The sequence below is a fragment of the Sphingomonas mangrovi genome, from assembly GCF_047975845.1.
Lineage (GTDB): Bacteria > Pseudomonadota > Alphaproteobacteria > Sphingomonadales > Sphingomonadaceae > Sphingomonas.
In genome coordinates, this window is record NZ_JBIUCZ010000017.1 from 1 (window position 1) to 57,042 (window position 57,042).

At 70.4% G+C, this 57,042-nt stretch carries 49 protein-coding genes and 1 tRNA gene (1 of these 50 only partly in view); 20 read left to right on the forward strand and 30 right to left on the reverse strand.

Annotated elements, in window-relative coordinates; all coding sequences use genetic code 11:
* The first annotated feature begins 89 nt into the window (after window positions 1-89).
* The 4 genes from ACBY01_RS09870 to ACBY01_RS09885 all read left to right on the forward strand — a co-directional run bounded on the left by ACBY01_RS09870 (window position 90) and on the right by ACBY01_RS09885 (window position 4,213).
* On the forward strand, window positions 90-1,319 hold the full coding sequence (locus ACBY01_RS09870; RefSeq protein ID WP_416460643.1) for a YbhB/YbcL family Raf kinase inhibitor-like protein: 1,230 nt from the start codon (window positions 90-92) through the stop codon (window positions 1,317-1,319).
* 128 nt (window positions 1,320-1,447) lie between these two features.
* Entirely contained in the window at window positions 1,448-2,467 is a 1,020-nt protein-coding gene (locus tag ACBY01_RS09875) for an SDR family oxidoreductase (RefSeq protein WP_416460644.1), read from the forward strand.
* A gap of 13 nt (window positions 2,468-2,480) precedes the next feature.
* Window positions 2,481-3,395, forward strand: coding sequence for a diacylglycerol/lipid kinase family protein (locus ACBY01_RS09880; protein WP_416460645.1), 915 nt, complete (start codon window positions 2,481-2,483; stop codon window positions 3,393-3,395).
* A complete protein-coding gene (locus tag ACBY01_RS09885) occupies window positions 3,392-4,213 on the forward strand; it encodes an inositol monophosphatase family protein (protein WP_416460646.1) in 822 nt (273 codons plus the stop codon). Before ACBY01_RS09880 ends, ACBY01_RS09885 begins: the two co-directional genes overlap by 4 nt.
* 39 nt (window positions 4,214-4,252) lie before the next feature.
* Here the strand turns inward: ACBY01_RS09885 and ACBY01_RS09890 are convergent, their stop codons facing one another.
* The 6 genes from ACBY01_RS09890 to ACBY01_RS09915 all read right to left on the reverse strand — a co-directional run bounded on the left by ACBY01_RS09890 (window position 4,253) and on the right by ACBY01_RS09915 (window position 13,288).
* On the reverse strand, window positions 4,253-6,715 hold the full coding sequence (locus ACBY01_RS09890; protein ID WP_416460647.1) for an NAD-dependent epimerase/dehydratase family protein: 2,463 nt from the start codon (window positions 6,713-6,715) through the stop codon (window positions 4,253-4,255).
* Between the two features lie 187 nt (window positions 6,716-6,902).
* The gene (locus tag ACBY01_RS09895; RefSeq protein WP_416460648.1) at window positions 6,903-8,153 is read right to left on the reverse strand and encodes a TolC family outer membrane protein; all 1,251 of its coding nucleotides are present in this window, start codon (window positions 8,151-8,153) and stop codon (window positions 6,903-6,905) included.
* Entirely contained in the window at window positions 8,146-10,572 is a 2,427-nt protein-coding gene (locus ACBY01_RS09900; protein ID WP_416460649.1) for an FtsX-like permease family protein, read from the reverse strand. Before ACBY01_RS09900 ends, ACBY01_RS09895 begins: the two co-directional genes overlap by 8 nt.
* Window positions 10,573-10,605: 33 nt before the next feature.
* Window positions 10,606-11,361: a GIN domain-containing protein gene (locus ACBY01_RS09905; RefSeq protein WP_416460650.1), complete on the reverse strand. Its 756-nt coding sequence runs from the start codon at window positions 11,359-11,361 to the stop codon at window positions 10,606-10,608.
* 16 nt (window positions 11,362-11,377) lie between these two features.
* Window positions 11,378-12,055, reverse strand: coding sequence for an ABC transporter ATP-binding protein (locus ACBY01_RS09910; RefSeq protein WP_416460651.1), 678 nt, complete (start codon window positions 12,053-12,055; stop codon window positions 11,378-11,380).
* Window positions 12,056-12,064: 9 nt separating this feature from the next.
* The gene (locus tag ACBY01_RS09915) at window positions 12,065-13,288 is read right to left on the reverse strand and encodes an efflux RND transporter periplasmic adaptor subunit (RefSeq protein ID WP_416460652.1); all 1,224 of its coding nucleotides are present in this window, start codon (window positions 13,286-13,288) and stop codon (window positions 12,065-12,067) included.
* A 110-nt stretch (window positions 13,289-13,398) separates the two neighbouring features.
* Here ACBY01_RS09915 and ACBY01_RS09920 point away from each other — a divergent pair, with 110 nt between their 5' ends.
* On the forward strand, window positions 13,399-14,712 hold the full coding sequence (locus ACBY01_RS09920; RefSeq protein WP_416460653.1) for a sigma-54-dependent transcriptional regulator: 1,314 nt from the start codon (window positions 13,399-13,401) through the stop codon (window positions 14,710-14,712).
* Complete coding sequence (locus tag ACBY01_RS09925; protein ID WP_416460654.1) at window positions 14,702-15,868, forward strand: sensor histidine kinase; 1,167 nt, start codon at window positions 14,702-14,704, stop codon at window positions 15,866-15,868. Before ACBY01_RS09920 ends, ACBY01_RS09925 begins: the two co-directional genes overlap by 11 nt.
* Window positions 15,869-15,877: 9 nt before the next feature.
* Here ACBY01_RS09925 and ACBY01_RS09930 read toward each other — a convergent pair whose 3' ends face one another.
* Complete coding sequence (locus ACBY01_RS09930; RefSeq protein WP_416460655.1) at window positions 15,878-17,473, reverse strand: ArnT family glycosyltransferase; 1,596 nt, start codon at window positions 17,471-17,473, stop codon at window positions 15,878-15,880.
* A gap of 47 nt (window positions 17,474-17,520) precedes the next feature.
* On the opposite strand from ACBY01_RS09930, the gene rfbF reads away from it, so the two are divergent.
* Both rfbF and rfbG read left to right on the forward strand, forming a co-directional pair.
* Window positions 17,521-18,297 (forward strand): glucose-1-phosphate cytidylyltransferase, encoded by a 777-nt coding sequence (gene rfbF / locus ACBY01_RS09935; protein ID WP_416460656.1) that lies wholly within the window; start codon window positions 17,521-17,523, stop codon window positions 18,295-18,297.
* The gene (gene rfbG, locus ACBY01_RS09940) at window positions 18,282-19,379 is read left to right on the forward strand and encodes a CDP-glucose 4,6-dehydratase (RefSeq protein ID WP_416460657.1); all 1,098 of its coding nucleotides are present in this window, start codon (window positions 18,282-18,284) and stop codon (window positions 19,377-19,379) included. Before rfbF ends, rfbG begins: the two co-directional genes overlap by 16 nt.
* Window positions 19,380-19,414: 35 nt before the next feature.
* Here rfbG and ACBY01_RS09945 read toward each other — a convergent pair whose 3' ends face one another.
* From ACBY01_RS09945 to ACBY01_RS09985, 9 genes are read right to left on the reverse strand one after another with little or no spacing between them, the layout of a single operon-like run.
* Window positions 19,415-19,828 (reverse strand): GtrA family protein, encoded by a 414-nt coding sequence (locus ACBY01_RS09945; protein ID WP_416460658.1) that lies wholly within the window; start codon window positions 19,826-19,828, stop codon window positions 19,415-19,417.
* Complete coding sequence (locus tag ACBY01_RS09950; RefSeq protein WP_416460659.1) at window positions 19,825-21,636, reverse strand: thiamine pyrophosphate-binding protein; 1,812 nt, start codon at window positions 21,634-21,636, stop codon at window positions 19,825-19,827. Before ACBY01_RS09950 ends, ACBY01_RS09945 begins: the two co-directional genes overlap by 4 nt.
* Window positions 21,633-22,646, reverse strand: coding sequence for an NAD-dependent epimerase/dehydratase family protein (locus ACBY01_RS09955; protein WP_416460661.1), 1,014 nt, complete (start codon window positions 22,644-22,646; stop codon window positions 21,633-21,635). The genes ACBY01_RS09950 and ACBY01_RS09955 overlap by 4 nt, the downstream gene beginning before the upstream one ends.
* Window positions 22,643-23,932 carry a hypothetical protein gene (locus ACBY01_RS09960; RefSeq protein ID WP_416460662.1) on the reverse strand — a complete coding sequence of 430 codons (1,290 nt, stop codon included), beginning with the start codon at window positions 23,930-23,932 and terminating at the stop codon, window positions 22,643-22,645. Before ACBY01_RS09960 ends, ACBY01_RS09955 begins: the two co-directional genes overlap by 4 nt.
* Entirely contained in the window at window positions 23,929-24,870 is a 942-nt protein-coding gene (locus ACBY01_RS09965) for a glycosyltransferase family 2 protein (protein ID WP_416460663.1), read from the reverse strand. The genes ACBY01_RS09960 and ACBY01_RS09965 overlap by 4 nt, the downstream gene beginning before the upstream one ends.
* Complete coding sequence (locus ACBY01_RS09970) at window positions 24,867-25,949, reverse strand: capsule biosynthesis protein (RefSeq protein ID WP_416460664.1); 1,083 nt, start codon at window positions 25,947-25,949, stop codon at window positions 24,867-24,869. Before ACBY01_RS09970 ends, ACBY01_RS09965 begins: the two co-directional genes overlap by 4 nt.
* Window positions 25,950-25,957: 8 nt before the next feature.
* Window positions 25,958-27,817 carry an SLBB domain-containing protein gene (locus ACBY01_RS09975; RefSeq protein ID WP_416460665.1) on the reverse strand — a complete coding sequence of 620 codons (1,860 nt, stop codon included), beginning with the start codon at window positions 27,815-27,817 and terminating at the stop codon, window positions 25,958-25,960.
* Window positions 27,814-28,674, reverse strand: a complete 861-nt coding sequence (locus tag ACBY01_RS09980; RefSeq protein WP_416460666.1) for an inositol monophosphatase family protein — start codon at window positions 28,672-28,674, stop codon at window positions 27,814-27,816. The genes ACBY01_RS09975 and ACBY01_RS09980 overlap by 4 nt, the downstream gene beginning before the upstream one ends.
* Window positions 28,649-29,455, reverse strand: coding sequence for an aldolase/citrate lyase family protein (locus ACBY01_RS09985; protein WP_416460667.1), 807 nt, complete (start codon window positions 29,453-29,455; stop codon window positions 28,649-28,651). The genes ACBY01_RS09980 and ACBY01_RS09985 overlap by 26 nt, the downstream gene beginning before the upstream one ends.
* Window positions 29,456-29,562: 107 nt before the next feature.
* On the opposite strand from ACBY01_RS09985, the gene ACBY01_RS09990 reads away from it, so the two are divergent.
* From ACBY01_RS09990 to ACBY01_RS10020, 7 genes are all read left to right on the forward strand, one after another.
* The gene (locus ACBY01_RS09990) at window positions 29,563-30,153 is read left to right on the forward strand and encodes a M23 family metallopeptidase (protein ID WP_416460668.1); all 591 of its coding nucleotides are present in this window, start codon (window positions 29,563-29,565) and stop codon (window positions 30,151-30,153) included.
* 72 nt (window positions 30,154-30,225) lie between these two features.
* Window positions 30,226-30,741, forward strand: a complete 516-nt coding sequence (locus ACBY01_RS09995; RefSeq protein ID WP_416460669.1) for a sigma-70 family RNA polymerase sigma factor — start codon at window positions 30,226-30,228, stop codon at window positions 30,739-30,741.
* Window positions 30,742-30,774: 33 nt separating this feature from the next.
* Entirely contained in the window at window positions 30,775-31,737 is a 963-nt protein-coding gene (locus ACBY01_RS10000; protein WP_416460671.1) for a FecR family protein, read from the forward strand.
* A 64-nt stretch (window positions 31,738-31,801) separates the two neighbouring features.
* Entirely contained in the window at window positions 31,802-34,120 is a 2,319-nt protein-coding gene (locus ACBY01_RS10005) for a TonB-dependent receptor (RefSeq protein WP_416460672.1), read from the forward strand.
* A 162-nt stretch (window positions 34,121-34,282) separates the two neighbouring features.
* A complete protein-coding gene (gene kdgD / locus ACBY01_RS10010) occupies window positions 34,283-35,215 on the forward strand; it encodes a 5-dehydro-4-deoxyglucarate dehydratase (protein WP_416460673.1) in 933 nt (310 codons plus the stop codon).
* A gap of 18 nt (window positions 35,216-35,233) precedes the next feature.
* Window positions 35,234-36,121, forward strand: coding sequence for a LysR family transcriptional regulator (locus ACBY01_RS10015; RefSeq protein WP_416460675.1), 888 nt, complete (start codon window positions 35,234-35,236; stop codon window positions 36,119-36,121).
* Entirely contained in the window at window positions 36,118-37,683 is a 1,566-nt protein-coding gene (locus ACBY01_RS10020; protein WP_416460676.1) for a carboxylesterase/lipase family protein, read from the forward strand. The genes ACBY01_RS10015 and ACBY01_RS10020 overlap by 4 nt, the downstream gene beginning before the upstream one ends.
* A 9-nt stretch (window positions 37,684-37,692) precedes the next feature.
* Here the strand turns inward: ACBY01_RS10020 and ACBY01_RS10025 are convergent, their stop codons facing one another.
* Together ACBY01_RS10025 and ACBY01_RS10030 are read right to left on the reverse strand one after the other, a co-directional pair.
* Window positions 37,693-39,516: a DUF8034 domain-containing protein gene (locus ACBY01_RS10025; RefSeq protein WP_416460678.1), complete on the reverse strand. Its 1,824-nt coding sequence runs from the start codon at window positions 39,514-39,516 to the stop codon at window positions 37,693-37,695.
* Window positions 39,513-40,826, reverse strand: a complete 1,314-nt coding sequence (locus tag ACBY01_RS10030; protein WP_416460679.1) for an MFS transporter — start codon at window positions 40,824-40,826, stop codon at window positions 39,513-39,515. The genes ACBY01_RS10025 and ACBY01_RS10030 overlap by 4 nt, the downstream gene beginning before the upstream one ends.
* Window positions 40,827-41,139: 313 nt before the next feature.
* On the opposite strand from ACBY01_RS10030, the gene ACBY01_RS10035 reads away from it, so the two are divergent.
* Both ACBY01_RS10035 and ACBY01_RS10040 read left to right on the forward strand, forming a co-directional pair.
* A complete protein-coding gene (locus tag ACBY01_RS10035) occupies window positions 41,140-44,019 on the forward strand; it encodes a TonB-dependent receptor (RefSeq protein ID WP_416460680.1) in 2,880 nt (959 codons plus the stop codon).
* Window positions 44,020-44,156: 137 nt separating this feature from the next.
* Window positions 44,157-45,569, forward strand: coding sequence for a glycoside hydrolase family 28 protein (locus tag ACBY01_RS10040; protein WP_416460681.1), 1,413 nt, complete (start codon window positions 44,157-44,159; stop codon window positions 45,567-45,569).
* A gap of 44 nt (window positions 45,570-45,613) precedes the next feature.
* On the opposite strand, the gene ACBY01_RS10045 is transcribed toward ACBY01_RS10040, so the two are convergent.
* Complete coding sequence (locus ACBY01_RS10045; protein WP_416460683.1) at window positions 45,614-45,979, reverse strand: reverse transcriptase-like protein; 366 nt, start codon at window positions 45,977-45,979, stop codon at window positions 45,614-45,616.
* Window positions 45,976-46,515, reverse strand: coding sequence for a pseudouridine synthase (locus ACBY01_RS10050; RefSeq protein ID WP_416460684.1), 540 nt, complete (start codon window positions 46,513-46,515; stop codon window positions 45,976-45,978). The genes ACBY01_RS10045 and ACBY01_RS10050 overlap by 4 nt, the downstream gene beginning before the upstream one ends.
* Window positions 46,516-46,691: 176 nt before the next feature.
* On the opposite strand from ACBY01_RS10050, the gene ACBY01_RS10055 reads away from it, so the two are divergent.
* The 3 genes from ACBY01_RS10055 (at window position 46,692) to ACBY01_RS10065 (ending at window position 49,345) form a co-directional block, all read left to right on the forward strand.
* Window positions 46,692-46,768 (forward strand) — tRNA-Arg (locus ACBY01_RS10055).
* Between the two features lie 97 nt (window positions 46,769-46,865).
* Window positions 46,866-48,689, forward strand: coding sequence for a cation:proton antiporter (locus tag ACBY01_RS10060; protein ID WP_416460686.1), 1,824 nt, complete (start codon window positions 46,866-46,868; stop codon window positions 48,687-48,689).
* The gene (locus tag ACBY01_RS10065) at window positions 48,686-49,345 is read left to right on the forward strand and encodes an OmpA family protein (RefSeq protein WP_416460687.1); all 660 of its coding nucleotides are present in this window, start codon (window positions 48,686-48,688) and stop codon (window positions 49,343-49,345) included. Before ACBY01_RS10060 ends, ACBY01_RS10065 begins: the two co-directional genes overlap by 4 nt.
* 19 nt (window positions 49,346-49,364) lie before the next feature.
* Here ACBY01_RS10065 and ACBY01_RS10070 read toward each other — a convergent pair whose 3' ends face one another.
* The 10 genes in view from ACBY01_RS10070 to nrfD are tightly spaced (each overlapping or abutting the next) and all read right to left on the reverse strand, a layout consistent with a single transcriptional unit that may run on beyond the window.
* Window positions 49,365-49,646, reverse strand: coding sequence for a cytochrome C oxidase subunit IV family protein (locus ACBY01_RS10070; RefSeq protein WP_416460689.1), 282 nt, complete (start codon window positions 49,644-49,646; stop codon window positions 49,365-49,367).
* On the reverse strand, window positions 49,643-50,263 hold the full coding sequence (locus tag ACBY01_RS10075; RefSeq protein ID WP_416460691.1) for a cytochrome c oxidase subunit 3: 621 nt from the start codon (window positions 50,261-50,263) through the stop codon (window positions 49,643-49,645). The genes ACBY01_RS10070 and ACBY01_RS10075 overlap by 4 nt, the downstream gene beginning before the upstream one ends.
* Window positions 50,256-51,896 (reverse strand): cytochrome c oxidase subunit I, encoded by a 1,641-nt coding sequence (locus ACBY01_RS10080; RefSeq protein WP_416460692.1) that lies wholly within the window; start codon window positions 51,894-51,896, stop codon window positions 50,256-50,258. The genes ACBY01_RS10075 and ACBY01_RS10080 overlap by 8 nt, the downstream gene beginning before the upstream one ends.
* Window positions 51,886-52,830, reverse strand: a complete 945-nt coding sequence (gene coxB, locus ACBY01_RS10085; RefSeq protein ID WP_416460693.1) for a cytochrome c oxidase subunit II — start codon at window positions 52,828-52,830, stop codon at window positions 51,886-51,888. Before coxB ends, ACBY01_RS10080 begins: the two co-directional genes overlap by 11 nt.
* On the reverse strand, window positions 52,827-53,582 hold the full coding sequence (locus ACBY01_RS10090; protein WP_416460694.1) for an SCO family protein: 756 nt from the start codon (window positions 53,580-53,582) through the stop codon (window positions 52,827-52,829). The genes coxB and ACBY01_RS10090 overlap by 4 nt, the downstream gene beginning before the upstream one ends.
* Window positions 53,579-53,962, reverse strand: coding sequence for a hypothetical protein (locus ACBY01_RS10095; RefSeq protein ID WP_416460695.1), 384 nt, complete (start codon window positions 53,960-53,962; stop codon window positions 53,579-53,581). Before ACBY01_RS10095 ends, ACBY01_RS10090 begins: the two co-directional genes overlap by 4 nt.
* Window positions 53,959-54,984: a hypothetical protein gene (locus tag ACBY01_RS10100; RefSeq protein ID WP_416460696.1), complete on the reverse strand. Its 1,026-nt coding sequence runs from the start codon at window positions 54,982-54,984 to the stop codon at window positions 53,959-53,961. Before ACBY01_RS10100 ends, ACBY01_RS10095 begins: the two co-directional genes overlap by 4 nt.
* Window positions 54,974-55,453 (reverse strand): c-type cytochrome, encoded by a 480-nt coding sequence (locus tag ACBY01_RS10105; protein WP_416460697.1) that lies wholly within the window; start codon window positions 55,451-55,453, stop codon window positions 54,974-54,976. Before ACBY01_RS10105 ends, ACBY01_RS10100 begins: the two co-directional genes overlap by 11 nt.
* The gene (locus ACBY01_RS10110; protein WP_416460698.1) at window positions 55,450-55,989 is read right to left on the reverse strand and encodes a DUF3341 domain-containing protein; all 540 of its coding nucleotides are present in this window, start codon (window positions 55,987-55,989) and stop codon (window positions 55,450-55,452) included. The genes ACBY01_RS10105 and ACBY01_RS10110 overlap by 4 nt, the downstream gene beginning before the upstream one ends.
* On the reverse strand, window positions 55,982-57,042 hold the 3' portion of the coding sequence (gene nrfD, locus ACBY01_RS10115; RefSeq protein WP_416460699.1) for an NrfD/PsrC family molybdoenzyme membrane anchor subunit. Its footprint extends 259 nt past the window's final position; the window shows 1,061 of its 1,320 coding nt (coding positions 260-1,320); its start codon lies beyond the right edge, outside the window; it ends in the stop codon at window positions 55,982-55,984. The genes ACBY01_RS10110 and nrfD overlap by 8 nt, the downstream gene beginning before the upstream one ends.

Genomic DNA, 57,042 nt, shown 5'->3' on the forward strand with positions numbered 1-57,042 from the left:
GGACGGCGTGCGTGGTCGTGGCGCTCCCGTGACGTAGCTGTCCCATACGGCTTCCTTCCATTCCAACGAAAGGATCGCACCATCAAACCGTGGGATCAAACACGGAAAATGCGACGCTGATCCGCGCCAGCCTGGACGGCAAGAAGCGCCAGGTCTGGGCATCGGGGCTGCGCAACACGATCGGCTTCGGCTGGCATCCGCGCACCGGTGAGCTGTGGGGCTGGGACCAGGGCATCGACTGGCTGGGCAACGATCTCCAGCGCGAGGAGGTGAACCGCATCGAACGCGGCAAGCGCTATGGCTGGCCCTATGTGTTCGAGGACGGGAAGCGCAATCCGCAGGACGAGCCGCCCGGCGGCATCACCGCCGCGCAATGGGCGGCGGCCTCCACCACGCCGACGCTGATGCACGTCGCGCATTCGGCGGGCATGCAATGGGCGTTCCATCCCGGCGGCGGCTTCGGCCCCGATGTCGCGGGCGATGCCTTCGTCGCGCTGCACGGCAGCTGGAACCGCAAGCCCGCGTCCGGCTACGAACTGGCCCGCATTCGCTTCGATGCGAAAGGGCAGCCGACGCGCATCGAGCCGTTCGTCAGCGGCTTCATGAGCGCGGACGGCACCAGCCACTATGGGCGGCCGTGCGGCGTGGCGGTGCTGCGCGACGGGTCCATCCTGCTGGCGGACGACGCGAACGGCGTCCTCTATCGCATCGCCTATGACGGCGCGACCGGCCAGGCGGCGCCGCTCGCGCCGCCGGCAAAGGCGATGCTCGACCAGGCCGCGCGCGGCTCGGACGTGCCGCTCGCGCTGCAGCGGCCGGAAACGCGCGGCCGCGGCCAGCTTTCCGTCGCCGCCGGCTTCGCTGCCAACGGCGCGATCCCGCGCGAACACAGCGAGTACGGCCTCGGTATCTCGCCCGAGCTGCGCTGGTCTGCGGTGCCGGGCGCCAAGAGCTATGCGATCGTGGTGGAGGATCCGGACGCCGGCGATCCGAAGCCGGTGATCCACTGGGTCGCCTGGAACATCCCCGCCGGCACGACGCGCCTGGCCGCCGGACTGCAGGAGCGCGACCGCCTTACCGGACAGGGGCTGGAGGGAATGATGCAGGGTGCGACCAGCCGCGGCACGGTCGGCTGGTACGGGCCGCGCCCGCCCAAGGGCGAGCCGCCGCACCACTACCACTTCCAGCTGCTGGCGCTTGACCGGACGCTGGACCTGCCGCTCGGCGCCACGCGCGACCAGCTCCTCGCCGCCGTGGCGGGCCATGTGCTGGCCCGCGGCGAACTGGTCGGCACCTATGCGGAGCCGGAAGGGCGCTGACAGCAGGGGGCGGCGCGGGAACATCGGCAGGTCCCCAAAAAAAGGGGCAGGGATCGCTATGCGGACCGGACCCTTCGCGCTCGCGCCTCGTTGGCCTTGTATTCCCTCACATTTTTTGGAGGTATGCCATGCCCCTCAAGCTCAAGCCGCTCTCCGAACAGACCATCGTCGTCACCGGCGCAACCTCCGGCCACGGTCTCTGCACCGCGCAGACGGCAGCCGCCGCGGGTGCGCGGGTCATGCTGGCGTCGCGGGACGAGGATGCCCTGCGCCAGGTACGCGACGACATCCGCGCCGCGGGCGGCACCGCCGAGTATGTCGTGACCGACGTCGGCAGCGAAGCCGACATGCAGAAGCTGGCCGACGAGACGATCGCCCGCTTCGGCGGCTTCGACACCTGGGTGAACAACGCCGGGATCGGCGTCTATGCCGAGGTGCTGGACCTGGCGCTGGAGGACCATCGCAAAGTCTTCGAAACCAACTATTGGGGCGTCGTCCACGGCTCGGTCGCCGCGGTCCGCCACCTCAAGGACAGGGCCGATGGCGGCGCGCTGATCAACGTCGGCTCGATCAACAGCGACATGGGCGGCCCGCTGCTCGCGCCGTACAACGCGTCCAAACATGCGGTGAAGGGCTTCACCGACTCGCTGCGTATCGAAATGCTGATGAACAAGTTCCCGGTGTCGGTGACCCTCATCAAGCCGAGCGCGATCGGAACGCCGTTCCCCGAACACGCCCGCAACAGGACCGGCCACCAGGCCCAGTTGCCGAGCCCGCTCTATGCGCCGGAGCTCGTCGCCAACGCGATCCTGGATGCGGCCCAGAACCGCCGCCGGGCGATCACCGTCGGCGGCGGCGGCAAGTTCCAGGTGCTGGGCGCGGTGCTGCTCCCCTCGCTGTTCGACAGGATCGCGGTGACGATGGCCGGAGCGCTGGTCGACCGCGACAAGCCGGCGAAGAACGTCGAAGGCAACCTCTACGAGCCGCAGGGCAACGACGGCCGCACCGAGGGTCGCCAGAAGGGGCGCCACTTCAGCACCTTCACGACTGCGCGCCGGCACGGTTGGGCGACCGCCGGCGTGCTTGCCGCGGTCGGCGCGGCCGGTGCCGGTGCCTGGGCGATGACCCGAAAAAGTGCCCACGCCTGAGCCGGGCGAACGCATGCGCGCGGTGCTGGTCCACCATGCCGACGCGGGCGATGGCGAACATAGCCAGCAAAAACTCCTGGCCGTGCTTGCCGCGGCGCAGATCGCTGCGACGCCGCTTGAGGTCGATCCGCCGGCGATCCGCGCGATGCTGCGGGACTCGGACTCCGATCTGGTCGTCGTAGCCGGCGGCGACGGCACGACGGCGCTGGTGATCGCCACCGCGGCCGAACTGCTGGCTGCGGGCGAGCGGGTGCCCGAAATCGCCCTGCTGCCGATCGGCGGGCTCAACAACATCGCCTGCGCCTTCGGCATTGCCGGCCCGGTGGAGGTGATCGCGGGCGGCTGGCGAGAGGGCCGCACGGCACCGATCGACGTCGGTGTGGCGCACGGGCAATGGGGCCGACGCTGCTTCGTCGAGGCGGTCGGCTTCGGGGCTCTGAGCGACGGCTTTGCGACCATCACCGTCTCTCCCGAAGGCGCCGCGGAAAAGAAGGCGGTAGGCCGAGCCGCGTTCCGCGATGCCCTCACGGTCGCGCAAGCGGTCGACGTTGAACTGCGCCTGGACGGCGAGCGCCTCGCGCGGCCGCTGCTGATGCTGGAGGTGCTGAACCTGCCGCGCATCGGACCCCGCCTGCACCTCGCGCCCGATGCCGATCCGGCGGACGGCCGGCTCGACGTGCTGATGATCGGCCCGGAGGACCGCGCCGTGATGCTGGACTGGCTGGACGGCGATTGCGCCGCATGTTGCCCGATCCCGACCCGAAGCGCGGCGGAAATACGCGTCGACGCCGGCTTCGGCGAGTGCCGTCTGGACGATCCGAAACGTGCGCGCCCGACCGGAACCACCGCCGTGACGCTTTCCACCATGCCCCACCCCGTCACACTGCGGCTGCCCCGGCTGCAGCCCAACACCGGACGTTGCGAATGACCGATGCTCCCGATCCCGGCCTGCTCGCCGACATCGAGCAGGTGGCGCTGGAACTCGCCACGCTGGGCGGCGCCGAATGCCGCGCGACGCTGGGCGGCATGTTGACGCTGTCCTACAAGGGCGGCGATCCGCAGGTGCTGACCGATCCGGTTTCCGAGGTCGACCAGCGGGTCGAGGCGATGATCCGCGCCCGGCTGGACGAACGATTTCCCGATCACGACATCATCGGTGAGGAAGTCGCCGAGCATACCGGCCGCGACAGCGACTGGATCTGGGCGGTCGATCCGGTCGACGGCACCACCAACTTCGTCAACGGATTTCCCCTGTTCGCCTCGTCGGTCGGCGTGCTCTATCGCGGCCGCCCGGTGGCGGGGGCGGTGTGGTGCAGTACCGGCCATCGTCTTGTGCCGGGCGTGTATCATGCGCGTCAGGGCGGCGGCCTGAGCTTCGACGGCGAACCGGTCACCGCAGCGCCCAATCCGGCTGTGCGGCGCCGGCTGGCCGGGGTTCCCGAAACCGGGCCCAAGGGGTCCCTGCCATGGGAAAGCCGAAAGACGGGATCGGCCGCGATCGAGTGCGCCTTCACCGCGATCGGCCTCCTGCAAGTCGCGCGGTTCGGATCGCCGAACCTGTGGGATGTCGCCGGCGGCATGGCGCTGGTGGAGGCGTCCGGCCGGTGTGCCTACGAGCGGCGCGACGACGGCTGGCATCGCTTCGACGGGTTCGCCACCGACAGCGGCGATCTGCGCGACTGGCGGCGCCGGATTATCCTGGGCGAACCGCAAGCCGCCGCGGCGATGGTGGAAGGCGCGATCTGACCGGCGGCCGCCCTCCCGGCGGCCACGCCTGCGCGTCGATCACACGATCAGCCGGTTCCAGTTGCCATAGCGCTCCCCGATTGCACCTCGACGCAAGCTGAGCGCGATCAGCGCCGCGCCGGCCACCAGGCTGCCGACGAGGTGCGCGCCCTGAGCGTCGAACAGGAACGGCGTTCCCCACAACGCCACGCCCAGCGGGATCAGCAGATACCGCACCGCACGCGTCACTTCCGCAGCCGCCAGCGAAATGACGGTGAGCGCGAGGAAGCCGATGATGTGATCGGCATCGGCCATGCCGCCGTCCGCGCCGAAGGTCAGGCGAGTGAACAGCAGCGACGCGCCGACGACGCCCGCCAAGGTGAGGTTCCACGGCAGGGTCACGCCGCCGGCCCACATGTCCTTCAGCACCGCGCCCGGCTTGCGGTCAAACTCGTCGTTGCGCGGATCGCGCGGCCCCTCGTCGGTGTCGCCGAACAGGAAGACGCGCAGCCAGGGCTTGCCCGCCTTCGCCCGACGACGGACGAACTGGACGGTCGCGAGCAGTTCGTCGACCGAATAGGGGATCTGGATCAGCATCGCCGCCGCGCCGACCAGCGTCAGCGTCGCCCAGGTACCGATCACGACCGGCTGGATGATGACGAACAGGATCGACACGACGCCCAGCGGCGCGATCATCAGGCCGAACAGGAACACCAGCCACGGCATCGTTCGCCACCGCGCGCGCGACCCGATGATGCCGGTGACGATCTCCAGCGCATAGGTGTAGCCGCCTAGCGCCGCGTCGGGGATCGGAAAGGCTTCGGACACAAACGAGGTGACGACCGCCTCGGTCCCGTTCTTGGCGGGTTCGCCGGGCAGGCCGGGGAAGAACGGATCCCACACGCCGCTTACCTGGTCGAGCTGGTAGGCGGTGAGATAGCGGGATACCAGCAGCCCGATCAGCGCGAGGAAGATGATCGGCACGCGCTGCGTCCAGGTGGACGGGTTGTACGACCAGCCGGGTGGCACGTCCGGGCCGGTCATGCTGGCGACCGCCGACGGCCCCGGCTCCGGCCGGGTTCCTACCGCCAGTCCGAAGGCGAAGGCGCCGACGAGCGTGTCGGAGAGAAACGCCGCGGGATTGCCGGTCCAGAACAGGAAAGGCACCGCCATGATCGCGGCGGCGACCGCCGCGCAGGCCCAGCGCGCCCAGGTCATCCGCCACGACAGCGCCAGGGTGGCGAACACGACCAGCGCCGCTCCCAGCCCGATCTCCGACCAGAACAGCAGCGGCTCGGTGACATCGACGATCACCGGCTGGACCAGGATCCAGCAGCCGAGCGCGATGTTGAGGAAATGCGCCCAGCGATGGCCGGCATGCTGCTCCCGGCGCCAGCGTTCATAGTCGCTGCGCAACGCCTCCGGGTCCTTGCCCACGTCCTGCGCGCCCTCGACGAAGTCGGGGGCGGGGATCTTGTTCGCCTCGTACCAGCCCGCCGGATCGTCCTTCAGCGCCGCCACGATCGCCGGCAGTTGGTCCGCCAGCCGGTGCTTGGGCTGCCAATCCAACAGCGTGCGTGCGCGGGTGATGTCGGGCGCATAATGATCGCTCGCCATCCGCGTCATGAACGGGCGGATGAACGGCCGTTCGCCCTGATCGAGCGCGTCGGGGACGATCGGTTCGGCCTTGTCCTGCGCCCAGGCGCCGGCACCGGCAAGGGCGGCCGGCACGCGTAACGTCGGCCATTCCTCCTCGCCGTGAAGAAGCTCTCCCAGCCGGTCCTGCAGGTCGGCATAGCCGATCGCTTCCTCTTCGCCGACGAGGATCACCGTTTCGCCGGTGAACCGCTCGCGCCGGTCGACGGTCCGCACGAAGGCGTCGATCATGTCGTCGCGGTGGAGCATCGCCTGTCCGGCATCGGTGTCGCCGGAATAGAGGTGGCTCTGGAAGTCGCGTTCGTAGATGCGGGCGATCTGGTTGGCGAAGGTCGGCACCGACGTCTCGCGATCGTACACGCCGGCCAGGTGCAGGAAGACCACCGGCATGTCGCCGCGCTCCTCGCGGATCGCCGCTTCGGCCTCGGCCTTAGACTTTGGGTACGCCCAGCCGGGTTCGATCGGCGTCTCTTCGGTGATCCGCTCCCCCGCGCGGCCGGGGGTGTGGACCAGCATGGTGCCCGAGTAGACGAACTGTTCGACCTCGAAGTCGCGTAGCGCGCGGACGAGGTTGCGGCTGCCTTCGACGTTCACCGCCTGGTACTGCGGCTTATCCTCGCCGCTGAAGTCGAAGAACGCCGCCAGGTGCAGCACGCTGGCGACCTGCGCGCCATGCTCCTCGCGAACCCGGCCGAGCGCCGCACGGACGTTGTCCGGGTCGGTCAGATCGACTTCGAAGACCGGATAGTCCTCGTCGCCCGCCTGTACGTCGAGACCGACGATGTCGTATCGGTCGATCAGCGCGCCGGCGAGCGTCCGCCCGAGATTCCCCGCCGCGCCGGTGATCAGGATAACGGGTTTCCCCACGCGCATTTCTCCCCGGCTGCCTGATGCGGTATCTGAACCCTACCAGCCGCGGCAGCATCGGTTCCGTCGCCACGCCATCTTTCTCGCTTCGGCCGCGGCGCCGGCTCGAAGAAGCTTCGGGTGTACCGACCAGAATGGCGGAAGCGGACAGCTGGTCGAAGCGCAGGGTGCGATCCGCACCGGAAGGTCAGGCCGCGTACGTCCCCTCGGTCATCCGCCCCGTCGCGCGGAGCAGTGCCGCTTCGGCGATCAGCACGTCGCTGCGGCTGCGCGCTACGGCCAGCTGGGCGGCGCGGAAGCTCTGGTCGGCGACCAGGATGTCGAGCGTCGTGCGCAGGCCGAAGCCGTATTCCGCGCGCACCCCCTGCAGCGCCAGGTCGGCGGCGGCCAGCCCCTCGCGGTCGGCGGCGAGCCGGCGCCGCGCTGCCGCGAGCGTGCCCCAGGCGGCGTCGACGCCGCGCTCCGTTTCGCGCAGCGCCGCTTCGGTGGCGAAGCGCTCGGCGCGGTGGGTCGCCTCGGCCTGCCGGACGCGCGAGGCGACGAGCCCGCCGGTCCACAGCGGAATGCGCAGCGTGAGCCCGCCGCTCGCCGCCGCCTCGTAGCCGTCGGGGTTGCCGTGCGCGAGGCGGGCGCCATAGCCGTAGCCGCCGGCGAGCCCGAGCACCGGTGCACGCTCCGCCCGCTCGCGATCGATCTGCGCCGCGGCGGCCTCGGCGATGCGGCGCTGGCGCAGCAGCAGCGGGTTGTCGGTGTCCGCGGCGCTGCGGGCGCGGTCGAGCGTGGCGGGCAGGGCGGGCGGTGGCGGCGTGTCCGCCGACAGCGCCCCCTGCGGCGCGTGGCCGACGATCGCGCGATAGCCGGCGGTCACCGTCGCCAGCGCCCCCTCCGCATCCGCGAGGTTGGCGATCACCGAGGCGCGCTGCGCCTCCAGCTGGGCGACGTCGGTGCGGGTCGCTTGACCCAGATCGTAGCGCGAGCGCGCCTCGGCGAGTTGGCCGTCGAGCCGCTCGATGCCGACCCGCGCCACCTCGACCGCCTGCTGCTGGAAGAGCAGGTCGGCATAGGCGGCGACGACCCGCTCGAGGATCGCCGCCTCGGCATCGCGCACGCCCTCGGCGCCGGCGGCGACGTCGCGGTCTGCGGTGCGGATCGCTGCGGCGACCCGCCCGCCGGTCCAGATCGGCAGCGTCGCGCCGACCGTGCCCACCGCCGCCGATCCGCCGCCGAACCGGTCGTAGCCCGCGTTCCCGCCGGTGTCCGCCGTGAGACGGCCGGCGGCGCGTGCCTGTTCGGGAGCCTCGGCGAGCGCCTCCTGCCGGGCTCGCGTGGCGGCGAGCTCGGGATTGGTGGCGTAGGCGGTCGCGATCGCCTCGCGCAGCGTCTCCGCGTGCGCCGGTGCCGCGACGGCCAGCAGCGCGGCGGCCAGCGCCCTATTCATGGCGCAGTGCCCAGGCGGGGGCGGCGCGGCTGGCGCGCAGCGACTGGCCGAGCACGGTCAGCACTGCGATCCCCGTCGCGAGAAGGCTTGCCGCGAGGAAGAACAGCGGCGACAGCGCGACGCGATCGTCGAAGCCGGCGAGCCAGGTGCGCATCGCGACGAACGCCAGCGGCCAGCCGATCAGGTTGGCGAGCAGCACCGGGCGCAGGAACTGCCCGACCAGCAGCTTGACGATGTCGGCCGAGGAGGCGCCCAGCGTCTTGCGGATGCCGATCTCCTTCACCCGCCGCGCGGTGTTGAACGAGGCGAGCCCCCACAGCCCGACGCAGCCGATCAGCACCGCCAGCCCGGCACCGATCGCGAACAGCCGCGTCGCCCGGTCGTCGGCTTCGTAGAAGTCGGTCAGCTTCCTGTCGGCCGTGTCGCCGTTGAACGGTACCTGCGGCACCATCCGCTGCCACAGTGCGCGAACCGAGGCGAGCATCGCCCGCGGATCGCCGCGGAAGCGGACCGACGCGACCGCGGTGCGGATCTTCTCCGCATCGCGGGCATAGACGTAGTAGGTCGCGCTGTTGGGTACCCGCGGCGAGAAGAAGCGCATGTCGTCGACGACGCCGATGATCGTGCGGGGCCGGTCGCCGCCGACCGTCTTGCCGACAGCTTCCTGTGCTGATCGGAAGCCGAGCGTGGCGATCGCGCGCCGGTTGATGACGATGTTGGTTGCGGCGCCCTCTGAACGGGGTCCGTCCGAATTGTCGGCTCCGTGCGCCTCGTCGAACAGGCGGCCCGCGATCAGCGTGGCGCCGTAGGTTCGGAAGAACTGCGGGCCCGTCACGATCCACCTCAGCGAGGGTCCCGGGCCGGATACGCCGGCAAGCGGCACGTTGTCGGCGTTGTTCTCGCCGCTGCCGCCCGCGGCGCTGTTGCCGATCGTGACCGACTCGACGCCGGGAAGCGCCCGCAGCGCCGCGACGACGGCCCTTCGCTGCGGCGCTTCGATCAGGCTGTCGCCGAGCGACTGGACGACCATCAGACCGTCTCGCTGGAAGCCAAGGTCGGTCTGGCGGACATGGCGGGTCTGCGCGACCAGCACGAGCGTGCCGACGACGAAGGCGATCGCGAGCGCGAACTGGAACACCACCAGCGCCTCGCGGATGCGGGTGCCGGCGCGCCCGCCGCCGGGCGCCCGCGACGAGGCGAGCACCGCTGCGGCCGGGAAGCGCGAGAGCATCACGGCGGGATAGAGCCCGGCAAGCACCCCGACGACCAGCGCGAGCACCGTCAGCGCCGGCACCACGACCGCATAGGGCATCGTCAGCGACAGACCGCCGGCGGCATTCACCAGCGGCAGCCCGAGCTCGGCGAGCATCAGCCCTAGGAGCGCCGCGACCGCTACGGTCAGCACGGCCTCGCCGAGGAACTGCCGCACCAGCGCGCGTCGGTCGGCGCCCAGCACCTTGCGCATCGCGACTTCCCTCGCGCGCAACCCGGCACGCGCGGTGGCGAGGTTTACGTAGTTGACGACCGCCACCAACAGCGTGAGCAGCCCGACCAGGCCCAGCGTAACGACGGTGATCTTGCGGCTGGCGCTTTCCTGACCCTGCGGCTCGAGATGGAGGCGAGCGATCGGCAGCAGCGTCAGTTGCTGGCTCTTCGACGCCTTGGGGCCAAGATCGGTAAGGCCGCGACGATCGACGAACGCCGGCAGCTTCTGCTCGAATGCGCGCGCCGCAGCCGGCGTATCGAAGCGCAGCAGCGTCTGCAGCGACGTGCTGCCCCAGTGGAACCAGTTGTCGGAGATCGGCGTGCGCGGCAGCGGGATGAGAATGTCGAGCTTCATCTCGCTGTTGGCCGGCAGATCCCGGAACACACCGGTGATGCGGTAGTTCACCGGCGCCTGCGTGGCGACCGTGATGGTCTGCCCGATCGGATCGCTCTCCCCGAAATACTTGCGCGCGGCGGTTTCGCTCAGCACCGCGCTGGTGGCATCGCCCAGCGCCGTGCGTCCGTTCCCGCGCACCATCGGCAGGCCGACTACGTCGAAGAAGGTCGGATCGACCTGTGCCACGTTCTCGCGGATCGCGACGCCGCCGCGCTGCACCGAGCCGCCGCCCTCTCCGCCGTTGATGCGCGTTCCGCGAAGACCGGGGAAGTCCTCCCGCATCTGATCGAGCAATCCGCCCATCGTATAGGGGAAAGCCCCGTTGAACGGGCTCTCGGGCAGGTTCCACACCGTTTCGACGACATAGACCTTGTCGTGATCCGGCAGCCACTTCTCGTAGCTCGTCTCGAAGCGGACGTAGAGGCCGAGCACCAGGAACACGGCGATGCCGACGGCGAGGCCGCCGATGTTGAGCGCGGCGTAGAGCTTGTGCCGGGTGAGCGAGCGGTAGAGCGACAGAAGGGCGAAGCGGTTCATCGCGAGGTTCCTGGGTGAGAGGGCGGCGGGCGATCAGCCGCAGGTGACGCGGGCGGGGCCGCTGCGCCGGACGGTGCAACGAGCCCCGCCGGTCACCGCGATGCGGCCGAGGCCGCTCGCCGCGATCCGTGCCGTGTCGCTGGCGCGCGCGCGGACGTTGCCGGTACCGCTCGCGTCGATCGTGAGCGTTCGCGCCGCCAGCGCCTGCGCGTCGATGCTGCCGGTGCCGCCGGCGACGAGCGCCACGGTGGCCGCGCGCCCCTCGGCGCCGATGTTTCCCGTACCGCCGAGGTCCAGCGACAGCCGCTCCGCCTCGACTCCGCGCACGGTGACCGCGCCGGTGCCCGACAGGTCGATGCGGCCGTCGGCCGTGCGCAGCGTGGCGAGCGTGAGGTTGCCGGTTCCGGACAAGGATGCTGCGAACTGGTCGGGCGCGACCGCGGCGACCCGCATGCTGCCGGTGCCCGGCATCGCGACGCCGTGCAGCCGCGGCAGCGTCACCGAGATTTCTGCCGCAGGTGCGCCGGCGCGGCGTTCGCAGCTGTGGGGCGTACGCGCCAGTCGGAGCGTCCCACTGTCGACCTTTACGCGGATCGCCGCAAGCGAGGCCGGCGTGCCGCGCGCGACGACGGCGAAGCGTGCGCCGGGCGTCACGACGACATGGTCGCATCCGCCCAACTCGACACGGTCGAAGCCTTCGGCGGCGAAGCTGCGGCTGTTGGGCTCGGCAGCAGGCGTGGCGACGGGCAGCAGCGCGGCAGCGAGCAGCAGGAGCGGTGCGAGGTTCATCGGCGGTTCTCCAGAGTCAGAGGGCGCGGGCGACGGAGGCGACGATGCGGCCGTCGAGCATGTCGATGCGGCGCCGCGCCATGTCGGCGTGGCTGGGCGAATGGGTGACCATCACGATCGTCGCCCCTTCGGCGTTCAGGCCGGTGAGGATGTTCATCACCTGCTCGCCATTGGCGGTGTCGAGGTTCCCGGTCGGCTCGTCCGCCAGGATCAGCTTGGGATCGCCGACGATCGCGCGGGCGATGGCGGCGCGCTGCTGCTGGCCGCCCGACAGCTGGTGCGGATAGTGGCGCGCGCGGTGGGCGATGCCTACCTTGTCCATCGCCGCCGCGATCCGCGCCCGGCGGTCGCCGGCGTCCTTGCGATAGGCGAGGCCCAGCGCGACATTCTCTTCGATCGTCAGTTCGTCGATCAGGTTGAAGCTCTGGAAGACGAAGCCCAACGTCTCGCCGCGGAAGCGCGCCAGCGCGTGTTCGTCGAGCGTCGCCAGGTCGCGGTCGCCGAACAGATAGCGGCCGGCGGTCGGGCGATCGACGGTGCCGAGGGTGTTGAGCAGGGTCGACTTGCCGCAGCCCGACGGGCCCATGATCGCGACGAACTCGCCCGCTGCGACGTGGAGGTCGACGTCGTGGAGCGCGGTGGTCTCGACCTCGTCGGAGACGTAGCGGCGCTGGATGTTCTCAAGACGGATCATGCTCGGGTCCTAACGGAGGTTGAGGATGTCGCCCTTCACGGACGAAAGGTTGGTGATGACGATGCGCTCGCCGGGACGCAGGCCGGAGAGGATCTCGACCTGCTCGGGATTGCGGCGCCCGGTCTGTACCGTGCGGCGGCGCGCGTGGCGGCCATCGGCGTCGAGCACGAAGGCGGAGGTGCCGCCGCCCGCCTCCAGCCAGCCGCCGACCGGCACCGTCAACGCGGGGGCTGTGCTGCCGAGCGTGATGCGGGTGTCGAGCGTCTGGCCACGGTTGAGCCCCGCTGGCGAGGTTCCGCCGAACAGCAGCTCGACGCGGAAGCGCCCTTCCTTGACCGCCGGCAGCACCTTGCTGACTGCCAGCCGCTGCTCGTTGGCGGTCGCGCGCTGGCCGACGCGGACGCGCCCCAGGTAGAATTCGTCGACGTCGGCCTCCAGCTTCCACGATCCCTCGCTGTCGACCTGGCCGGCGGGATCTCCGGGCTTGAGCGCCTGGCCGGGCTGGATGGTGAAGTTGGTCAGCCGCCCGCCGGCCGGGGCGCGCACCACCAGCGCGTCGAGCCCGGCGCGTACCGCGGCGAGGTTGCCCTGCAGCCGCTCGCGCGTATCGGCGAGCCGCGCCGCCTGGGTGGCGGTGATCCGCGCCTCCGCGGCACCGCCCGACCGGAGCTGGGCGAGACGCTTCTCCTGATACGCCGCTTCCTCGGCGAAGCTGCGCAGGCCGGCGTCGGCGACGAAGCCGCGATCGTGGAGCTGCTGGCGGATGCCCAGTTCGCGCTGCGCCTTGATGAGGTCGTAGTTCGCCTGGGCGATCTGCGCGGCGCGGTCGAGGCGGTTGCGCTCGATCCCCAGGTCTTCGCCTGCGACCTGGCCCAGCTGGCTCGCGATCTGCGCCTCGCGGGTGAGCACGTCGAGCTTCAGCTCCGGGTTGGCGAGCGTCGCGAGCGGCTGGCCGGCAGCGACCATCGCGCCGTCCTGCACCAGCAGCGTCTCGACCTGACCGCCGGAAAGCACGCCAACCAGCGTCGTCACCCGCGGGGCGACCGTCGCGCGGACCGGCAGATAGTCGGCGAACGGCGCGCGCACCGCCTCGCCGATTTCCACGTCGGCGGCGGCGACGTCCGTCGATCCGGCGGCGGGGAGCAGCCGCCAGATCGCGAGCGCGGCAAGCACGGCCACCGCCGCCGCGATCGTCGCCGGGCGCCGCCACCACGGTCGCGGCGGTCTTGCCACCCGGCGGTCCATCGCCGCGCCGGGAGAGGCAGTTGCGTGTACGGGTTGTTCGGTCATCATGCGGACAGTGTCCCGCAGACTCGCGAAAATCGGAAAAGCCCGTCAAAACAATGGCTAGCAATGAATCTGTTCCGCCGCCGCCGTCCGCCCTCGGACAGAGTGTCCGCGAACGGACAGCGTCGGCGTCGTCAAGCGGCGGCACGATCCTGCTGATCGACGACAATCCGGAGGTCGCGCGCGCCCTCGCGCTCGCCTTCGATTGCGCGGGCTACACCCTCGACGCCGCCGCCGCGCCCGAGGAGGCGTTCTCGATGCTCGCCCGGCGTCGCTACGATGCGATCCTGCTCGATCTCAACTTCACCCGCGGCGAGACCAGCGGCAAGGAGGGGTTCGCGGTGCTCGCGCGGATCGTCGCCGACGATCCCGCCGCCGCGGTGGTCGTCATCACCGCGCACAGCGGGATCCGCATTGCGGTGGCGGCGATGCAGGCGGGCGCGCTCGACTTCGTGATGAAGCCGTGGCGCAACGCCGAACTCATCGAACGCGTCGAGGCTGCGATCGCGAAGCGCCGCCGCCCGGCCGTGCCGATTGCGGCGGCTCCCGCGGCGGACCGGGGAACGGGCTTGCATCGTCTTCTCGGCGAGCATCCGTCGATGGCGGAACTGCGCGAGCGGATCCGCCGCGTCGCGCCGACCACGGCGGGCGTGCTGGTGTCCGGACCGTCCGGCGCCGGTCGCAGCCTGGTCGCGGCGCTGCTCCACGAGGGCTCGCCCCATGCCGATACGCCGGCGGTGGTGATCGACGCCCGCACCGCCGATGCCGGCGATCGGGTCGCGCACGCGGCGGGCACGGTAGTGCTGCGCCATCCCGACCGGATCGACGACATCGCGCAGGAACGGCTCGCCGACCGATTCCCTGCGGCAGTGCGTCCGATCGGCATCGTCGATGATGCGAACGGGGTGGCGCCGCGGCTGCGGGCGCGGCTCGGCACGATCGAACTGGCGGTGCCGCCGCTCGACCGGCGCGGCGGCGACGCGCTGCTGCTCGCGCGCCACTTCGCCCGCGAGGCCGCGGCACGCCACCGCCGGCCAGTGCCGCCCTTCACCGCCTCGGCCGAAGCGCGGATCCTCGCCACCCGCTGGCCCGACGAGGTGCGCGGGCTGCAGCAGGCGGTCGAGCGCGCGGTGCTGCTCGACGACGACGGGGTCCTCGACGCGGCGGCGCTCGCGCCCCGGCTGGTGCAGGCGGTCGCCGAGGTCGCCCCGAGCGCCGCCGCGCCGCTCGACGTGTCGCTGGAGGAATCGGAGCGCGTGATGATCGAGGCGGCGCTGCGCCACCACCGCCACAACGTCTCGCATGCCGCGACCGCGCTGGGGCTCAGCCGGCAGGCGCTGTACCGGCGGATGGAACGCTATGGGCTCTAGCCGGACGCGTCATCGCGAAGGCGCGGCCGCGGTTCTCGCTGCGGCCGGGATGGTCGCGTCGGGCGGGGCGGGGGTTTGGGCGGCCGGCCGCGGCTTCTGGGGCACGCTGACCGTCGCGACGTTCGTGACGCTGTGGCTGGTGGTGCTGCTGTGGTGGGCGGTCGCGCGACCGCGCATCCTTCCGGCGGCCGCCCCGGCGAGCGACGATCCCGAGGGCGAGCGGATCCTGCTGCGTGTGCTGATCGACCAGGCGCCCGGCGCCCTGCTGGCGGTGGAGGAGGGGGCGCGGGTGCGCGCGCTCAACCGCGCCGCGCGGCGGCTGTTCGACACCGACGACCGCGTGCTCCCCGCGCCGCCGGCGCTGCTTGCCGACGACGCGCAGCGGCTCCGCCACGGCGGCCGGAGCTGGCGGATCGACAGGGTCGCGGTACGCGACGCCTACGGCGCGCGCACGCTGGTCGCGCTGGTCGACGTCGAGCCGGAGGAGCACGCCGCCGAGGCGCGCGCCACCCGCGAACTGCTGCGGGTGCTGGGGCACGAGGTGATGAACGCGCTGGCGCCGATCGCCTCGCTCGCGGAAAGCGCGCTCGCGGTGCTCGACAGGCCCGAGCGGCGCGACCGGCTGCTGCCCGAGATCCTCGGCACGCTCGCCCGGCGCACCGACGGCCTGCGCCGCTTCACCGAAGCCTATCGCCAGGTCGCCCGCCTGCCCGAGCCGACGCTCGAACCGGTTGCGATCGCCGACCTGTTCGCCGACCTTGCCCGGCTGTTCGAAGGCGAATGGCAGGGCCGCGCCACCTTGGCGCTCGCGCCGCCTCCGGAGGCGCTGGTGGCGCTCGACCGCGACCAGATCGTCCAGGCGCTGCTCGCGCTGCTGCGCAACGGCGCCGAAGCGGCCGCCGCCGTCGGTACTTCACCCACCGTCGGCCTGTCCGCGGCGATCGAGGTGGGGCGGCTGAGCTTCCACGTGCGCGACGACGGCCCCGGCGTCGATCCGGTGCATCGCGCGTCCATCTTCCTGCCGTTCTTCACCACCAAGCCAGACGGCAACGGCATCGGCCTCGCCGGCGCCCGCCAAATCGCCCAGAGCCATGGCGGCGACGTGACGCTGCGATCGTCCGCCCCGACGATCTTCGAGCTGACGGTGCCCGTGTGACGGCCGCGCCTATCGCAGGTTGGCCTTCACGCAGACGTCGACCCGCCGCTCCGCAGCGTTGCGCTTGAAGTGCAGGGGGCATCGATACCCGGCGAGCAGGCGGCGATAGATCGCGAACTCGGTCCCGAACCGCTCGGGATCCGCGGCGTAACGCGCGTAGTTGGAGAGGATCGCCATGTCCGCGTCGCAGCTCGTCAGCCGCTCCGGCGCGACGTGGCCGACATCGACGATCGCGCGACCTTGACGGAGGCCATCGACACGGCGGTAGCTTGGCGCCTTGCCGAGCGCCGCGCGAACGTCGACGCAACCGGCATTTCCGAGCGGGAACAGCAGACGGCCGCGATAGCCGAGTAGGTCGAAGGCGGCGTGCTCGACGAGGATCGTCCTGCCCGGCGGAAGATGCGCGCGCACAAATGCCGTCGCTGCCTGACGTGGATCGTCGGCGCGGGCAGCGAGCCGATCGAGCGACACCACAGTCATCCAGCCCGACAGGAGCAGCACGATGGTAGTTGCGGCAGAGGTCGTCCACTTGTCCGGCAGCAACCGTGCCACCCCCTCGATCCCGAGCGCGGCGAGGACCACGAGGATCGGCAAGACGGGAACGATCCATCGCTCCCACACCAGCGCCTGTGCCGCGAGCGCGATCACGATCGCTGCGGTGGTGGGGAGCAGCACGACCGCGACGTCCGGGCGGCTGCGCAGCCGGAACGCGCCGAGCGCGGCGAGTATGAGCCCGGCCCAGCCGAAGCTCCCCGCAAGCGGTTGACGCAGGTACCAGACGAGATTGCCGATGAGCCCGTAGCCGGTCGCGCCCAGGTGCACCGGCCGTGCCTCCGCGGCCAGATCGCGCAGCACCGCGGGAAGGTCGAGCAGCAGATAGGGCGAGACCAGCAGCAGCGCCACGACCGCAACCAGCGGCGCCACAGGCAGCAGCCGCAGCGCCGAGCCGTCCCCTCGGGCGCGCCACAGCAGCGCGGCGGCGGGGGCGATCAGCACCAGCACCGCCGGCCATTTGGCGGCACATGCCAGCCCCGCTGCGATCCCGGCCCAGACCTGCTCGCGCCGTCCGCCGCCGCGTGCCGCGGCGAGCGCGTGCAGCAGGCTCCAGCTCATCAGCGCGCTCGCGAGCAGATCGGTGCGGATCAGTTGCGACAGCTCGACGTGCACGGCGTTGGCGGCAAGCAGCGCCGCTGCGGTCAGTCCTACGCGAGCGCCGCCGATGCTGCGGCCGAGCCGCCAGCTCAGCCACACGCCGGCGACGCCGAACGCCACGCTCAATCCGCGCATCGGCAGCACGAGGATGCCGGGATCGGCGAACACCGCCGCGACGAAGGCGTCGGTGCCGTTCCAAGAGCCGAGCAGCGATCCGATCGCACCGACCGCGACGATGATGATCGCCAGCAGGTAGAAAAGCAGCGTTCCCGGATGGCCGAACCAGCCGGGGTTCAGCCGCCCTTCGCGCAGCATGTCGAGCGCGGTCATGATGAAGATCGGCTCGTCGGGATCGTTGAGCGCGGGCAGCCCGAAATCGAGATGCCACAGCCGCAGCCCGGTGGCGAACAGCAGGATCGCCGCGAGCAGGATGCGTTCGCGCTTACGGGCCATGCCGGTCGGTTCCGTCCTCTTCGCGAACGTCATGTGCGGGAGAACCCATGCGAACCGTGATACTGGCGGGCGGCCTCGGCAGCCGCCTGGGCGAAGAAACCGCCGTCCGCCCCAAGCCGATGGTGGAGATCGGCGGAATGCCGATCCTGTGGCACATCATGAAGATCTATGCCGCCGCTGGCTTGGACGACTTCGTGATCTGCCTCGGTTACAAGGGCTATCTGATCAAGGAATATTTCGCCAACTACTTCCTCCACACCGCCGACGTGACGATCGACCTGCGTCGCGGCGGCAACGGCATGGAAGTCCATCGCGCACGCAGCGAGCCGTGGCGGATCACGCTGGTCGAGACCGGTCTCGATACCATGACCGGCGGCCGACTGGCGGCGATCCGCCCCTATCTCGATCCCGACGAGCCCTTCTGCTTCACCTACGGCGACGGCGTCGCCGATATCGATATCGCCGCGCTGGTTCGCTTCCACAACGCGCACGGTGCCCGCGCGACGATCACCTCGGTGACGCCGCCGGGCCGCTTCGGCTCGCTCGAGTTCGAGGGTGAGGCGGTGACCGCCTTCCGCGAAAAGCCGGCCGGCGACGGCGGACAGATCAACGGCGGCTTCTTCGTGGCGCATCCCAGCGTGCTCGACCTGATCGACGGGCCGGACACGGTGTGGGAGGCGGGGCCGCTCGAACGGCTCGCCGCGCAAGGGGAACTGCGCGGTTATCGGCATGACGGATTCTGGCATCCGATGGACACGCTGCGCGACAAGATTCACCTCGATGGTCTCTGGCAGAAGGGGGAAGCGCCGTGGAAGCGCTGGTGAATCGAGGCTGGGCAGGGCGCCGGGTGCTCGTGACCGGGCACACCGGGTTCAAGGGCAGCTGGCTTTCGCTGTGGCTGGCTTCGATGGGGGCGGAGGTGACGGGCCTCGCGCTGCCCGCCCCCACCGAGCCGAGCCTTTTCGCGGCGACGCGGCTGGAAGAGCGCTTGCGGCACGTAGAGGGCGACATCCGCGACTGCGCCGTCGTCACCGCGGCCGTCGAGCGGGCGCGGCCCGAGGTGATCTTCCACCTGGCCGCCCAACCGCTGGTGCGGCTGTCCTACCTCGAACCGGTCGAGACCTATGCCACCAACGTCATGGGGACGGTGCATGTGCTGGAGGCGGCACGACGCGTCGGCGGCGTGCGGGGCATCGTCTGCGTCACCAGCGACAAATGCTACGAGAACCGCGAATGGGATTGGCCCTATCGCGAGAGCGACCCGATGGGTGGTCACGACCCCTACAGCAGCTCCAAAGGCTGTGCCGAACTGGTTGCCGCGGCGTGGCGCAACTCGTTCTTCGCCGGCGATGACGCGCCGCTGCTGGCGACGGTGCGCGCCGGCAACGTCATCGGCGGCGGCGACTGGGCGAGCGATCGACTGGTGCCCGATCTGGTCCGCGCGTTCGAGGCGGGCGTGGCACCGCTGATCCGCGCGCCCGACGCAGTGCGGCCCTGGCAGCATGTGCTCGAGGCGCTGGGCGGGTATCTGAAGATCGCCGAGCGGCTGCTGTCGGGGGAGCGGCGTTTCGCAGACGGGTGGAACTTCGGTCCCAGTGACGAGGATGCGCGACCCGTCCGCTGGATCGTCGATCGCATGTGCGCGGTGTGGCGCGACGGCGCGGCAGCACCCAGCATCGACGATGGGCCGCGTCCACACGAGGCAGGGCTGCTGCGGCTCGACAGTTCGCGAGCGCGCACGGCACTCGGCTGGCGACCGGCGCTGACGCTGGGGGATACGATCGACTGGATCGTCGACTGGCACAAGGCAGTGGCGACGGGCGAGGACGCGCGCGAGGTCACGCTGGGCCAGATCGCGCACTATGCCGCGCTGTCGGAAGGAGGTCGGGCGTCCGTGGCCGCTTGAACACCGCGTCCGGGGCAGGCGGCCGATGCGGCGCGTCACGACTGCCCCGGCACCGCGCGAAAGGTGACGCGGCTGTGCCAGAACCAGCTGCCGGCGATCAGCGCGACGGTGAAGCCCAGCTGCGCGATCACCGGCGGCAGCTGCGCCAGCTCGACGAGCAGCGGCAGCGCGACCCAGTTGGCGGCATAGTTGGCGAGATAGAAGCTCGCGAAGGTCGCGAACTCGCGCAGGACGTTGCCGCGCGTGCGGAACACGCCCAGCTTGTAGGTGGTGAAGGCGAAGCACAGGCTCACCGCCTGGGCGATGAGGAGCGCCGCCATGTAATGGGTGCGCAGTGCCGGGACGCCCCACAGCAGCGCCGGGTAAATCGCGAGCCCGAAGGCGGTGTTCGCCGCGCCCGCCAGGAGAAAGCGGAGCGGGCGCCGCCCGCTGGCGGCCGCGACCCTCACTGCTCGTCGACCAGCGGGATCGCCATGTTGGCGGCGAGCACTTCACGCGGCAGGAACGGCGACAGATCCTCCAAGGGCGGCGAGGTGATGCGGCCGTCGGCATGGACCTTGGCACCGAGCTTGGGCGCGAACGACACATGCTCGTCGACCAGTATCTCGCACAGCGCCGGGCCGGGCGCGTCCAGCGTCGCACGGATCGCCGCGACGAGATCGTCATGTCCTTCGGCGCGGGCATAGGCGAAGCCGAACGCGGCCGAGACCTTCTCGAAGCTGGGGAAGGTGACGTTGCTCTTGGGACCACCACCGACCTCGACCCCGTTGAAGAAGTTGCGGTGGGTCTGAAAGATCGAGACATAGCCCGAATTGTTGATGAGGAAGACCTTCACCGGCATCCCGTAGCCGGCGATGGTCTGCATCTCCTGAAGGTTCATCATGATGCTGCCGTCGCCGGCGATGCAGATCACGCGCTTGCTGCCGCCGGTCGCCGCACACACGCCGATCGCGGCGGGCAGGTCGTAGCCCATCGTCGCGCAGCCCGAATTGGTCCACAGCCGCTGGCCCTGCCGGAGCCGCCCCGCCTGGAAGCTGACGACGCAGGCCGAGCCGTTGCCGGTGACCACCACGTCGTCGGCGTCGAGCGCCTCGAACAGCGTCTCCATCGCGATATAGGGATGGTTGGTCGGGCCGTGGTCGCGATATTCCGGCAGAACCGCGGGGAAGCTCGCGACGCGCTGCTTCGCCCAGCCGAGCCATTCGCGGTGCGCAGGGGTCGGTCCCGCGTAGTCGGCGTCGAGCATCGCCGGCAACAGCTCGGCGAGGTCGGCGACGATGGGGAGGTCGGGCTTCACCGTCGGCTTCTGCAGTTCGAGCGGATCGATATCGACCCAGATCTTGGTGGCGGCACGCGCGAAGCTGCCCCAGTTGTAGCTGACCTGGCGGATGTTGAGGCGGCTGCCGAGCACCAGCAGCAGGTCCGCGCTCTGCGTCACCATGTTGCCGCCGCGGTCGCCGACGGTGCCGGGGCGACCGGCGTAGAGCGGGTGATCGTTCCACAGCGTGTCGTGCGCGTTCCAGCCGGTGACGACCGGCACGCCGAGCCGCTCGATCAGCGCGAGGAAGTCGGCGTGCGCACCGCTCAGCCGCACGCCTGCGCCCGCCAGCACCACCGGCCGCTCGGCCGCGGCAATCCGCTCGAGGATCGTACGCGCGGTGGCGGCGAGGTCGGTGCCACGCCACGGCTCGTCGAGCTCAGCGGGGTCGAAACCGGGGAGGGCGTCCGGGGCGATCGTCGCCGCCTGCACGTCGAGCGGGATGTCGAGCCACACCGGCCCAGGACGGCCGCGGGTGGCGAGGTGTAGCGCCTTTTCGAGATGATAGCGGATGCTCGCCGGATCGACGACCATCGCGGCATATTTGGTGATCGGCCGGACCAGTTCCTCGATGTCGAGTTCCTGGTCGCCGAGCTGGCGCAGCGGCAGGCCCGTCGAGCGCACCGTCGTCTCGCGCTTCACCTGGCCGGAGAGGACCAGCATCGGGATCGAATCGACATAGGCGCCGTAGACGCCGGTGATCGCGTTGGTACCACCGGGCCCCGAGGTGACGTTGACCACCGCAGCCTTGTTGGTGAGGCGGGCATAGGCCTCCGCCGCCATTGCCAGCGCCTGTTCGTGATGCGCGAACATCGTCTTCAGCCGCGGGTGCGTGCCGATCGAATGGTTGAGGTGCATCGCGCCGCCGCCGGTGAGCATGAACACCTGTTCGATGCCGTGGTCGGCGAGCCAGGTGGCGAGCCAGTCGGAAAGCTTCATCTTGGGGTCCATCCGTTTGCGAGCGCGGTCCGCCGGATCGCCTCGTCGAGCCCGACCGAGGCCGAGAGCGACAGGTCGCGACGGATCGCTGCGGTCGAGGGTACGTAGCGGCCGGGGTTCCAGCCGGGATCGGGGCGGCCGAGGATCTCGACGCCGGGCGCGCCGAGCAGCGCGGCGGTGCGTCGGGCGAGGTCGGCGATCGACACCGCCTCCTCCGACCCGATGTTGTAGGTGCTGCCCGGCCGCCCGCGCAGGTGGAGCATCCACATCCACACCGTGAGGTCGGCGGCGTAGAGATAGGAGCGCACCGCCGCGCCCGACCCGGTGACGCGGATCGTCCGCCCGGCGATCGCGTCGCGCAGGAAGTTGCCGGCGGCGAAATGGGTGTCGAGCGCCAGTCCCGGGCCGAGCAGCGCGAAGATGCGCGCGGTGACGGTGTCGACGCCGAACTGGTGATGGCAGATCGCCGTCAGCGTTTCCGCCGCGCGCTTGCCCTCGGAATAGCAGGCCTTGGGATCGCGGGGGTCGGGGCCGCCGGTCCAATCCTCGCCGACATGGGGCTGCTCTGTCGGCTGTGCGCCGTAGACCGCCCCCGAGCTCATCAGCAGAAAGCGGGCATCGTGGCTGCGGGCCAGGTCTAGTGCGGCGCGGGTGCCTTCGACGATCGTGTCGAACATTCGTCGCGGATCGCTGGCGGTGAGCGCGGCGCTGGCGTCGGTGGCGCCGTGGATCACGTCGGTGAAGGGGCCGGGTGGCGGATCGAAGCGCAGAACGTCGCCGGCGGTCGTTTCGAACCGGGCGGCGAGGTGCGGCGCACGCGCGGCGAAGCCGGCGGGGTCGCGGGTCAGCAGCGTGACGTGAACGGTGATCGGCGCGCGTGCGAGCGCCTCCAGCATCCAGCGGCCGATGAAGCCGGTGCCGCCGGTCACGAACAGCCGCGCGCCGTCGAGCTTCGGCCAATGCGGCGCAAGCGCGGTGTCGATCGCCCGAAGATCGCTTTCCGGGATCATGCCGCCAGCCCCAGCACCGGGCGCGAGTCGCCGTGCGCTCGCGCGACCCGCATCAAGGCGTCGAGCGCGAGCGACCAGACGATCAGGATTACCAGCGCGGGGCGCACGAAATGCCCCGCGGTCAGCCCGAACTCCGGGAGCACCGGGCGGCCGCTCAACCAGCTTTGGGTGTCGAGCCGCAGCACCGTCGCGAGCGGCCAGTCGCCCACCAGGCAGAGCAGATAGGCGGCGACGATCGCCGGCACCGCGCCGCCCTTCCACGGTTCGAGGAGCACCAGGAAGAGCAGGAAGACCTGGGTGTAGCCGCCGGGCGACTGCGTGACGAGATAGGCGCCGAGCACGATCGCGGCGAGCCGCGCGTGGGTCAGCGCTCGGGGCTGCACCCAGGCGGCGGCGAGCGTCGCCAGCGCGAGCAACTGGGTCGAGCGGATCGCCACCGGCACCGCCGCCTCGATCGCCTCGATCGTGCGCGAGGGCACGAAGTCGAGCAGCGGCAGCTGGCTCTGGCGCATCAGCAGCAGTGGCGCGTAGCTGGTCGAGTAATTCACCTCGTTCCACACCTGTCCGGCGACGAAGCTGACCCAGTTGACCGTGTTCGACGCAAGCTCCAGTGGCGAGCCGGCGCCCACCCAGGCGAGCGTGACGAGGTAGAGCAGGATCGTAGCGATCCCGGCGAGCTCGAGCGGCCGCCATTCGCGCCGCAGTGCATGGGCAAGGGCGGGGAGCACCAGATAGGGCTTGAAGTTGATCGTGATCGCCGTGCCGATCGCGCGCCACGCGCGTGAACGGGTTACTGGCCCGTGCGCGACGATGAAGGCGGGCAGCGCGGCGAGAATCAGGTTGCCGCGCTCCAGCGTGAACAGCAGCGGCAGCCCCAGCGCCATCGCGACGGTGCGCGGGATCGCCGTGCGCCGATCGTTGCCGCGGAACGCCATCCACAGTAGTGCGACGTCGGCGACATAGGCAGCGACAATGGTCGCACGCGCGAGCCCGTCGCAATCGCGCGCCTGGAACGGCGAGCCGACGTAGCAGCCGGGCAGCGTCGTCCAGTCGAGGAACACGAAGGACAGCGGCGGGTAGATGCTGCGCCACACGTCGTACGCACCCGGCCGGTTCGCCCAATAGGCGGTGTTGAACCAGTCCATGAACGTGTCGTTGGTGTCGAACACGAACGGCTGGGGAAGATAGCCTTTCGTGCTGAAGAACCATGTCGCGTGCGCAACGCTTGCCACGACCGCAAGCATCAGCGCCCCTTCGACCAGCGGCGGCCGGATGCGCGCGGTCATGGCCCGTCCGGGAAGTTCAGCCGGTCCTCCTCGACGACCAGCGGCACCCCGCGCGTCCGTTCGGCAATCAGCCGGACCTGATCGCCGATCAATCCCAGGAACAGCAGCAGCGTCGCGAACATCGCGCTGCCCGCGGACCAGCCGAGCAGCGCGCCTGCCGGACCGCCCATGATCGCTGCGACGATCCCGGCGGCGGCGAGCAGCAGCGCAATCAGCGCGATGCCGATCGACAGCGGGATCGGCAGCCGCAGCAGCGTCTTGGCCGATCCGGCGAGTCCGGACAGGGCGAAGCCCACCAGGCTGGCGATGCCGTTCTTGGTCTCGCCGGCGGCGCGCTCGGGGCGGTCGAACGGCACCAGCGCGACCGGATAGCCGCTCTCGACCAGCATCCCGCGGAAGAAGGGTTCGGGCTCGTGCCACTGCCGCAGCGTCTCGACGACGCGGCGGTCGAACAATCCGAAGCCGGTGACGTTGGGCAGCACGGGATAGTCGGCGACGCGGCCGAGCAGCGCATAGCCGGCACGGCGGACCAGCCCGAGCAGCACACCCGTCCGTTCGCTGCGCCGCTGGCCGAGGACGATCTGCGCGCCGCCGCGCCATCGCTGCACGAGTTCGCCGATCATCGCCGGCGGATCCTGGAAGTCGGCGCACATGCCGATCACCGCGGCGCCGCGCGCCTGGTAGATGCCATGGGTAGGCGAGCGCATCTGCCCGAAGTTGCGGGTGTTGAGGATGCCGCGCACCCGCGGGTCGGCTGCGCACAGTGCCCTGATCGCGTCGCGCGTCCCGTCGGTCGAGCCGTTGTCGATCAGGATGATCTCGTGGCTTCTGGCGTGGCGTACCGCCTCCAGCGTGACCGCCGCGGTGATCGCGCGAACGTTCTCGATCTCGTTCCAGCACGGGATGACGATCGAAAGTTCGGGAGCGGGCGTGCTCATACCCGCGGGGTCCCGATCAGCGGCAGGCGGATGCCCGTCGCCGGGGCGTAGACTTCGGTGAACAGCGCCAGCGCGAGCACCAGTGCGAGCAACGCGACCGAGGGCACGTTGAACTTGCGGTCGGCGTCGAGCCGCGCCGCCTCGATTACCTCGGCGTCGGAGGCGGTCTCCGCGGCAAGGGACTCGACGGCGATCTCCTCCGACGAGCGCGCATAGACCTCGTACAGCGCCTGGGCGAAACGGTAGTCGCGGTAGAGGTCGAGATATTCGCCGGATACTTCGGTCAGCCCGGCGACGTTTGGGCCGGCAGCACCCGATGCGGGATCGGCGGTGCGGGCGATCTGCGCGCGCAGCGTTGCCACCTCCGACTGCACCGCGCGGAGCTGCGGATTCTCCGCGCCCTGGAATTGGCGCAGGGTTTCCAACTCGACTTGCTTGGCTTGGAGCTGCGCCTGCTGGCCGGCGCGCAGCGACAGCTCGGCACCGAGCTGCGCTTCGGGCTCCGCGAGCCGGTTGCGGCGGCGGAAGGCGTTGAGTGCCGCCTCGGCGGTCACCACCCGCTCGCCCGCCTCGCCGAATCGCGCGCGCACCACCTGCTGCTTGCGCCGCACGCGATCGCGGCTGAGCGCATTGAGCCGCTGGGTGATCGCGGCGACATGCGCCTGCGTCAGCGCCTCGGCCTCGACGGCGTCGTGCGTGCGGGCCTCGATCTCGATCACGCCGCCGGTGAGCGAGTGGATGTCGACCTTCCGGGCGAGCGCGAGCTGCGCCGCGCGCGCCGAGCCATAGCGCGCGACGAGGTCGAGCCGGGCGATCACCGCGTCGGCGACCTCCCGACCCCGCGCGATGGAGAGATAGAGATCGATCGGCTGCTTGCCACCGCCGAGAAGCGCGGCGAAGCCGCCGAGCTGACCCATGCCGCCCATCGTGGAGCCGAGCCCGAGGCTACCGGGCTCTTGCGGCACCAGTTTCGCCCGCGCTTCATAGGGTTGCGGCACCACCGCCAGCAGCGCCAGAACCAGCGCCGCCAGTCCATAGCCGCGCAGTCGCCAGCGCCGGTCGCGCACCCATTCCGCCATTCGCGCCCTCATTCGACCAGCGTCCGCACCGAAGCCGCGCCGACCAACCCTCCGAACAGGCTGCTGGTGATGTCGCGCAGCCGCGCCCAGAACTCACCGCGGCTGGCTTCCACCGGCACGAAGACCAGATCGCCGGGGAGGGCAGGCATCTTGAGCGTGCGCCGCCCCCGCGCCAGCACGGTGCCGTTCGCACGGACGACGAAGATCTCCTTCTTGTCGCCCAGCGACTGAATCCCGCCGGCACTCTCGACCGCGTCGCCGATCGTCTGTCCTTCGCGATAGGCGAAGGAGGCGGGGCTCGCGACCGCACCGAACACGCCGATCGTAACGGGGCGGGTCGGAACCTGGATGATGTCGTTGTTCTCGACGATCAGGTCGGCGGGCAGCGCGGCGGCGGTCACCGGCAGGTCGAACACGAGTCGTCCGCTCGGCTCTCGCGCGCGCATCTTGGCCACGACCTGCTCGATCAGCTTGAGGTTGCCTGCAGAGGTGAGCTGCGCTCGGTTGACCGAGACGAGTGGCTGGGTGCTGAGCAACAACTCCATGTCGTCTACCGCGCGCGCGAAGCTCTCGCGCTGTTGCGCCTTCACGCTCTCGCGGGTGATGACGCTCGCGTAGGGAAAGGCCTCACGTGTGAGGCCGCCCGCCTGTGCGACGACGTCCGCTAGCCTTGCCCCCGGCTGGACATAGTATCGGCCGGGCTTGGTCACTTCGCCGCTCAGCGTCACCAGCACCGGCTGCTGCGCGACCGGACGCGCGATGCCGACATTGGTGAGTACGCGCACCACGTCGCCGCGTCGGGCGGGCCGCGTGCTGGCTTCGGCGGCGCTGAGCTGCTGCCAGCCGCCGTTCCCGTTCCCCAGCGTGTCGAGCACCAGCAGCCGGTTCGCGTCGGCGACGGTGCTGACCCCGCCCGCATAGGCTACCGCGTCGGCGAGCGTCTCGCCCGCTCCCATTTCGAAGATCGCCTCGCGGTTGACGCTGCCGGTCACCGCGACCTGCTCGCCCGCAGGAGCGATGTGGAGGACGTCGCCGTTCCGCAGCACGGCGTCGCCCGTCTTGTCGCCGCGCAGCAGCAGATCGTAGAGATCGAAGTCCGACACGAGTTGTCCGCCGCGGCGCAGCTGGATCGAACGGAAGCTGCCGCCTTCCGAGGGGCCCCCCGCCGCGAGGACGGCGTTCACCAGGGTCGAGACGCTGTTGACGGTATAGGCGCCAGGTCGACGCGCAAAGCCGGTGACGTAGATGGTGAGTCCACGCAGCCGGGCGATGCCGACCTCCAGTGTGAAGTTGCGATACTGGCGCGATACCTGCGCGGCGACCACATCGCGCAGGTCGCCGTACCGCACGCCGCCGACCAGTATCGCGCCGATCCGCGGCACGAAGATCCGGCCCTCGCTGTCGACGGTTAGCCGCAGGTTCGATCCCTGCACCGATCCCGACAGATCGAGCCGCAGCTGATCGCCGGGGCTCAGCAGGTAATCGGCGGGGATCGCGGTGGTCGTCGGAGTGGTGAAGTCGCGCGCTTCCGGCACCAGCAGCTCGGCGCCGAAGCGGCGCAGCGGCTTGCCGACGACGACGGCGACATGCGCCTCGAACTCGCTCGCCAAAGCGGGCGGCTCGGCAGCCGGCTCGGCCGAGGGCGCAAGCGCACGAGACGGCTCCGGTTCTGCCGGCGGCACGACGATCTGCGCGGGCGCGAACGGGGCAGGGGTTGCCTCGGGCACCGCGACGCTCGGAGCGGCGGCTGCGGGGCTTGCCTCGGAGCGGCCGGCGCCGCCCACTGGCGAGGCCAACTGCGCCGCGCAAGGCGTCGAGGCGAGCGCGAGCGTCGCCCCCGCCAGGAGGGTCGAACGGTGAAGGATCATGCGGCCAGCGTCCGGCGCGAGCCGCCGTCGGCCAGGGTGCCGGACAGTGCCTCGAACCCACGCTCCCACAGAGACGAGTCGGAGGCGGCGAGCAGACCGGCACCCGTCGATCCGACGCGATAGGCGCTGCCGTCCCAATGTGTGGCGCGCCCGCCCGCTTCGGTGAGGAACAGCACGCCGGCGGCATGGTCCCACGGCAGGATTCGCTGGAACAGCGCCACATCGTTGCGGCCGGTCACGAGCCGAGGATAGCTCTCGGCCGCGCAACGCGGGATCGGCTCCAGCGCGAAGCGACGCTCGGCGACACGGTGGGTACGGGCGCGCGCGTCGGGCGCCATGAACTGGCTGGCGAGCGCTGCGATCGGGCGCAGTCGGCCGCTGCCGCGTGCCCGCACCGGCTGGTCGTCGATCCACGCGCCGAGCGCGCGCTCGGCATGGCACATCCGGCCGCTGACCGGATCGAGCATCCACGATGCCACGGGCTCGCCTTCTTCCACCAGCGCGACCATGATGCCGAAGGCGCCGCTGCCGCTTGCGAAGTTCGCGGTGCCGTCCAGCGGGTCGACCAGCCACACCGCCCCGCTGCCGATGCCGTCGAGCAGGCCGGGGTCTTCGGCGCAGGCTTCCTCGCCCACGATGCGAGCGCCGGTGCCGAGCCGATCAAGCCCGTCGCGCAGACGTGCCTCCGCCTCGCGATCGACGCAGGTGACCAACTCGCCGGGGCTCTTCTCCACGATCTCATGCGCGGCGAGCGCACGGTGGCGCGGCATCACCACGCGTTCGGCGACATCGCGCATCAGCGCGGCGACTTGGGCAACCAGCGGCATCGGATCAGGCGGCGACGAGGTCGCGGGCATGGGCGCGGGCGGTGCGCTCGCGCATCATCGCGATCCGGCTCGCATCCTCCTCGGCGATCACGCGATAGAGATCGCGCTTGTTCTCCAGCCAGGCGAGTTCGAACGCGGTCGCCAGCGCGATCGCGCCTTCGAAGTCGGTACCCTCGACCACGCCGCCGTCGAACACGACCTTGCGCGTCTCGAACCGGTCGAGCCGAACCTGTCGGATTTCACGCAGCGCCGGCGCGGCCTCGATCGCGACCGAGCCGCCGACGACGAGGTCGAGGTGATGGCGGCGGCACGCCTCGGCCGCGACCAGCACCGCATCGGTGATCGTCCGCTCGTTGATCGCACCGCGCGGCATGCCCTTGGACAGCGTGAAATCGACCCGGCCGAAGACGATGCCGTCGAGCCGTTCTGCCGCGGTCGGCAGCATGGTATCGAGCGCCGCCAGCGTCGCCTCGGTTTCCAGGTTGAACAGGAATTCGGTGCCGACGGGATCGGTGCCGTAGACCTTGTCCCGCGCGTCTGCGAATTTGGCGAGGGCGTAGGCGGTCTCCACCATCGGCGCGATGATGTAGTCGGTGCCGTAGAGCTTGGAGGCGTGGAGATCGGAAACCGCCTCGCAGCCGCCGATCTTGAGCGCGACCTTCAGGTCGGCTCGGCGCGCGAGGTCGAGCAAACGCAGCAACTCATCGGGACGGGTGCCTTCGGCCTCGAACTCGGCCTTGACGGCGACGAAGCCGTGATGGTCGCGGCCCTTCTTGAGCATGTCGAGCATGCGCGCTTCGGTGGGGCTCATCTCAGTCCTCCGGGAATGGTTTTCCGGGAAGAAACGGAGCCGGTCGACCAAACCCGTAACGCGTTCGTCGCGATGCGGATTCGTCTTGCCGGCTCCGTTTGGGGTGCATGCGGCTGCTTCTCGCCTTGCTGGTGCTGGTTCCCGCCGCGGCTGGCGCGCGCGAAAAGACGGGGCTGCGCGTGTCGTCGCGGTTCGGCGTCCGCGCCGATCCGCTGAACGGCGGAAGGGCGGTGCATCGTGGCGTCGACCTACCGGGCGTCGTCGGAACGCCGGTGGTGGCAGCCGCGTCGGGGGTCGTGTGCGTCGCTGCCCGGCGTGGCGGGTACGGCGACCTGATCGAACTCGCCCATCCGGACGGCACCACGACGCGCTATGCGCATCTGTCGCGTATTCTCGTCCGTCCCGGTGAGACGGTGGTGCAGGGGCAGGTGATCGGACGAATGGGATCGACCGGCCGCTCGACGGGAAGCCACCTCCATTTCGAATATCGGGTCCACGGCGTTCCCGTCGATCCGCTGCGTTATTTGAGCGCCGCTGCAACGCCTGCGTCGGAAGCGGTCGCTGGGCCGGTGGTACAGCCGGCAGCGCCCGAACTGCCGCATCGCTCGCGCTTTTCGCAGGCGCGCGCGGCGCAGGCGCCACGCTCCCCGCAAGAACTGCCAGGCGGCGCCGATGCGCTGAGGGGTCCGCCGCGATGAGCGCATCGCACGCCCCTGCACGTTGCCGCACGGGGCTTGGCAAGCGCGAGCGGGAGTGCTTTCCCGTGCGCAATGGAACCGGACTCGACACCCGACGGCCTGGGGCAGGTGCTCGTCGAAGAACGCGCGCGACTGCTGCGCTTCCTCGCCGCGCGCGGAGCGGGCGACGAGGCCGAGGACGTGCTCCACGATTTGTGGCAGCGGCTGATCGCGACGCCGTCGCAGCCCATCGCCGACCCGGTCGCCTATCTCTTCCGTGCCGCCGAGAACGTGATGCGCGACCGGCGACGCAGCAGCGTCAGCCGCGCGCGGCGCCAGCAGGACTGGCATGATGCGAGCGCCGTAGAGCATGAGGAGGCGGTTGGCGAGCGCGTGCTGATCGCCCGCCAGCGCCTGCGCGAGGCGGAGTCGGTGCTCGCCGCGCAGGGGCCGCGGGTCAGCACGGTGTTCCGCCGCTATCGCCTCGACGGCGTGGGCCAGGCGGCGATCGCACGCGAGTTGGGGGTCAGTCTCAGCTCGATCGAGAAGGACCTGCAAAAGGCCTATCGCGCGTTGGCGCAGCTTCGCGAGAGTTTCGATGCGGAATAGCCCGAACGGCTCCGTCTCAGCAAAGGTATGGGCATGAACGCTGCACCCGACGACATGCTGGAAGAGGCGGCGCGCCGCTGGGCGATCCGCGTCCGCGATCCTGCATTTGCCGATTGGGACGGCTTCACCGCTTGGCTGGAGGCCGATCCCGTGCACAATGCCGCCTATGAGGCGGTGCTCGACGATCTCGATGCGGCGGACGCGCTGTTCGACGTAGCGCCGGCTGCGGCTCCGGCGCTGGTGGTTCATCCCGTGCCGCAACGGGACCGCGCGCGCCGCTGGCGGGCGCCGGCGGTGGCGGCCGGCGTGGCGCTTCTGGCGGTTGGCGGCGGATGGCTCGCGCTCGATCGGGATCCGGAGCAGGAATATGCCGCCCAGCCAGGGCAGCGGCGCGCGATCGCGCTGGCCGACGGATCTCGCATCCTGCTCAACGGAGGCACCCGGCTGACGATGGACCCCGCAAATCCGCGGGCGGTGACGATGACCGACGGCGAGGCGCTGTTCGAGATCCGCCACGATCCCCGTCGGCCGTTCGTGGTAACCACCGCGGACGGCACGCGGCTGGTCGACGTCGGCACGACGTTCAACGTCGTCGGCGATCAGGGGGCGCTGACGGTAGAGGTCGCCGAAGGGGCGGTGGTCTACCGGGCGGCGAGCGAGATGCGGCTCGACGCGGGGGAGATGCTGCAGCGGGTGAGTGCCGATGCCGAGCCCCGCAAGCGCATGGTCGATCCCGCCACCGTCGGCGCCTGGCGCACGGGGTATCTTCAGTTCGGCGATGCCGCGCTCGGCGAAGTCGCCGACGACCTGTCTCGCAACCTGGGTGTCGCCGTTTCGGTGGACGACCGTATCTCGGCCCGCCGCTTCTCGGGGACGATCATGCTCGACGGCGGCGCCGACGCGGTGATGGCGCGGATCGGGCCGTTGATCGAGGTCCGGATCGAGCGGCAGGGCACCGGCTGGAGGATGACACCGCCCGATGGTGCGCGTCCGTAACGCTGCCCCGCTCGTGCTGCTCGTGGCGGCCGCGCCTGTGCAAGGACAGGAGCGGGCGGCGGATGTGGACGTGCCCGCTGCGACTGCCGGCGAAGCGGTCGGTACCCTGGGCCGACAGGCGCGGATCAGCATCGGCTTCCGCGATCCGCGGCTCGCGCGCATGCGGGTGAAGCCGGTGCGCGGGCGCTACACGCCGGCGCAGGCGCTGGAGCGCTTGCTCGCCGGAACGCCGGCCCGGGCTCGGCGCGTCGCTTCTGCGAGTTTCGTGATCGAGCGCGCCCCCGCCCGGTCCTATGCGCCCGCGGTACGGCCGCGCCCGGCCGAACCCGCGATCGAACCCAGTCCGGCAGAAATCGTCGTCACGGCGACGAAGCGAGACGTGCCGCTCGCCGCCTATGCCGGCGGCGCGCAGATCGTCGACGGCGAGACGCTCTCGGTCGCCGAGGCGGCACGCGGGACCGGTCTGATCGAGACGCGCGCCGCCAGCGTCACCTCGACCCATCTCGGCCCCGGCCGCAACAAGCTGTTCATCCGCGGCATCGCCGATTCCAGCTTCGTCGGACCGACCCAGGCGACGGTCGGTCAATATTGGGGCAACAGCCGCATCACCTACAGCGCTCCCGACCCGAGCCTGCGCTTGTACGATGTGCGCAGCGTGGAGGTGCTCGAAGGGCCGCAGGGCACGCTGTACGGTGCGGGATCGCTTGGCGGCGTGGTCCGTGTCGTTCCCAACGCGCCGGACCTCGGCAGCGCCGGCGGCAACATGTGGGGCGGGGTGCAGGCGATCCAGCATGGCGATCCGGGGGTGGACGGCGGCGCGATCCTCAACCTGCCGCTGGTCGAGGGGCGGCTTGGCCTGCGCGTGCTGGCGTTCGGCGGAATCGACGGCGGTTATATCGACGACCGCGAGCGCGGACTGAACGACGTCAACCGGGTCGCGACGATCGGGGGCCGGGCGGCGCTGCGCTATCGGCCGGATGACGACTGGACGATCGACGTGACCGGCCTCGGCCAGCGGATCGTCGGCGACGACAGCCAATATGCCGATCGCTTCGAGGACGGGCTGTCGCGTGCCAGCACCGTCGCGCAGCCCTATCGCAACGTCTACTGGCTGGGTGACGTCGTGGTCCGGAAAGCCTTGGGGCCCGTCGAGTGGACCTCGTCCATCGGCTATGCGAACCAGCACGTCTTCGAGCAGTTCGAGGGCCCGCGGCTCGCCGACGTCACGCGCCTTGACATGGTGCCGGACGCTCAGGCGCCTCCCACCGCCTTTACCCAGAACAACCGGATCGCCATGGTTACTGCCGAGACGCGGCTGGCGAGACGGGGACCGGACGGCACGGGCTGGGTGATCGGCGCGAGCGCGCTGCGCAACCGCGCTCGCGTCCATCGACGCATGGGCGAGGCGGCGACGCGCGAACTGCTGACCGGCGTCCGCAACGAGGTCGACGAGACGACTCTCTATGGCGAGTACGGGGTGGCGCCCCTGGCGGACACGACGCTGACGCTGGGGGGGCGGCTGACCCACTCGAAACTGGGGGGGCGATCGGAAGATACCCTTCGATCGATCGCGCTGCGCGTCGATCCCGAGGCGGCCGATACCCGTTCCGAAACGCGCCTGCTGCCGTCCGCGTCGCTGTCGTGGCGGCCGCAAGCGGGTACGATGGTCTTCGCCCGCTACCAGCAGGGGTTTCGCCCGGGGGGGATCGCGGTGCGGCGCGATTTCATCCAGCGGTTCAACGGTGATCGGGTAGAGACCCTGGAGGCGGGCGGCCGGGTCGAAGGGGATAGCGTCGAGGCTGGGATCACCGTGTCCCACACGCGCTGGCGCAACATCCAGGCCGACATCGTGGACGGCTTCGGCTTCCCGACCACTGCCAACATCGGTGACGGGCGGGTATGGTCGCTGGGCTGGTCTGGGCGCTGGCGCCCGGCGGCAGGACTGGAGGTCGACGCTGCACTGTACCTCAACGACAGCCGGATCACCGATCCTGCCCTTTCGATCCTGCCGCTGGAAACCGGTGCGATCGATCGCGAGCGGCTGCCCAACGTGGCGGATCGCAGCGGCCGGATCGGCGTCCGCTATTCCGGGCGGCTCGGCGCCGCGGCGGGCTTCGATCTCGCCGGCTATGCCCGCTACATCGGTCAGTCCACGCTCGGCATCGGGTCGATCCTTGGGCGGCTGCAGGGCGATTACCTCGACACCGGCCTCGAGTTGCGGATCGGCGACGACCGTCGGGGGCTGAGCCTGACCGCCACCAACCTGCTCGACGCGCGCGGCAACCGCTTCGCGCTCGGCTCGCCGTTCCTGATTCGGGACGAAGACCAGATCACGCCGCTCCAACCCCGCAGCATCCGCATCGGCTTCGACGCCGCCTTTTGAGGCAAGCGGCGACACTCCGTTGCCGCCACGCGAACACTCCCGATCCAGCCAAGGCGCGCATCGATTGATGGCGGCTTTGATTTGGACCCGCGTCGGCCGGCTACCTAGGTTGGCCTCGAACGCAAGGGTGCGGGAGGTGCCCTGCGGCGAGGAGATGTTTTCGTGACGACGACGAGCCCGGCCGACATGGCGCGCACCCTGGGCAAGGGCCTCTTGTCCTTTCCGGTGACGCACTTCGATGCAGACGGCGCATTCGACGAGGGTCCCTATCGCGAGCATTGCGCCTGGATGCTGTCGCACGAGCTGGCGGGGCTGTTCGCCGCCGGGGGCACCGGCGAGTTCTTTTCGCTTACCCCGCCAGAGGTGGCGGCGGTGGTCGCCGCCGCGGTCAAGGAGGCGAAGGGAGCGCTGCCGGTGATCGCCGGCTGCGGCTACGGCACCGCCATCGCCACCGGCATCGCGCGCGATGCCGAACGCGCCGGCGCCGACGGGCTGCTGCTGTTGCCGCCCTATCTGATGAAGCCCAGCCAGGAAGGGCTGGAGCGCCACATCGAGGCGGTGTGCCGTGCGACCGGGCTCGGCGTCATCGTCTACAATCGCGACAACGCGGTGGTCGACGACGAGACGCTGGCGCGGCTGTGCGAGCGCAACCCCAATCTGGTCGGCTTCAAGGACGGCGTCGGCGACATCGAGCTGATGACGCGGATCTTCGCGCGGATGGGCGATCGGCTGACCTATATCGGCGGGCTGCCGACCGCCGAGACGTTCGCCACCCCCTATCTGACGATGGGCGTCACCACCTATTCTTCGGCGATCTTCAACTTTCTGCCCGACTGGGCGCTCCGCTTCTACAAGGCGGTGCGCGCGCAGCAGCATGACGTCGTGCTCGCCGGGCTGCGCGAGTTCGTGCTGCCCTACATCGCGCTGCGCAACCGCGGCCGGGGCTATGCGGTGTCGATCGTCAAGGCGGGGTGCCGGATCGTCGGCCGCGACGCCGGGCCGGTGCGCCCGCCGCTCACCGACCTCACCGCGGCGGAGGAGGCCGAGTTGCGGGTGCTGATCGAGCGCGCCCAAAGCCTCGCCGCGGCGGATTGACGGCGCTAGGCTGAGACCATGTTCGAGCTCAGCCAGCTTCGCTGCTTCGTCGCCGCGGCCGAAGAACTCCACTTCGGCCGCGCGGCGCAGCGGCTCAACATGACCCAGTCGCCGCTCAGCCGGCAGATCCAGCTGCTCGAGCGGATCCTCGACGTGACGCTGCTCGAACGCACCAGCCGCAACGTCGCGCTGACTCCGGCGGGGCGGGTGTTCCTGATCGAGGCGCGGCGAATCCTCCGGCTCGCCGAAAGCGCGTCGCTGTCGGCACGGCGGGTGGCGAAGGGCGATGCCGGGCGCGTCGCGATCGGCTTCACCGCGGTGTCCGGTTACAGCCTGCTGCCGCAGATCGTCGCGCAGGCGCGCGCGGCGCTTCCGAACATCGAGCTCGAACTGCGCGAGATGGTCACCACCGACCAGGTCGAGGCGCTGCTCACCGGCCTGATCGACATCGGCTTCGTCCGGCCGCCGCTCACCCGCACCGAGTTCGAGACGGCGATGATGCTGCACGAGCCATTGGTGGTGGCGCTGCCGGCCGGCGATCCGCTGCAGGCGAAGCCGACGCTGGCGCTCACCGATTTTCACGAGCGGCCGCTGATCATGTACGCGCGCCAGGGGGCCGGATACTTCCACGACATGCTGACGCGGCAGTTCGACGAGGCCGGGGTCGCGCCCCACTACGTCCAGCACGTCACCCAGATCCACTCGATGCTGGGACTGGTGCGGGCGGGGCTGGCGGCGGCGATCGTGCCCAAGTCGGCGTCCGAGCTGCACCTGCTCGACGTCGAGTTCCGCCAGCTGGAGACACTGCCCGAGAACCCGGTCGAGCTCTACATGGCGTGGCGCAGCGACAACGCCAATCCCGCGCTGGTGGCGATGCGCGAGCTGTGCCTGCACATGGCCGAATGATCGACCGCCGCACCCTGATCGCCGGCCTTGCGGCGCTGCCGGCGGTGGCCGAGGCCACGGCGGGGGCGGGGGCGGGCGCGGGACGGGGCGACCCGGTCGCCACCACCCGCCACGGCCGGGTACGCGGGCTTCGGCAGGACGGCGTGCTGGCGTTCAAGGGGATGCGCTACGGTGCCGACACCGCACCGCGGCGCTTCCGCCGCGCGCTGCCGCCGCAACCCTGGTCGGGCATCGCCGACGCGACGCGCTACGGTGCCGCCGCGCCCCAGACGCGCGCGAGCGAGCCGACCAGCGAGGACTGCCTGTTCCTCAACCTGTGGACGCCGGGGCTCGACGCCGGGCGGCGGCCGGTGATGGTCTATTGCCACGGCGGCGCGCACGCCCATGGCTCGGGCGCCGACCCGCTGACCGACGGGGCAGCGCTGGCGCGGCGGGGCGACGTGGTGGTGATCACGCTCAACCATCGTCTTGCCGGGCTCGGCTACGCCTATCTCGCGCAGCTGGGCGGTCCGGCGGAATCCGGCAATGTCGGCAATCTGGACATCGTGCTGGCGCTGCAATGGGTGCGCGACAATGTCGCGGCGTTCGGCGGCGATCCCGGGCGGGTCATGCTGTTCGGACAGTCGGGTGGCGGCGCCAAGGTAGTCACGCTGATGGCGATGGCGGAGGCGCGGCCGCTGTTCCACACCGCCGCGACGATGAGCGGCCAGCACGTCACCGCCGCAGGTCCCAACCATGCGACGCAGCGCGCCCGTTTCTGGATGGAGCAGGCGGGCGCGCGGTCGGTGGCGGAACTCGCGACGCTGCCGGTCGAACGCCTGGTCGAGGCGATGGCGGCGACCGATCCGCTCGAGCGCAAGGGCGAGATCAGCTTCACCTCGACGCTCGACCATCAGCTGCTCACGCGGCACCCCTTCTTCCCCGACGCACCGCGCGAGGCGGCGGGCATCCCGCTGATCGTCGGCAACACCCACGACGAGACCGGCATCTGGCTGGAGGCGACGCTCAAGCGCGGCGACACGACGTGGGCCAACCTGCCCGAGCGGCTGATGCGCGAGATGGTCAAGGACGTCGGCGTCGATCACGTGATCGCCCGCTATCGTGCGCTCTATCCGAAGCGCACGCCGGGGCAGATCCTGCTGGCGGCGTCGACGGCGGGACGCTCGTGGCCGGGGCACCTGATCCAGGCCGAGGCGCGCGCGGCGCTCGGCGCGCCGACCTGGATGTACCAGCTCGACTTCCCGGCGCCGGAGGCGGGCGGGGTGATGGGCGCGTTCCATTCGCTCGACATCCCGCTCGTGTTCGACAACAGCCGCGTGCCCGAGGCGCGCACCGGCGACACGCCGGCGGCGCGGCGGCTGGCGGCGACGATGGCGGACACCTTCGTTCGCTTCGCCCGCACCGGCGATCCGAATGGCGGCGGCCTGCCGAAGTGGCCGCGCTTCACGCTGGATCAGCGCGCGACGATGATCTTCGACCGCGACGTGCGCGTGGAGGACGATCCGCGTCGCGAGGAGCGGCTGCTGTTCGCGGTCGCGCCTTATTTCAAGCCCGGCGGCTGAGCGCCGGCGCTAGGCCCAGGGGAAGGCGAGGCTCGGGCGGTTGGCGTAGCGCGTCATCGCCAGCGACAGCCGCGCGCCGCAGCCGGGCTCGATCCGCACGCGGAAATGGCGTCCGCCGATGGCGCGGGGGGTGCCGTCGACCGTCGCCGTGTCGATGCGATGCTCGCCGTAGCTGCCGCCCTGCACGATCACCGTGCGCGCGTGCCGGCCGAGGTTCACCAGCGTCACCTCGGTCGAACGGTCGCCCAGCCGGTGGACGAGCGCGGCGACGTCCTCGGGCACGCCGGCGCGGCGCCGGTCGGCGTCGAAGTAGCGCAGGCGGCAGTGGAGCGGCACGCCGCCCTGCGGCGGGCTCGTCTTGGACCAGGGCGGTCGGGCGATGTGCAGCCCGCCCGTCATCGTCTGGACCAGCGCGGCCGCGCTCGCGGGATTGATATCGATCGGCCAGTCGGCGAGCCGCGTCTCCGGCGTGGTCCGATCGCGCGCGCGCGCGGCGACGCGTTCCGCCACCCGATCGAGATCGGCCTGAAGCGCGCGTGCGGGATAGGCATCGTCGCGGCCGTGGAGGAAGTCGATCCACGGGTGTTCGCCGGCCGCCCGCAGGTCCCCGGCATCCTGGGTCGCATACCAGATCTCGAAGCCGTTGGTGCGATAGGCGCCGGGCTTCCAGCCGTACCAGCCGGCGGCACCGTACATCGTCGGCGTCTGCGCGACGCCGTCGATCGTCCGCGCCTCGGCGTTGATCCGCGCGTTCTGGCGACGCCAGAGTTTCAGAAACTCCATGTCTCCGCTCAGCAGCAGCGCGTTGAAGAAGGCGGTGATCGAACGCGGCACGCGGTTGCGGTCCTGGCGCACGCCGGTCTGCGGCACCGCCGGCGAAAAGCCCCAGCCGTAGACGCCGCGCCACCAGTCGCGTCCCACCGTACCGTCGAGCGCGACGTAGCTCGGCAACAGGTCGCCGTTAGCGCGCGCGCGCTCGGCCCAGGCGCCGAGATAGTCGAGCGCCCATTGCCGGAAGCGGTCGCCCGCGCCCAGCGCATAGGCGTTGAGCCCCAGCGTCGTCGCCTGAAGGTTGAGCGGATTGTCGCCGGCGACATGATCGTATTCGGCATAATGCTGCAGCGTCTCGGCGTAGCTGCCCTCGCCATGCTCCATGTGGAAGGGGGCCGGGTCGAACGGGTCGCCGGCCCAGTCGATCGGGTTCGCCTGGCGCAGCATTGGCCCGCGGCTGCCGTTGAACAGGCTGCGGATCACCCGCGCTTGCGGATCGTAGTTGGGCACGGCCGGATCGCGCCCGGTGTAGAAGTCCGCATAGCGCGCGGTGCGTTCGACCAGCTTGGGGTCGCCCGGTGCGCTCATGCCGAGGACGTTGAAGGTCGTCAGCCCCTCGGCATTGTGCTGCCAGTCCATCTGCACCGGGAACTCGCGGTGGTACATGCCCGCGCGCGCGATCGGCACCTGGGTGGTGCGCGCGGCGGTATATTGCCGCAGATGCCCTTCCCAGAAGCGGCGGGTGAGGTCGAGCAGCCGGTCGGGCGCTCCCAGCGCGTGCAGCGTCGCCCAGTCGTTGGTCGCCTCCGCCGCGTCATCCGGTCCGTCGTTGGCGCCCCAGCGTACGAACACCTTCAGCGCGTCGTCGGCGCCGACGTATTTGGTGTAGAAAGCTTCGCAGGCGGCGGCGTTGGCGGCGAGCAGCCGGCGCTGCAGCACCGCCCAGCGCGGCGGTGCCATCCGGCTGCGGACGACCAGCGGCGCGGGCGCGGCGCGTGCGGCGGCGGGGAGGGCGAGCAGCGCGGCGCTGCCGCCGAGCATCGTGCGGCGGGTGAGGCTCATGCCGGCAGCTCCAGCCGGCGGATCGGCCCGACGATCACCAGGAAGGCGAAGATCGTCAGCAGGCAGTGCGCGCCGACGAACACCAGCGCCCAGTCGAACGATCCGGTCGCGGCGACGATGAAGCCGACCACGATCGGCGTGACGATGCCGGCGATGTTGCCGAACATGTTGAACACGCCGCCCGACAGCCCGGCGAGCTGCTTGGGCGCCACGTCCGCCATCACCGCCCAGCCGAGCGACGCGATCCCCTTGCCGAAGAAGGCGACCGCCATCAGCACCACCACCAACGTCTCGCTGTCGGCCCAGACGCAGGCGATGATCAGCGTCGCCAGCAGCATGCCGATCACCAGCGGGATCTTGCGCGCACGATCGAGGCTGCCGGTGCGTTTGAGGATGCGATCCGACAGGAAGCCGCCGGCGAGGCCTCCGACGAAGCCGCACAGCGCCGGCGCCGCCGCGGCGAACCCGGCCTCCAGAATGTTCAGCCCGCGTTCCTTGACCAAATAGATCGGGAACCAGGTGACGAAGAAATAGGTCAGCACGTTGATGCAATATTGGCCGAGGTAGATGCCCAGCATCATCCGGCTGCCGAGCAGCCGGCCGAGGTTGTCCCAACTGAACGCGCGGGTGGTCTCGGCGCCGCGCTCCTCCATGTGCACCAGCCCGCCGCCCGCCGCGATATGCGCGAGTTCGGCGGCATTGATCGCGGGGTGGCGCACCGGGCTGTGGATGTAGCGCACGAACGTCGCTGCGCCGATCAGCCCCAGCGCGCCCATCACCCAGAACACCGACCGCCAGCCGTAGCTGTGGACGAGCCAGCCCATCAGCGGCGCGAAGGCGACCAGCGAGAAATATTGCGCGCTGTTGAAGATCGCCGAGGCGGTGCCGCGCTCGCTGCCGGGAAACCAGGCGGCGACCAGCCGCGCGTTGCCGGGGAACGACGGTGCCTCGGCCAGCCCGACGAGGAAGCGCAGCACGAACAGCGTCGCCACCGCCGACAGGCCCGGCACAAAGCCGACGAGCCCCTGTGCCGCGGTCAGCAGCGACCAGATCGCGATCGCGCCGGCATAGATGCGCTTGGTGCCGAACCGGTCGAGCAGCGCCCCCCCCGGGATCTGCGCGAGCGCATAGGCCCAGGCGAAGGCCGAGAGGATGAAGCCGGTCGCGACCGGATCGAGCCCGAGCTCAACCGAGGCGGCATTGCCCGCGATCGAGAAGGTCGCGCGATCGGCATAGTTGATCGACGTGATGAGGAAGATCAGCACGATGATCCGGAACCGGACGTGGCTCGGGCGGCTGGATGCGGGCATCGCGGTTCCTCTCCTGGCCGGCCGCACCCTTTTCGCAGGGGCTGGTCCGGGATCTCGTCGGCGTACGCTACCCGGCGGGGGGCAAGGGGTCCAAGTCGAAATCCGGCACGATCAAGTCATTCCCTGGCATGATCCGGGGATTTGATGGCGGATCGCCCCGGATCGGTGCGCCGCGCGCAATGATTCATGCCGCCTTGGGGTTGGCATTCGCCGGCGAGCCATCGCAACCTCCCCGATGAAGAAGCCGGTCCGTCAAGGAGATCGGCCACGCGCCGCCTTATGGGGAGGCGCGACCACAGGAGGGGGAGTTCCCATGCGACCGTCCCGTACGCACGCCGTCCGCATCATGCTCGTCGCGACCAGCGCGCTGCTCGCTCCGGCGCTTTGTCAGCCGGCCTGGGCGCAGCAGGTGCCGGAGACCAATGCCGAAAAGGGCGCGCGGGCGGCCGGCAACGTCGAGAGCACCGACGCGCCCCCGGCCTCTCCGGCGGTCGAGCAGGAACCGGCGCTCACCAACGCGCCGGCGACGGAAGGCGATATCGTCGTCACGGGTTTTCGCGAAAGCCTCAACAGCGCGCTGTCGATCAAGCGCAACGAGACCGCCTCGATCGACGCGATCAAGGCGGAGGACATCGCCGAGTTCCCTGACCTGAACCTGGCGGAATCGCTGCAGCGGATTCCCGGCGTCGCGATCAGCCGCGTCAACGGTGAAGGGCGCAACGTCTCGGTGCGCGGGCTCGGGCCGGAATACACCCGCGTGCGGATCAACGGCATGGAGGCGATCGGCACCACCGGCGGCACCGACAACTCGGGCGGCGTCAACCGCGGCCGCGGCTTCGACTTCAACATCTTCTCGTCGGACCTGTTCAACAGCCTGGCGGTCCGCAAGACGGCGACCGCCGACGTCGAGGAGGGGTCGCTGGGCGCCACCGTCGACCTGCAGACCGCGCGGCCGTTCGACTACAAGAAGTCGACCGCGGTGCTCTCCGCGCAGGCGAGCTACAATGACCTGCGCGAGAAGGTGACGCCGCGGCTGTCCGGACTGGTCTCGACGATCAGCCCCGACGGCCGGTTCGGCGTGCTGCTGTCGATCGCCTACGAAGAGCGTCGACTGAAGGAAGAAGGCGCCAACATCACCCGCTGGACCTATGGCGGCTTCAACGGCGGGTTCGCGCCGGGCTCGACGGTCGACGGCAAGACGATCGGCCAGATCAACGACACCAACCCGGAGACGGCGCTCTACCATCCGCGCATCCCCGGCCTCGTCAGCTACGACATCTCGCAGAAGCGGTTGGGTGCGGCGACCTCGATCCAGTGGCAGCCGACCGACGCCACGCTGCTGTCGATCGACGGCCTCTATTCGCGGCTCGACGGCACCCGGCAGGAGGCGCAGTTCCAGGCGATCAGCTTCAGCCGTTCGGGCGCGGGCAAGCCGCAGACGATCATCCGCTCGGGCACCGTCGACGAGAACAACAACCTCATCAGCGGCACGTTCGACAACGTCGATCTGCGCGTCCAGTCGCGCTACGACGCGCTCAAGACCGACTTCTACCAGCTGACCGGAACGCTCGACCAGAAGCTGGGCGAGCGGCTGAAGTTCGGCGCGGTCGTCGGCTATGCCAAGTCCGCCTTCCGTAATCCGATCCAGACGACCGTGACGCTCGACGCGGCGAACACGCAGGGCTTCTACTACGACTTCTCGACGCGGTTTCCGACGATCCGGCCGGGGGTCGACGTGACCGATCCGGGGACGTTCGCCTTCGCGAACGGCACGTCCGAAGTCCGCATCCGCCCGCAGACGGTCGACAACAGCTTCACCAATGCCAAGGGCTTCCTGGAGTGGGAGGCGACCTCCGCAATCAAGCTCAAGGGCGGGGTGGACTGGCGGCGCTTCTCCTACGACTCGACCGAGCGGCGCCGGCTATCGGGCGAGGCGGTGGTGCAGACGCTCACCCCGGCACAGATCGCCGCGGCGACGATGCAGTTCTCCGGCTTCGGCAAGGGGCTGAACGTGCCGGACGGTACTCTCACCGGCTTCGTCGTGCCCGATCTCGCCAAGTTCATCGATCTCTACGGCATCTACACCGATCCGCGCTACGCGACCGGCGGGATCGAGAACGCCAGCGCGCGGGGCGCCTTCATCACCGTCACCGAGGAGGACCTGGGCGGCTGGGGCATGGCCGAGTTCAACCTGGCCGACTCCGGCGTGCCGGTGCGCGGGGACGTCGGCGTGCGCTACACGCGGACCGACCAGCGTTCGACCGGCTACACAGGGCAGGGCAACTCGATCGAGCTGGTGACCGCCGAGCGCGACTATGGCCGCTGGCTTCCCTCCGCGAACGTGGTCGTGGATATCACCCCGACGCTGCTCGCGCGCTTCGCTGCGGCCAAGACGCTGGCGCGCGCCGGCATCGGATCGCTCACGCCCGGCGGCAACCTGGGCCTGGCCGGCAGCAATCGCACCTTCAGCACCGGCAACCCCAATCTGAAGCCCACCGAGTCCACCAACCTCGACCTGTCGCTCGAATGGTATCCGACCCGCGGCGCGATCTACGCGGTCGCCGCGTTCCAGAAGGACATCGGCACCTTCGTCCAGTCGCTCAGCACGCAGGTGCCGTTCACCGAGCTCGGGCTGCCGGCCTCGCTGCTCGAAGGATCGCTCGCGTCGCCGACCGACATCTTCATCGTCAGCCAGCCGGTGAATTCGAGCGGCGGCAAGCTGCGCGGGTTCGAGGTGAACGTGCAGCAGCCCTTCTCCTTCCTGCCGGGGGTGCTGGCGAACTTCGGCATCCTCGCCAACTACACCTATGTCGACTCGGACATCGACTATCTGACCGCCGCCGACGGCAGCAGCTCGGTGCGCGCGTCGCTGATCGGGCTGTCGAAGCACGCCGCCAACGGCACGCTCTACTATGAGGATCGCAAGTTCTCGGTCCGCGGCTCGGTGGCCTATCGCTCCAGCTATCTGACCGCGGTGCCGGGGACCGAGGGAAACAGCTACAACGGCACCAACCGCACCATCAACGTCGATGCGCAGATGTCCTACAGCCTCACCGACCGGCTCAAGCTCAGCCTGGAGGCGATCAACCTGACCGACGAGGAGAACGACCAGTTCGTCGACGAGACCAACCGGCTCAATGTGCTCACCCACAGCGGCCGGCAGTTCAATCTCGGCGCCCGCTTCGCCTTCTGATCTCCCCGGAAGGCGGATCCACCGGGCGCAGTCCGACGCGCCCGGTGGATCTTTTGCGCGTCGGGCTTTCGCGCGGCATGCTGTCCGGATGCGCGGCACTCTGCCGCGCGCGTTCCGTTTCGATCCAGGGGGTGCCCATGCCGACCGACCGCCGATCCCTGCTCGCCGCCGCCGGATTCGGCGCGATCGGAGCCGCCGCCCATGCCGCGACGGCGCGGCGGGGCAAGGGCGGGGCGGCGCCTGCGCTGCCGGTGCTTCCCCCGCCTCCCACGACTGGCTTGAGCCTCGACCCGCGCAGCTTCGGCGCGAAGGGCGACGGCGTGACGAAGGACACCGCCGCGGTCCAGCAGGCGCTCGACCGCTGCGCCGTGATGGGCGGGGGCGAGGTGGTGCTCGCCGGCGGCAGCTTCCTGGTCGGGGCGATCCGCGTCGGATCGAAGACGACCCTTCGCATCGATGCGGATGCGGCCCTGCACGGGTCTCCCGACCTCGCCGACTATCCGGTCACGCAGGTGCGCTGGGAAGGGCGCTGGATTCCCGGTTACGTCGGGCTCGTGTGGGCACAGGACGCGCGCAACGTGCGGCTGACCGGCAAGGGCAGGATCGTCGCGTCCGACGCCATCCCCGGCCGGGTGGCGCGATCGGGGCTGCGCCATCCCGCGCTGCTCGAATTCGTCGAGGTGCGGGGGCTCGCCGTCACCGACGTCGTCACCCAGCAGAACGACATGTGGTCGATCCACCCGACCTGCTGCGACGACGTGCTGTTCCGGAACCTGACGGTGCGGGGCAGGGCGGACGGGATCGACGTCGATTCCTGCCGGCGGGTCGCGATCGACCACTGCGACTTCGACACCGTCGACGACTGCATCTCGCTGAAGTCGGGGCGCGGTATGGAGGGGGCGACGCTCGCGCGTCCCACCGAGGACGTGACGATCACCGACTGCAGCTTCCGCGACCACCGCTGGGCGTGCATCGGCATCGGCAGCGAGACCAGCGGTGGAATCCGCCGCGTGCGCGTCGAGCGTTGCCGCTTCCTCAAGGCGCATACCTTCAGCATCTACCTCAAGAGCCGGCCCGGGCGCGGCGCGTTCCTGGAGGACATCGCGATGCGCGACCTCGACGTGGGTGGCGCAGGCGACGGCTTCCTGCGGCTCAACTTCCTCGACAGCGGCAAGCAGGATCCGTTCCCGGTACCGGGGCGGGAGGGCATTCCCCGCGTGCGCAACCTCGTGTTCGAACGGATCCGCGTCCGCGACGTGCCGAAGCTGATCGAGGCGGTGAACATCCATCCGGACCGGCCGGTGGAAGGCTTCGTCGTACGCGGGCTGAGCGGCAGCTGCGACCGCGGCATCACCCTGGCCAACATGCGCGACGTCGTACTCGGGGATATCCGCGTGCAGGTTCGCACCGGTCCGGAACTGGCGATCGCCGACGTCACCGGGCGCGGCCTGGAGACGGCGGCGCGCATCGCGCCGCCAGTGCGTCCGCCGGCGGTCGAGCCCTCCGCTACACCCTACCGGCTGGGGATGGGCTCCGGCCCACCGAATTGAGGAGCGTCGACCGGGGCCATTTCGTAAGAAGGCCCCGCTGACCGCTACCGATCGTGCAGCCCGGCAAGCGCGATCCCGGCCAGGTTCTGGCTCCGCTTCACGTAGCGGATGCGCAGCCGCCCGGAGGGGCGCGGCAGCGCCTGGAACACCGCAAGGTGGGGCAGGCACGACGCCGGACAGCGCACGCGTCCGCTCGCCTGCGCGATCACCGCGGCCGCATCGCCCAGCAGCACCGCATCGGCAAGCCCGAGCGCGTGTGCCCGCCGCATCGCCTCGATCAGCGCCAGCCATTCGGCGTCCATGCTGGTGCCGGGGCCCAACTCGCGCCGGACGAAGCTGCGACCGCCGGCGACGACCGCCAACTCCATGCCGCTGCCCGGGCGACAGCCGCCGTCGAAGAAGAGCTTCACGCCTGCCGCCACCTACCGGGCGCGAGCCCGGCAAGCGTCCACTCGCCGATGCTCCACCGCACCAGCCGCAGTGTGGGATGGCCGACCGCCGCCGTCATCCGCCGCACCTGACGATTGCGGCCCTCGCGGATCGTGAGCCGCAGCCAGCAGTCGGGGATGCTCGCGCGGAAGCGGATCGGCGGCGTGCGCGGCCACAGCTCGGGGTCGGCGATGCGCTCGACAGTGGCAGGCCGGGTCGGTCCGTCCTTCAGCTCGACGCCGGTCCGCAGCCGGTCTAGCGCCGCCGCGTCCGGCGCGCCCTCCACCTGCACCAGATAGATCTTGGGCAGCTTGAAGCGGGGATCGGCGATCCGCGCCTGCAGCCGCCCGTCGTCGGTGAGCAGCAGCAGCCCCTCGCTGTCGCGATCGAGCCGTCCGGCCGGGTAGACGCCGGGCACGTCGACGAAATCCGACAGCGTCGCGCGCGTCGTCGGCGACCCGCGATCGGTGAACTGGCTCAACACGTCGAATGGCTTGTTGAACAGGATTAACGTCATGGCGGGCACCTATGGCCCGATGACGGACGAGAAGGAATGTGGCTTCGATCGAAGAGGCGTCTTCCCAACGGATGCTCGACGGCCGCCCGATGAAAGGCGCGCGAACCATGACAGGCACGCACCTGCGTGTTCCGCGTTGACGGCAAACCACCGAAAACCTACGCATCCGCGCGGTTGCCCCGGTAGCTCAGCAGGACAGAGCAACGGTTTCCTAAACCGCAGGTCGGGAGTTCGAGTCTCTCCCGGGGCACCATTTTCCGGCCCACGCGTGGCCGCTGTTTCCTCCGGCATCGCCCGCGCGGGCATCTCCGCGGGTTTCGGGGCGCGGCAAGTGCCGCTATGCGGCGCGGATGGAACAACAAGCCCTGGTACTCGCGCTGATCGGCGTGCTCGGCATCGGCGCCCAGTGGGTCGCGTGGCGGACCGGCTGGCCGGCGATCGCGTTGATGCTGGTTGCCGGGGTGGTCGCCGGCCCCGTGACCGGGCTCATCGACCCGCACCACACCTTCGGCGATCTGCTCGAGCCGCTCGTCTCGCTGGCGGTGGCGCTGATCCTGTTCGAGGGCGGCCTCAGCCTCAACCTGCGCGAGCTGCGCCGCACCGATGGCGCGGTCGGGCGGCTGCTGGTGCTGGGCGTGCCGATCGGCTGGCTGCTCGGCTCGCTCGCCTGCTATTACGTCGGCGGGCTGGTGTGGCCGGTCGCCGTCCTGTTCGCAGGAATCCTGGTGGTGACGGGGCCGACCGTGGTCATGCCGCTGCTCCGCCAGAACAATATCGCCGCCCGTCCGCGCGCGATCCTGAAGTGGGAAGCGATCGTCAACGATCCGATCGGCGCGCTGTGCGGCGTCGTCACCTACGAATATCTGCGCCGCGCAAGCGAGGGTGTCACCATCCCGGGCCTGCTCACCTCGCTGCTGGCGGCGAGCGTGGTCGCGGGGCTGATCGGCTGGGGTGCCGCCAAGGCGATCGGCTGGTCGTTCCCGCGCGGCCATGTGCCGGAATATCTGAAGGCGCCGGTGCTGCTGGTCGCGGTGATCGGCGCCTTCGTGGTGTCCAACCTGATCCAGCAGGAGACCGGACTGCTGGCGGTGACGGTGATGGGGGTGGCGCTCGCGAACATGCGGCTCGATTCGCTGCGCGACATCCACCCGTTCAAGGAGAACGTCACCGTCCTGCTGATCTCGGGCGTGTTCGTGCTGCTGTCGGCCACGCTCAATCTGGAGGCGCTGGAGCGGTTCGAGTGGCGCTTCCTCGCGTTCCTGATCGTGCTCCTGTTCCTCGTCCGGCCGGCGACCGTGCTGCTCAGCCTCGCCTTCACCCGCGTGCCGTGGAACGAGCGGCTGCTGGTCGCGTGGATCGCGCCGCGCGGCATCGTCGCGGTCGCGATCTCGGGCCTGTTCGCGCTGCGGCTCGACCATCTCGGCTATGGCGACGGCTCGATCCTGGTCACCTTGTCGTTCGCGGTGGTGATCGCGACGATCCTCGCGCACGGCTTCTCGATCGGGCCGGTGGCGCGGCTGCTGAACGTCACCGGCGCGTCCGAGCGCGGGCTGCTCATCGTCGGCTGCACGCCGTGGAGCATGGAGCTCGCCGAACATCTCCGCCAGCTCGAGGTGCCCGTCACCATCTGCGACACAAGCTGGCAGCGGCTCGCGCCCGCACGGCACGCCGGCATCCCCACCTACCACGGCGAGATCCTGGCGGAGACGACCGAGGAACGACTCGACCTCTCACAGTTCGAGGTGCTCGCCGCGACCAGCGAGAACGAGGCGTACAACGCGCTGGTATGCAACGAATTCGCGCCGCTAATCGGCCGCGACAACGTCTATCAGCTGGGCAGCGGCGGCGAGGACGACGAGGACGCGCGCGCCCTGCCAGCGTCGCTGCGCGGCCGCGCGCTGTTCACCCGCGGCCACGGCGTCGAGGAGATCATCGAGCGCGTCCGCGAGGGCTGGAGCTTCCGAAAGACGCGGATCACCGAGAAGTTCGACTTCGAGACGGCGCGCGCCGATTTGGCGGAGGGCGCCGACATGCTGCTGCTGCTGCGTCCGGGCGCCCCGTTGCGCTTCTTCTCGCATGCGAGCAGGCCGGTGCCGCAGGCGGGCGACACGATCATATCCTATGGCCCGCCGGGCGCGACCGGTGCACGCCGCGGGCAGAAGGGAGAGGCATGATGAAGAGAATGATGGTCGCGGGGAGCGCGATCGCGCTCGGTCTGGCCGCATGTTCGCCGCCGGCGGAGGACGCCCCCCCCGAGAATGCGGCGGCACCTGTCGAAAGCGTCGACAACGAGGCGACGGCCGAAACCGAGGACGCCGCTAACAGCGCGGCGCACGCCAAGTCGATCCTGCGGCCGGAGATCGCCGAGCCGGAGCCGGAGCCGCCCGCGCTGGAGCCGATCGAGGCGGTCGTGGGCTTCGGGGAGTCGGGGCTTGCGCTGGACGATGCCGGACGCCAGGCGCTCGATGCGCTGGTCGCCGATCCCACGATGCAGGCCGGCGGCGCGATCACGCTGCGGGGCCACACCGACAGCCGCGGCAACGACCGCGCGAACCTAGTCGCGGCACGCAAGCGGGCGGAGGCGGTGCGCGACTATCTGGTCGAGAAGGGTGTTGCGGCCGAACGGATCACCGTCATCGCGATGGGCGAGACGAACCCGCTGGTTCCCAACGCCCGCCCCGACGGCTCGGACGATCCCGAGGCGCGTGCGAAGAACCGGCGTGTCGAACTGCAGGTGGCGCTGCCGCCGGCAGCCCCGGCGCAGGACGAGACCGTGGAGGGCAACACCGCGGCCCCGGCCAAGGCCGAGGCCGAGGAGGGCGGCAGCTGAAGCCCGAGCGCTACAGCTGCTAGCCGGCGAGCCAGTCGCGCGTGAGGTAGTCGGCGCCGGAGAGGGTGAGGAGCAGCAGCATCCACACGAAGCCGGCGAGCGCTGCCAGCCGCACCAGGCCCGCCTCGCGACGCATCTCCATGAAGAACCACAGGATCAGCGCGGCCTTGGCGGTGGCGATGGCGTAGCCGATGCCGGTCTTGGCCGGCCCCAGCGGCGCGAAGGCGGCGGCGACGGTGAGCGCCAGCAGGAGCAACAGCGCGAGCCAGCAGAGCAGCAGGCGCGATACCTCGCGGCTCATCGTGCGCCCGCCAGGTACAGGGTGGGGTAGAGAAACACCCACACCACGTCGACGAAGTGCCAGTAGAGCGCGACGTTGCCGAACAGCACCGCCTCGCGGTCCGCGCGTGCGGCGCGGCTCGCCGCGGCGACCGCCATCAGCGCGATGCCGATGGTGACGTGCAGCGCGTGCAGCCCCGTGCCGACGAAATAGAGGTTCATGAATAGCTGCTGGAAATGGCCGTCGAACGCGGCGTCGGCGGTGCCGGGCATCAGCCCCTCGCGATACTCGCCGGCATATTCCGCGCCCTTGATGCCGAGGAAGGCGAGACCGAGCAGCACGGCGACCACCAGCACCCGCCCGGCCTGCTTCGGCCGGCCCGCGCGCGCCGCGGCGACGGCGAGCGCCGCGAACAGGCTGGAGGTGAGCAGCACGGCGGTGTTGGCGGTGCCGAGCCACAGCTTGAGGTGGTGCGCCGCCTGCCGGTAGTCGTCAGGGTGGCGGAGCCGCAGCGCCAGCGCCGCGGCGAACACGCCGCCGAACAGCATCAGCTCGCTGCCGAGAAAGATCACCATTCCCAACCGGTCGGCGCCGCGCTGGCGCTCGATCCGCGGAAACGGCTCGTGCAGCTCAGTCATCGTCGCGGCTCACGGGATGCTCGAGCGGATAGTGATACGGGCCGTGCTCGACGGTCGGCGTCTCGACGAAATTGTGCGTCGGCGGCGGCGAGGAGGTCGACCATTCGAGGCCGGTCGCGCCCCACGGATTGGCCGGCGCGCGCCGCCCGCCCGGCAGCAGCGACCAGAGCAGGTAGACGATCGGCATGGCGTAGCCGAGCGCCAGCAGCGAGGCGCCGCCCGACGACAGCACCTGCAGCACCTGAAACTCGGGCGGATAGACGTGATAGCGCCGCGGCATGCCTTCGTAGCCGAGCATGAACTGGGGGAAGAAGGTCAGGTTGAAGCCCACGAGGATCACGAGCGCGGCGATCCGCGCCAGCGTCTCGTTGTAGAGCCGCCCGGTCATCTTGGGCCACCAGAAGTGCAGCGCGCCGAAGAAGGCGGTCACCGTGCCGCCGACCATGATGTAGTGGAAGTGTGCGACCACGAAATAGGTGTCGTGGACGTGCACGTCGATCGCCAGCATCGCGAGCATCAGCCCGGTGAGCCCGCCGGCGACGAACAGGCCGATGAAGCCGAGCGCGAAGAGCAGCGGCGCGTCGAGCGCGATGTCGCCTTTGTAGAGCGTCGCGGTCCAGTTGTAGATCTTGATCGCGCTGGGCACCGCGACCGCGATCGACAGAAACGAGAAGACCGTGCTCGCATAGACCGACTGGCCGGACACGAACATGTGGTGGCCCCACACCATGAAGCCGATCACGGCGATCGCGATCGAGGCATAGGCGACGAACCAGTAGCCGAAGATGCGCTTGTGCGCGGCGGCGGTGATCAGTTCGCTCACGACACCGAGCGCCGGCAGCACCATGATGTAGACCGCGGGGTGGCTGTAGAACCAGAACAGGTGCTGGAACAGCAGCGGATCGCCGCCCAGCCGCGGGTCGAACACACCGAGACCGAGCACCCGTTCGGCCGCGACCAGCAGCAGCGTGATCGCCAGCACCGGCGTCGCCAGCACGAAGATGATCGACACCGCATAGTGCGACCAGACGAACAGCGGCAGCCGTCCCCAGGTCATGCCCGGCGCGCGCAGCTTGTGGATGGTGACGAGGAAGTTGAGCCCGGTGAGGATCGTCGAGAAGCCGCTGATGAACACCGCCACGATCGCCGCCACCACCGCGCCATTGGCATAGACCGACGACAGCGGCGTGTAGAAGGTCCAGCCGGTATCCACGCCGCCGCCGAACAGCACGAAGAGCAGCAGGATGCCGGCGGCGACGTAGATGTACCAGCTGAGCAGGTTCAGCCGCGGAAAGGCGAGGTCGCGCGCGCCGATCATCAGCGGGATCAGGAAATTGCCGATGGTGTTGGGGATCGACGGTATCAGGAAGAACCACACCATGACGATGCCGTGGATCGAGAAGGCGCGATTGTAGCCTTCGTTGGTCAGCAGGTCGCCCGCAGGCGTGAGCAGTTCCAGCCGGATCATCGCCGCCGCGCTCGCGCCGATCAGGAAGAACAGCGTCACCGTCACCAGGTAAAGGATCGCGATCCGCTTGTGATCGGTGGTGAAGAACCAGGAGGCGAGGCTGTGGCCGTCCTGGAGATAGTCGATCTCCTGCTTCTCGGCCGCGCCGTGCCGCTCATCGCCCATCGCGCACCCCCTTCAGATATTCGACCAAGGCGTTGACCTGCTCCTCCGACAGGGTGTTGGCATAGGTCGGCATGATCGGCCGATAGCCGGCAACGACCTGTCGGTTGGGCAGCAGGATCGCATCGCGCAGATACTGCTCGTCGGCGGTCACGCTGCCGCCGTCCGCCAGCGCGACCGGCCGGCCGAAGACGCCGCCGAGCGGCGGGGCGCGGACGGAGGCGCCGGCACCGTGGCAGCCGCCGCAGCCGAGCCGGCGATACAGCGCGCCACCCTGCGCTGCCAGCGTCCCGTCGGCGCCGCCATCGCGGTTGCGCGCCAGCCAGGCGGCATAAGCGTCGGCGCGCATCACGATCAGCCGGCCGGTCATCGCGCTGTGGTCGGTGCCGCAGAACTCCGCGCAGCGCAGCGGATAGACGCCCTCCTGCTCGGCATCGAACCACAGCGACGTGTAGCGGCCGGGCAGCACGTCCTGCTTGATGCGCAGCGCGGGCACGTAGAGGCTGTGGATCGCGTCCTCCGACGTCATCACCAGCTTGACCGGCGTGCCGACGGGGACGTGCAGGTCGTTGATCTCGCGCGCGCCTTCGGGATGCTGGAACTTCCACATCCATTGCTTGGCGACGACGTGGATCGGCATCGCCTCGGCCGGCGGACGGTAGAGGTCGAGGAACAGCGCGGTCGACCAGACGAAGAAGACCAGGATCATCAGGAACGGGATCGCCGACCAGGACAGCTCCAGCCACGGGTTGCCGGGCGGCGCGTGCTCGCGGTTGACCTCGTGCGAGCGGCGGTAGCGGATCGCGAAGACGGTGATCAGCACGAAGACCGGCAGCGTGAACAGCCACACCATCGCGCCGAAGCTGCCGATCAGCAGGTCGATGTCCTTGGCGTGCTGCGACGCCTGGGGCGGCCAGAGTTCGATGGCCGCGCTCATGCGCGCTTCCTTCGCATGCGCAGGAGCAGCAGCGCCAGCGCCGCCACCGTGGCGAACGCGGCGATGCGCAGGATCTTCTCGATCGCCGGCGTGTAGCGCCCGCTGACCGGATCATAGTGGAAGCAGAGCAGCGCGAGCTGCTCGCCCCAGCTGCCGCTCCGTTCCGCCCGCGCGGCGAGCAGCGCCTGATGCAGATCGGCAGCGCTGGGGGTCAGGCCGTAGAGCCAGCCCGACAGCCGCCCCTCCGGCGTGATCACCGCCACCGCGGCGACATGGGCATATTGGCGGATGCGCGCGTCCCAGGCGTAGCGATAGCCGATCGCGTCGGTGACGGCGTGGACCGGCTTCGCGTCGCCGACGAGCGACCAGGCGTCGATCGGCGTGCGCTCGCGGAGGCGGGCGAGGTCGGCGGCGGCGTCGGCAGCGCCTTCCTTGGGGTCGATGCCGAAGGCGACCAGGGAGAAGTCGCGGCCGGGGCGCAACGATTGCGCGGCGACCGCGTCGGCGACGCCGGCCAGCGTCACGCCGCAGAGATTGGGGCATTCGTGCAGCACGGGGGCGAGCAGGATCGGCTTGCCGCCGGCGATCGCGCGCAGCGTCGTCCGCCGTCCGTCGGCCGCGGTGAACGGCGCATCCATCGGCACCCGCGCGCCCGGTCGCGCGTCGACGCCAGCCTCTCCGAACGGATCGAAGGTCTGCGCCGCGGCGGGGGCGGCGGCGAGGAGCAGCAGGGGGAGCGCACGCAGGATCATCGGCGCGGCTCCGCGGGTGCATCGTCCCAGCCGCGTGCCACCACCTCGCGCATCGCGCGGTCGATGGGCATCGGCCCTTGCGCCAGCCGGGCGCGCGCCGCCGCTTCGAGCCGGATCCGCTCGTCGGCAGGATGGGCGAGCAGGTGCGGCGGCGGCGGCTCGACCGGCGCGCGCGCCTGCGCCTCGGCGCTCGGCGCATGGTCGCGGTTGAGCTGCCACAGCAACACCGCCGACAGGGCGAGCCCGATCAGCATCAGCGACAGGAACAGCCCGACGCCGATCGCCACGCGTCCCGGCGGCGCGTCGCGGGTCTCGACTTCGCGCGGCGGCGCTCCCTCGCCGCGCTGGACGTCGGTGTCGGAGTGGAGCCCGCGGGTCATGCCGCGGCCTTTGGCGCGCGGGCGGCGATGCGGCGGCGTAACGCGGCCGGCAGCAGCGCCGCGGTCAGCAGGGCGACGCCGAGCAGCGCCAGCGCGTAGGCGCCGAGGCCGAGCAGCCCCGTGCCGGGCAGCGCGAACCAGGCGAACTCGATCAGCTTTCCCGCGGCCACGGCGGTCGCCAGGCGCGCCAGCCACGCGGGGCTGTGGCGGATCGCGGGGAACAGCAGCATCAGCAGCGGCACGCCGCCGAGCATGCCGAACGCGACCTCCGCCACGTCCCAGCCGCCGCTGCGCTCGCCATACCAGGCCGCCCCCTCGGGAAGACCCGGCGACCAGAGGATGAAGAAGGGCAGGAACTGGATGTAGGCCCAGAGCAGCAGCAGCGTCAGCAGCAGCGCGCCGAGCACGCCGGGGCGAACCGGGGTGCGACCGGCGCGGAGACGCAGCCGGAGCAGCACCGCATAGGCGAGCGTCACCGAAAGGATCAGGATCTGGAGCCCGAAGCCGGAGGAGGCGAAGTGCGGCCGCAGCGACATCAGCCAGTCCGTGGCGACCGCGCTGCCCAGCACCGGCCACAGCAGCAGCGTGACCGCGGCGACGGCGGCGGTGCTGGTCCGCGCGCGCAGCAGCCGGGCGCTGCCGACCAGCACGCCGAACCACAGCAGCGTGCGCAGCGCGAACGGGAGCGGCGCGAGCCACGCCGCCTGAAAGCCGTTGTGCGGCGGCTCGATCATCCAGGGGTAGATCGCGGTCATCCCGAGCAGCACCGGCACGAAGGAGACGGCGGCGGGGACCGCCAGCATCGCGCCGCCCTCGCACGTCAGGCGCAGCGCCTCTCCCCAGGCGCCGCGGACCAGTCGCATCATCGCCTGGAGGCACAGGGCCCCGGCGGGGATCGCCGCGAAGCCTACGACGGCAGCGAGCCAGCCGGTGAGCGCCGCGCGCGGATCGACCAGCGCCAGCCCCAGCGCGCCCGCACAGCACAGCGCCCCCAGCACGAGCAACCCGCGGTCAGCGCGCACGCGCACCTCCGCTCATCTGCAACGCCTGGACATAGGCGGCGATCGCCCAGCGGTCGTGCGGGCTCACCCGGTCCGAATAGGCGTACATCGTCCCGTAGCCGTGGGTGACGACGTCGTAGACATGCTGCGACGGCGCGGCGACGAGCCGCGGCTCGAGCAGGCTCGGCGGCTTGGGGAAGCCGCGCGCGGGGAGGACCGCCTCGCCGCGGCCGTCGAGCCCGTGGCACATCGCGCAGTAGATGCCGTAGCGCTCGCGCCCGCGCGCCATCAGCGCCGCGTCGAGCGGCGGGCGCATCGTCTCGGCGGCGTGCAGCGGCGCCTGCCGGTCGACGGTACCCTCGGGCGCGGCCTGGGGCGCCTTGCCGTCGGCGAACAGCGGCGACCGCTCATAGTCGTCGTAGCGCGGCTGCTGCACCATGTTGCCGTCGCAGCCGGCCAGCAGCAGCGCGATCGCCGCAACCCGCTTCACGACACCGTCTCCGGCACGTCGACGATCGCGCGCGGCTTGAGCGCCGCCAGCGCCTTCCCCGCCGCATCGCGGTCGAACCGCGGACCGGCGAAGATCGCGAGATAGAAGCGGTCGTCGCCACCCAGATCGAAGCCGTCGGCGCCGAACACCGGGTGGTGGAGCTTCGGCAGCCGGTTGGCGAGGAACAGCGTGGCGATGCCGGCGAGCACGGCGCCCAGCACCATCGTCTCGAACGTGATCAGCAGGAACGAAGGCACCGCGATCAGCGGCCGACCGCCGATCCGCAGCGGATAGTCGAGATTGGTGGCGACCTGCATCAGGAAACCGGCCGCCGCGCCCGCCATTCCCCCTGCCAGCATCGCGACCGGCACCTTGCGGTCGCCGAGCCCGAGCGCTTCCGCCAGCCCTTCTACCGGAAAGGGGGTGAAGGCGTCGAGCGGGCCGAAGCCCTGCGCGCGCACGGCACGCGCCGCCGCCACCAGCGCCTCGCCGTCGCGGAACTCGGCCAGCACGGCGTGGAGGTGCTGCTCAGCCATGCGCGCCCTCGGCAAGCTGCTCCTCCACCTCGAAGGCGGAGATCACCGGCAGGAAGCGCACGAACAGCAGGAAGCAGGTGAGGAACAGCCCGATCGTGCCCGCGAACAGGCTCCAGTCCCAAAAAGTGGGCGCGTAGAGCTGCACCGAACTTTCCAGCCAGTCGCGGTAGAGAGAGCTCACCAGGAGCATATAGCGCTCCATCCACATGCCGATCGTCGCCGACAGGCCGACGAGGAACAGCGCCGCGGGGGCGGTGCGGATGCGCCTCCACCACAGCAGTTGCAGCGGCACGAAGTTGAAGAGCAGCGCCCCCCAATAGCTCCACGCATACGGACCGACGAAGCGGTCGACCAGCGTCTCGACCTCCTTGCCGCCCGCCCAGGCGGCGTCGAACGCTTCGGCGACATAGCCGTAGCCGGTCATCAACCCGGTCACGAGCAGCAGCACGCCGAGCATGTCGAGGTGCCGCGGCGTGACGAGCGCGTGCAGACCCAGCATCCAGCGCAGCCAGACGGTGAGCATCGACACCACCGCGAAACCCGAAAAAGCCGCGCCGAGCACGAAATAGGGCGGGAACACCGTCGAGTTCCAGCCCGGCACCGGCCCGGCGGCGAGCAGCAGCGAAATCTCCGAATGGACCGAGACGACGAGCGGAACGGCGATGGCGGCGGTGAGGCGGTAGGCCTGGTTCCAGCGCGCCCAGTGCGACGCCTGCCCGCGCCAGCCGAGCGCCGCGAGACCGAAGAAGACCTGCCACCGCCGCCGCGTCGCCCGGTCGCGCGCCGCCGCCAGATCGGGCAGGATGCCGATGTACCAGAACAAAGTCGAGACAATCAGATAGGTGAGGACCGCGAAGAAGTCCCAGGTGAGCGGGCTCTTGAACTGCGGCCACACGTTCATCGTGTTGATGTACGGCGCCATCCAGTAGAAGCGCCACGGCCGCCCCAGGTGCAGGATCGGGTAGAGCCCGGCGCACATCACCGCGAACAGCGTCATCGCCTCGGCGAAGCGGTTCAGGGAATTGCGCCACGTCTGGCCGAGCAGCAGCAGCA

Coding starts and splice junctions, on each gene's coding strand:
- ACBY01_RS09905 (WP_416460650.1), bottom strand. CDS start 11,361: ATGAACCTCGCACCGCTCCTGCTGCTCGCTGCCGCGCTGCTGCCCGTC.
- ACBY01_RS10015 (WP_416460675.1), top strand. CDS start 35,234: ATGTTCGAGCTCAGCCAGCTTCGCTGCTTCGTCGCCGCGGCCGAAGAA.
- ACBY01_RS10095 (WP_416460695.1), bottom strand. CDS start 53,962: ATGACCCGCGGGCTCCACTCCGACACCGACGTCCAGCGCGGCGAGGGA.
- ACBY01_RS10020 (WP_416460676.1), top strand. CDS start 36,118: ATGATCGACCGCCGCACCCTGATCGCCGGCCTTGCGGCGCTGCCGGCG.
- ACBY01_RS10090 (WP_416460694.1), bottom strand. CDS start 53,582: ATGATCCTGCGTGCGCTCCCCCTGCTGCTCCTCGCCGCCGCCCCCGCC.
- ACBY01_RS10075 (WP_416460691.1), bottom strand. CDS start 50,263: ATGACTGAGCTGCACGAGCCGTTTCCGCGGATCGAGCGCCAGCGCGGC.
- ACBY01_RS10035 (WP_416460680.1), top strand. CDS start 41,140: ATGCGACCGTCCCGTACGCACGCCGTCCGCATCATGCTCGTCGCGACC.
- ACBY01_RS09975 (WP_416460665.1), bottom strand. CDS start 27,817: ATGATCCTTCACCGTTCGACCCTCCTGGCGGGGGCGACGCTCGCGCTC.
- ACBY01_RS09880 (WP_416460645.1), top strand. CDS start 2,481: ATGCGCGCGGTGCTGGTCCACCATGCCGACGCGGGCGATGGCGAACAT.
- ACBY01_RS10070 (WP_416460689.1), bottom strand. CDS start 49,646: ATGAGCCGCGAGGTATCGCGCCTGCTGCTCTGCTGGCTCGCGCTGTTG.
- ACBY01_RS10030 (WP_416460679.1), bottom strand. CDS start 40,826: ATGCCCGCATCCAGCCGCCCGAGCCACGTCCGGTTCCGGATCATCGTG.
- ACBY01_RS09930 (WP_416460655.1), bottom strand. CDS start 17,473: ATGGCCCGTAAGCGCGAACGCATCCTGCTCGCGGCGATCCTGCTGTTC.
- ACBY01_RS09900 (WP_416460649.1), bottom strand. CDS start 10,572: ATGAACCGCTTCGCCCTTCTGTCGCTCTACCGCTCGCTCACCCGGCAC.
- ACBY01_RS09970 (WP_416460664.1), bottom strand. CDS start 25,949: ATGGCGGAATGGGTGCGCGACCGGCGCTGGCGACTGCGCGGCTATGGA.
- ACBY01_RS09965 (WP_416460663.1), bottom strand. CDS start 24,870: ATGAGCACGCCCGCTCCCGAACTTTCGATCGTCATCCCGTGCTGGAAC.
- ACBY01_RS09980 (WP_416460666.1), bottom strand. CDS start 28,674: ATGCCCGCGACCTCGTCGCCGCCTGATCCGATGCCGCTGGTTGCCCAA.
- ACBY01_RS10060 (WP_416460686.1), top strand. CDS start 46,866: ATGGAACAACAAGCCCTGGTACTCGCGCTGATCGGCGTGCTCGGCATC.
- ACBY01_RS09995 (WP_416460669.1), top strand. CDS start 30,226: ATGGAACCGGACTCGACACCCGACGGCCTGGGGCAGGTGCTCGTCGAA.
- coxB (WP_416460693.1), bottom strand. CDS start 52,830: ATGAGCGCGGCCATCGAACTCTGGCCGCCCCAGGCGTCGCAGCACGCC.
- ACBY01_RS10080 (WP_416460692.1), bottom strand. CDS start 51,896: ATGGGCGATGAGCGGCACGGCGCGGCCGAGAAGCAGGAGATCGACTAT.
- ACBY01_RS09925 (WP_416460654.1), top strand. CDS start 14,702: ATGGGCTCTAGCCGGACGCGTCATCGCGAAGGCGCGGCCGCGGTTCTC.
- ACBY01_RS10050 (WP_416460684.1), bottom strand. CDS start 46,515: ATGACGTTAATCCTGTTCAACAAGCCATTCGACGTGTTGAGCCAGTTC.
- ACBY01_RS10065 (WP_416460687.1), top strand. CDS start 48,686: ATGATGAAGAGAATGATGGTCGCGGGGAGCGCGATCGCGCTCGGTCTG.
- ACBY01_RS09990 (WP_416460668.1), top strand. CDS start 29,563: ATGCGGCTGCTTCTCGCCTTGCTGGTGCTGGTTCCCGCCGCGGCTGGC.
- ACBY01_RS09885 (WP_416460646.1), top strand. CDS start 3,392: ATGACCGATGCTCCCGATCCCGGCCTGCTCGCCGACATCGAGCAGGTG.
- ACBY01_RS09985 (WP_416460667.1), bottom strand. CDS start 29,455: ATGAGCCCCACCGAAGCGCGCATGCTCGACATGCTCAAGAAGGGCCGC.
- rfbF (WP_416460656.1), top strand. CDS start 17,521: ATGCGAACCGTGATACTGGCGGGCGGCCTCGGCAGCCGCCTGGGCGAA.
- ACBY01_RS09955 (WP_416460661.1), bottom strand. CDS start 22,646: ATGATCCCGGAAAGCGATCTTCGGGCGATCGACACCGCGCTTGCGCCG.
- ACBY01_RS09960 (WP_416460662.1), bottom strand. CDS start 23,932: ATGACCGCGCGCATCCGGCCGCCGCTGGTCGAAGGGGCGCTGATGCTT.
- ACBY01_RS09910 (WP_416460651.1), bottom strand. CDS start 12,055: ATGATCCGTCTTGAGAACATCCAGCGCCGCTACGTCTCCGACGAGGTC.
- ACBY01_RS09950 (WP_416460659.1), bottom strand. CDS start 21,636: ATGAAGCTTTCCGACTGGCTCGCCACCTGGCTCGCCGACCACGGCATC.
- ACBY01_RS10000 (WP_416460671.1), top strand. CDS start 30,775: ATGAACGCTGCACCCGACGACATGCTGGAAGAGGCGGCGCGCCGCTGG.
- ACBY01_RS09920 (WP_416460653.1), top strand. CDS start 13,399: ATGGCTAGCAATGAATCTGTTCCGCCGCCGCCGTCCGCCCTCGGACAG.
- ACBY01_RS10110 (WP_416460698.1), bottom strand. CDS start 55,989: ATGGCTGAGCAGCACCTCCACGCCGTGCTGGCCGAGTTCCGCGACGGC.
- ACBY01_RS09875 (WP_416460644.1), top strand. CDS start 1,448: ATGCCCCTCAAGCTCAAGCCGCTCTCCGAACAGACCATCGTCGTCACC.
- ACBY01_RS10025 (WP_416460678.1), bottom strand. CDS start 39,516: ATGAGCCTCACCCGCCGCACGATGCTCGGCGGCAGCGCCGCGCTGCTC.
- ACBY01_RS10040 (WP_416460681.1), top strand. CDS start 44,157: ATGCCGACCGACCGCCGATCCCTGCTCGCCGCCGCCGGATTCGGCGCG.
- ACBY01_RS09895 (WP_416460648.1), bottom strand. CDS start 8,153: ATGAATAGGGCGCTGGCCGCCGCGCTGCTGGCCGTCGCGGCACCGGCG.